This is a genomic window from Amycolatopsis sp. cmx-11-12, assembly GCF_046269425.1.
Classification (GTDB): Bacteria; Actinomycetota; Actinomycetes; order Mycobacteriales; family Pseudonocardiaceae; genus Amycolatopsis.
Genome location: NZ_JADNQM010000009.1, coordinates 226,693 through 284,363 on the forward strand (window position 1 = coordinate 226,693; position 57,671 = coordinate 284,363).

At 68.0% G+C, this 57,671-nt stretch carries 46 protein-coding genes and 1 pseudogene (2 of these 47 only partly in view); 33 read left to right on the forward strand and 14 right to left on the reverse strand.

Going from position 1 to position 57,671, the window contains the following annotated elements:
• On the forward strand, positions 1 to 337 hold the final stretch of the coding sequence (locus ACLARN_RS15600) for a phosphotransferase (RefSeq protein WP_409492106.1). The gene continues 584 nt to the left of window position 1, outside the view; only the last 337 of its 921 coding nucleotides appear in the window; its start codon lies beyond the left edge, outside the window; the stop codon is at positions 335 to 337.
• A gap of 142 nt (positions 338 to 479) precedes the next feature.
• Here the strand turns inward: ACLARN_RS15600 and ACLARN_RS15605 are convergent, their stop codons facing one another.
• Positions 480 to 1,469 (reverse strand): hypothetical protein, encoded by a 990-nt coding sequence (locus ACLARN_RS15605; protein WP_409492107.1) that lies wholly within the window; start codon positions 1,467 to 1,469, stop codon positions 480 to 482.
• Positions 1,466 to 2,047, reverse strand: coding sequence for a PadR family transcriptional regulator (locus ACLARN_RS15610; RefSeq protein ID WP_409492108.1), 582 nt, complete (start codon positions 2,045 to 2,047; stop codon positions 1,466 to 1,468). Before ACLARN_RS15610 ends, ACLARN_RS15605 begins: the two co-directional genes overlap by 4 nt.
• A gap of 512 nt (positions 2,048 to 2,559) precedes the next feature.
• Between ACLARN_RS15610 and ACLARN_RS15615 the strand changes: the two genes are divergently transcribed.
• Genes ACLARN_RS15615 through ACLARN_RS15625 form a run of 3 tightly spaced genes read left to right on the forward strand, consistent with a single transcriptional unit; the run spans position 2,560 to position 9,199 of the window.
• Positions 2,560 to 3,771, forward strand: a complete 1,212-nt coding sequence (locus tag ACLARN_RS15615; RefSeq protein ID WP_409492109.1) for an aspartate kinase — start codon at positions 2,560 to 2,562, stop codon at positions 3,769 to 3,771.
• The gene (locus ACLARN_RS15620; protein WP_409492110.1) at positions 3,768 to 7,832 is read left to right on the forward strand and encodes a Pls/PosA family non-ribosomal peptide synthetase; all 4,065 of its coding nucleotides are present in this window, start codon (positions 3,768 to 3,770) and stop codon (positions 7,830 to 7,832) included. Before ACLARN_RS15615 ends, ACLARN_RS15620 begins: the two co-directional genes overlap by 4 nt.
• Positions 7,829 to 9,199, forward strand: a complete 1,371-nt coding sequence (locus tag ACLARN_RS15625) for a diaminobutyrate--2-oxoglutarate transaminase family protein (RefSeq protein WP_409492111.1) — start codon at positions 7,829 to 7,831, stop codon at positions 9,197 to 9,199. Before ACLARN_RS15620 ends, ACLARN_RS15625 begins: the two co-directional genes overlap by 4 nt.
• Positions 9,200 to 9,545: 346 nt before the next feature.
• Here the strand turns inward: ACLARN_RS15625 and ACLARN_RS15630 are convergent, their stop codons facing one another.
• Positions 9,546 to 10,514 carry a GlxA family transcriptional regulator gene (locus ACLARN_RS15630; RefSeq protein WP_409492112.1) on the reverse strand — a complete coding sequence of 323 codons (969 nt, stop codon included), beginning with the start codon at positions 10,512 to 10,514 and terminating at the stop codon, positions 9,546 to 9,548.
• Positions 10,515 to 10,632: 118 nt separating this feature from the next.
• On the opposite strand from ACLARN_RS15630, the gene ACLARN_RS15635 reads away from it, so the two are divergent.
• From ACLARN_RS15635 to ACLARN_RS15650, 4 genes are all read left to right on the forward strand, one after another.
• Complete coding sequence (locus tag ACLARN_RS15635; RefSeq protein WP_409492113.1) at positions 10,633 to 11,223, forward strand: isochorismatase family protein; 591 nt, start codon at positions 10,633 to 10,635, stop codon at positions 11,221 to 11,223.
• A gap of 84 nt (positions 11,224 to 11,307) precedes the next feature.
• Positions 11,308 to 12,663, forward strand: coding sequence for an NAD(P)/FAD-dependent oxidoreductase (locus tag ACLARN_RS15640; protein WP_409492114.1), 1,356 nt, complete (start codon positions 11,308 to 11,310; stop codon positions 12,661 to 12,663).
• A gap of 24 nt (positions 12,664 to 12,687) precedes the next feature.
• Entirely contained in the window at positions 12,688 to 13,563 is an 876-nt protein-coding gene (locus tag ACLARN_RS15645) for an alpha/beta fold hydrolase (protein ID WP_409492115.1), read from the forward strand.
• Positions 13,564 to 13,603: 40 nt separating this feature from the next.
• Complete coding sequence (locus tag ACLARN_RS15650; RefSeq protein ID WP_409492116.1) at positions 13,604 to 14,173, forward strand: PadR family transcriptional regulator; 570 nt, start codon at positions 13,604 to 13,606, stop codon at positions 14,171 to 14,173.
• Positions 14,174 to 14,528: 355 nt separating this feature from the next.
• Here ACLARN_RS15650 and ACLARN_RS15655 read toward each other — a convergent pair whose 3' ends face one another.
• Together ACLARN_RS15655 and ACLARN_RS15660 are read right to left on the reverse strand one after the other, a co-directional pair.
• A complete protein-coding gene (locus ACLARN_RS15655) occupies positions 14,529 to 14,678 on the reverse strand; it encodes a hypothetical protein (RefSeq protein WP_409492117.1) in 150 nt (49 codons plus the stop codon).
• A gap of 162 nt (positions 14,679 to 14,840) precedes the next feature.
• Positions 14,841 to 15,416, reverse strand: a complete 576-nt coding sequence (locus tag ACLARN_RS15660) for a TetR/AcrR family transcriptional regulator (RefSeq protein ID WP_409492118.1) — start codon at positions 15,414 to 15,416, stop codon at positions 14,841 to 14,843.
• Between the two features lie 222 nt (positions 15,417 to 15,638).
• Between ACLARN_RS15660 and ACLARN_RS15665 the strand changes: the two genes are divergently transcribed.
• The 7 genes from ACLARN_RS15665 to ACLARN_RS15695 all read left to right on the forward strand — a co-directional run bounded on the left by ACLARN_RS15665 (position 15,639) and on the right by ACLARN_RS15695 (position 27,697).
• Positions 15,639 to 16,091 (forward strand): (2Fe-2S)-binding protein, encoded by a 453-nt coding sequence (locus ACLARN_RS15665; RefSeq protein WP_409492119.1) that lies wholly within the window; start codon positions 15,639 to 15,641, stop codon positions 16,089 to 16,091.
• On the forward strand, positions 16,078 to 17,037 hold the full coding sequence (locus ACLARN_RS15670; protein WP_409492120.1) for an FAD binding domain-containing protein: 960 nt from the start codon (positions 16,078 to 16,080) through the stop codon (positions 17,035 to 17,037). Before ACLARN_RS15665 ends, ACLARN_RS15670 begins: the two co-directional genes overlap by 14 nt.
• A complete protein-coding gene (locus tag ACLARN_RS15675) occupies positions 17,037 to 19,217 on the forward strand; it encodes a xanthine dehydrogenase family protein molybdopterin-binding subunit (protein ID WP_409492121.1) in 2,181 nt (726 codons plus the stop codon). Before ACLARN_RS15670 ends, ACLARN_RS15675 begins: the two co-directional genes overlap by 1 nt.
• 365 nt (positions 19,218 to 19,582) lie before the next feature.
• Entirely contained in the window at positions 19,583 to 20,149 is a 567-nt protein-coding gene (locus ACLARN_RS15680) for a dihydrofolate reductase family protein (RefSeq protein WP_409492122.1), read from the forward strand.
• Positions 20,150 to 20,224: 75 nt separating this feature from the next.
• A complete protein-coding gene (locus tag ACLARN_RS15685) occupies positions 20,225 to 21,040 on the forward strand; it encodes a serine hydrolase (protein WP_409492123.1) in 816 nt (271 codons plus the stop codon).
• 367 nt (positions 21,041 to 21,407) lie between these two features.
• Entirely contained in the window at positions 21,408 to 22,793 is a 1,386-nt protein-coding gene (locus ACLARN_RS15690) for a carboxylesterase/lipase family protein (RefSeq protein ID WP_409492165.1), read from the forward strand.
• Positions 22,794 to 22,831: 38 nt separating this feature from the next.
• Complete coding sequence (locus ACLARN_RS15695) at positions 22,832 to 27,697, forward strand: DUF6531 domain-containing protein (protein WP_409492124.1); 4,866 nt, start codon at positions 22,832 to 22,834, stop codon at positions 27,695 to 27,697.
• A 63-nt stretch (positions 27,698 to 27,760) separates the two neighbouring features.
• On the opposite strand, the gene ACLARN_RS15700 is transcribed toward ACLARN_RS15695, so the two are convergent.
• On the reverse strand, positions 27,761 to 28,597 hold the full coding sequence (locus ACLARN_RS15700) for an MBL fold metallo-hydrolase (RefSeq protein ID WP_409492125.1): 837 nt from the start codon (positions 28,595 to 28,597) through the stop codon (positions 27,761 to 27,763).
• A 197-nt stretch (positions 28,598 to 28,794) separates the two neighbouring features.
• On the opposite strand from ACLARN_RS15700, the gene ACLARN_RS15705 reads away from it, so the two are divergent.
• From ACLARN_RS15705 to ACLARN_RS15725, 5 genes and pseudogenes are all read left to right on the forward strand, one after another.
• Positions 28,795 to 29,808, forward strand: coding sequence for a DUF4073 domain-containing protein (locus ACLARN_RS15705; protein ID WP_409492126.1), 1,014 nt, complete (start codon positions 28,795 to 28,797; stop codon positions 29,806 to 29,808).
• A 318-nt stretch (positions 29,809 to 30,126) separates the two neighbouring features.
• Positions 30,127 to 30,652: pseudogene (locus ACLARN_RS15710) on the forward strand (DUF664 domain-containing protein).
• Between the two features lie 194 nt (positions 30,653 to 30,846).
• Positions 30,847 to 31,740: a LysR family transcriptional regulator gene (locus ACLARN_RS15715; RefSeq protein WP_409492127.1), complete on the forward strand. Its 894-nt coding sequence runs from the start codon at positions 30,847 to 30,849 to the stop codon at positions 31,738 to 31,740.
• A 106-nt stretch (positions 31,741 to 31,846) separates the two neighbouring features.
• Positions 31,847 to 32,377, forward strand: coding sequence for a hypothetical protein (locus tag ACLARN_RS15720; protein WP_409492128.1), 531 nt, complete (start codon positions 31,847 to 31,849; stop codon positions 32,375 to 32,377).
• Between the two features lie 6 nt (positions 32,378 to 32,383).
• On the forward strand, positions 32,384 to 34,432 hold the full coding sequence (locus ACLARN_RS15725) for an FGLLP motif-containing membrane protein (RefSeq protein ID WP_409492129.1): 2,049 nt from the start codon (positions 32,384 to 32,386) through the stop codon (positions 34,430 to 34,432).
• Here ACLARN_RS15725 and ACLARN_RS15730 read toward each other — a convergent pair.
• Positions 34,409 to 37,660 carry a CHAT domain-containing protein gene (locus ACLARN_RS15730; RefSeq protein WP_409492130.1) on the reverse strand — a complete coding sequence of 1,084 codons (3,252 nt, stop codon included), beginning with the start codon at positions 37,658 to 37,660 and terminating at the stop codon, positions 34,409 to 34,411. The genes ACLARN_RS15725 and ACLARN_RS15730 overlap by 24 nt on opposite strands.
• A gap of 73 nt (positions 37,661 to 37,733) precedes the next feature.
• Between ACLARN_RS15730 and ACLARN_RS15735 the strand changes: the two genes are divergently transcribed.
• From ACLARN_RS15735 to ACLARN_RS15745, 3 genes are all read left to right on the forward strand, one after another.
• Positions 37,734 to 38,084, forward strand: a complete 351-nt coding sequence (locus ACLARN_RS15735; protein WP_409492131.1) for a hypothetical protein — start codon at positions 37,734 to 37,736, stop codon at positions 38,082 to 38,084.
• Entirely contained in the window at positions 38,081 to 38,974 is an 894-nt protein-coding gene (locus ACLARN_RS15740) for a hypothetical protein (protein ID WP_409492132.1), read from the forward strand. Before ACLARN_RS15735 ends, ACLARN_RS15740 begins: the two co-directional genes overlap by 4 nt.
• Before the next feature lie 81 nt (positions 38,975 to 39,055).
• Entirely contained in the window at positions 39,056 to 40,300 is a 1,245-nt protein-coding gene (locus ACLARN_RS15745; protein WP_409492133.1) for an acetyl-CoA hydrolase/transferase family protein, read from the forward strand.
• Positions 40,301 to 40,302: 2 nt separating this feature from the next.
• Here ACLARN_RS15745 and ACLARN_RS15750 read toward each other — a convergent pair whose 3' ends face one another.
• Positions 40,303 to 41,940, reverse strand: a complete 1,638-nt coding sequence (locus tag ACLARN_RS15750; RefSeq protein WP_409492134.1) for a WXG100 family type VII secretion target — start codon at positions 41,938 to 41,940, stop codon at positions 40,303 to 40,305.
• A gap of 69 nt (positions 41,941 to 42,009) precedes the next feature.
• Complete coding sequence (locus tag ACLARN_RS15755; protein WP_409492135.1) at positions 42,010 to 42,852, reverse strand: hypothetical protein; 843 nt, start codon at positions 42,850 to 42,852, stop codon at positions 42,010 to 42,012.
• A 118-nt stretch (positions 42,853 to 42,970) separates the two neighbouring features.
• Between ACLARN_RS15755 and ACLARN_RS15760 the strand changes: the two genes are divergently transcribed.
• From ACLARN_RS15760 to ACLARN_RS15785, 6 genes are all read left to right on the forward strand, one after another.
• Positions 42,971 to 44,248 (forward strand): threonine/serine exporter family protein, encoded by a 1,278-nt coding sequence (locus ACLARN_RS15760; protein ID WP_409492136.1) that lies wholly within the window; start codon positions 42,971 to 42,973, stop codon positions 44,246 to 44,248.
• A 314-nt stretch (positions 44,249 to 44,562) separates the two neighbouring features.
• The gene (locus tag ACLARN_RS15765) at positions 44,563 to 45,777 is read left to right on the forward strand and encodes an MFS transporter (RefSeq protein WP_409492137.1); all 1,215 of its coding nucleotides are present in this window, start codon (positions 44,563 to 44,565) and stop codon (positions 45,775 to 45,777) included.
• Complete coding sequence (locus tag ACLARN_RS15770) at positions 45,774 to 46,919, forward strand: ROK family protein (RefSeq protein WP_409492138.1); 1,146 nt, start codon at positions 45,774 to 45,776, stop codon at positions 46,917 to 46,919. The genes ACLARN_RS15765 and ACLARN_RS15770 overlap by 4 nt, the downstream gene beginning before the upstream one ends.
• Complete coding sequence (locus ACLARN_RS15775; RefSeq protein WP_409492139.1) at positions 46,916 to 47,647, forward strand: SDR family NAD(P)-dependent oxidoreductase; 732 nt, start codon at positions 46,916 to 46,918, stop codon at positions 47,645 to 47,647. Before ACLARN_RS15770 ends, ACLARN_RS15775 begins: the two co-directional genes overlap by 4 nt.
• Before the next feature lie 99 nt (positions 47,648 to 47,746).
• Positions 47,747 to 49,486, forward strand: coding sequence for a pyruvate dehydrogenase (locus ACLARN_RS15780; protein WP_409492140.1), 1,740 nt, complete (start codon positions 47,747 to 47,749; stop codon positions 49,484 to 49,486).
• Positions 49,487 to 49,561: 75 nt separating this feature from the next.
• Positions 49,562 to 50,212 carry a class I SAM-dependent DNA methyltransferase gene (locus ACLARN_RS15785; RefSeq protein WP_409492141.1) on the forward strand — a complete coding sequence of 217 codons (651 nt, stop codon included), beginning with the start codon at positions 49,562 to 49,564 and terminating at the stop codon, positions 50,210 to 50,212.
• A gap of 12 nt (positions 50,213 to 50,224) precedes the next feature.
• Here ACLARN_RS15785 and ACLARN_RS15790 read toward each other — a convergent pair whose 3' ends face one another.
• Entirely contained in the window at positions 50,225 to 51,013 is a 789-nt protein-coding gene (locus ACLARN_RS15790; protein WP_409492142.1) for an SGNH/GDSL hydrolase family protein, read from the reverse strand.
• A gap of 69 nt (positions 51,014 to 51,082) precedes the next feature.
• Here ACLARN_RS15790 and ACLARN_RS15795 point away from each other — a divergent pair, with 69 nt between their 5' ends.
• The 3 genes from ACLARN_RS15795 to ACLARN_RS15805 are packed head-to-tail and all read left to right on the forward strand — an operon-like array spanning position 51,083 to position 53,633.
• Complete coding sequence (locus ACLARN_RS15795) at positions 51,083 to 51,757, forward strand: response regulator (protein ID WP_409492143.1); 675 nt, start codon at positions 51,083 to 51,085, stop codon at positions 51,755 to 51,757.
• The gene (locus ACLARN_RS15800; protein WP_409492144.1) at positions 51,754 to 53,163 is read left to right on the forward strand and encodes an ATP-binding protein; all 1,410 of its coding nucleotides are present in this window, start codon (positions 51,754 to 51,756) and stop codon (positions 53,161 to 53,163) included. Before ACLARN_RS15795 ends, ACLARN_RS15800 begins: the two co-directional genes overlap by 4 nt.
• Complete coding sequence (locus tag ACLARN_RS15805; protein ID WP_409492145.1) at positions 53,160 to 53,633, forward strand: hypothetical protein; 474 nt, start codon at positions 53,160 to 53,162, stop codon at positions 53,631 to 53,633. The genes ACLARN_RS15800 and ACLARN_RS15805 overlap by 4 nt, the downstream gene beginning before the upstream one ends.
• On the opposite strand, the gene ACLARN_RS15810 is transcribed toward ACLARN_RS15805, so the two are convergent.
• The gene (locus tag ACLARN_RS15810; RefSeq protein ID WP_409492146.1) at positions 53,634 to 54,839 is read right to left on the reverse strand and encodes an acyltransferase family protein; all 1,206 of its coding nucleotides are present in this window, start codon (positions 54,837 to 54,839) and stop codon (positions 53,634 to 53,636) included.
• A gap of 72 nt (positions 54,840 to 54,911) precedes the next feature.
• Positions 54,912 to 55,664, reverse strand: coding sequence for a polysaccharide deacetylase family protein (locus ACLARN_RS15815; protein WP_409492147.1), 753 nt, complete (start codon positions 55,662 to 55,664; stop codon positions 54,912 to 54,914).
• A 282-nt stretch (positions 55,665 to 55,946) separates the two neighbouring features.
• On the opposite strand from ACLARN_RS15815, the gene ACLARN_RS15820 reads away from it, so the two are divergent.
• Complete coding sequence (locus tag ACLARN_RS15820; RefSeq protein WP_409492148.1) at positions 55,947 to 56,717, forward strand: S1 family peptidase; 771 nt, start codon at positions 55,947 to 55,949, stop codon at positions 56,715 to 56,717.
• A gap of 334 nt (positions 56,718 to 57,051) precedes the next feature.
• Here ACLARN_RS15820 and ACLARN_RS15825 read toward each other — a convergent pair whose 3' ends face one another.
• Together ACLARN_RS15825 and ACLARN_RS15830 are read right to left on the reverse strand one after the other, a co-directional pair.
• Positions 57,052 to 57,348, reverse strand: coding sequence for a M23 family metallopeptidase (locus ACLARN_RS15825; RefSeq protein ID WP_409492149.1), 297 nt, complete (start codon positions 57,346 to 57,348; stop codon positions 57,052 to 57,054).
• 136 nt (positions 57,349 to 57,484) lie between these two features.
• Positions 57,485 to 57,671, reverse strand: partial view of a hypothetical protein gene (locus ACLARN_RS15830; protein WP_409492150.1) — the final stretch only. It continues 503 nt past the right edge of the window; only the last 187 of its 690 coding nucleotides appear in the window; the start codon falls outside the window, past its right edge; the stop codon is at positions 57,485 to 57,487.

Genomic DNA, 57,671 nt, shown 5'->3' on the forward strand with positions numbered 1-57,671 from the left:
CCTCCGCTGGCACGACGGCCACGTGTGGGCCGTGCACGATTGGGACAGCTTGGCGTGGCAACCAGAGGCGGCGCTGGTGGGAGCGGCGAGCGGAGTGTTCCCCAAGACCGGGCCTGCCACCCTGCCGCCGATCGAAAGTTCCGCGGCGTTCTTGGAGGCCTATCAGGACCTGCGGGAGCGCCGGTTCACCGCGGAGGAGCAGGAGATCGCGTGGGCGGCCAGCCTGTGGACGGCAGCGCACGACGTTCGCTGGGAAGCACTGCACGGGGATCCCCCGGCGTCCGGTGACGCGGTCCTCGCGCAGGCAGCCGACCGCCTTCGTCGAGCGAACGCCTAGTGTCCTGCGCCGGATTTTCGCGCGTCCAGCGGGAACCTGGATCAAACCCCGCACTCACGTGCTCAGAGACGGATCTCGCGTGTCTGGAGACCGCACACGCGAGTCACGTCTCTGAGCACGACACGAACTTCGGACTCAGGACTCAGTGGCGGGTGCCGCGGACGAGGTCGCGGTAGAGGGCGAGCGCGGCCTTGGGCCGGTAGGTATCGGTGGTGATCCCCAATGTTCCGGTGGGTTGAGTGGATGCGCTGTCCGCGTCCCGAAGGCTGAACAGTTCGTAGTGGGTGATGTTCAGGGATTCCCGGCAGGCGAAGATCGCGCCGAGCATGTCGGACAGTGAGTCGCATTGCGCCTGCTCCGAGCGTGGTGCCCCGCTCGGCGTGCCGTTTTCCACGATATGGATCGGAACTCCGGGTGAGATGTGGGCGCGGGGCAGGGAATGATCCCGTAAGTGGTGGAGGGCGTGGGTGGTGAGGGAGGCGACGTCCCCGGGCGTGCCGCGTGGGGCGACGGGTGAGAAGGCGTCGGGGTAGAGGCCCAGGCCGATGTAGTCGAAATGGGCCGCGAAGTCCTGCGACGGTATCGCGGACAGGTACTGCCAGAACCCGTCGTCGCCGCCCAGCCATTCCGGTGGTTCGGCGACGGAGAAGCCGATCTGCACCTTCTGGTGGCCTCGTCGGTTCAAGGTGGCACGTGCGTGCGGTATGCCGAGGGTCAGGGCTTCGAGGACACCCGGGGCACTTCCGTCGATGAGCGGGATGGGGAAGTTGGGCTCGAGTGTGACCTGGAGGTACCGCGTCAGATGGCCGTAGCGGTCGATGACGGTGTCAAGAAAGACCAGCCAGCCGGGGATGTCGGCGACCTGGGGGAGGTAGCTCACCACGAGGTCCAGTTCGTGGCCTCGTTCGACGTACCAGTCGTCGGGCATCGAGAGGTGGGCGAGTTCGTGATCGGCGCCGAGTGACGTGACGACGTCCGGTGGTGTCTTGTCGCCGAAGAAGTGCACGTACTCGCGGATGACGAAGGGCTGGTCGCCCGCGAGGTCGTCGACGAGGGCGCCGATCGCGACCGGGTCGGGCGGGTGCGAGCAGACGGTGCCCGCGCGCCCGCCTGGGTAGATGCCGAACTTCACGCTTCGGTCCTCCTCTGTCCGTCGGGTCGCGTGCCCGGCCAGTCGATGTCGTGTGACCGGATCCGCGAAGCGAGCTTTCTGATCCAGTCGATTTCGGTGGCGATGATGGTGCGCCAGTAGGCGACTTCGAGCATGTGCACCTCGGCCACGCCGTCGGGATGTTCTTGCAGGGTGGCGAGTTCCCGGTCGAGCCGGTCGGCGCGAGTGTCCAGAATGGACCTCGCGTGATCGGCGGGCAGTGCCCCGGCGTAGGCGACGGCCATGATGAAGTCCACGGAGGCGACCTGGCCTTCGCGCAGTCCCGTCTCGATCTTGCGGCGGAAATCCGCCATACCCGTTTCGGTCAACTCGAAGGTCGTGCGCGGCGGCCGGTTACCTACCCGCTCCGGGACGCGGGAAGCGACCATCCCGGTCCGCTCCAGCGTCTTCAGCAGGGACGTGACGGTGCTGCGCGTGACCGGCAGGTGCCCGTACCGCTCACGCAGGCGCGCTGTCAGGTCGTAGGCATGCGACGGCTGCTCGACGAGGAGTCCGAGCAGGGGTAGCACCAGGCTGTTCCGTGAAGCGTCCAAAGGCACCAGGTCAACCTATAGACGTATACGTCTAATGGCAAGGCCGGAGTCGGCGTCGCGACACCTCGGGCGAGAGGTTTCGCCCGTCAAGCGAGGTATAGCCGCTTTGACGGATTTCGGCCCATAAGAGGATCTCGTACATTTCCGCACTGCATGGAAAACCATTTCGCATTGCTGTTCGGGTGTTCAATCGAATTTCGAAGCGGATTGGAATGCGTCATTCTTTTGACCTAATTCCATCGAACTGGGCTGTTCATACGCATGTCATTGAGTGATGCCGCCACGTTATGACCCCAAGGATCTGTCTTCTGGCCTTTCGTACGGATGGAGGTACCCGGAAAAAGCTTCTCGCACTACTTTCCAATGCGGTCACCCGGTGGCGCGGCGACCGAGTCTGGGCTGGGGAAGTGCTGATAGGAAGGCACTTTTGCGGCAGTGATCGCTTCGGACGGCAGTTAAGGAAAATGGTGAATCGTACCCAAGATCTCGATGTCGGTCTGGTTTCGCCCTTACGATCGATGCAAAGCGAGAAACTGGTCATACGAAAATACGGGGGCTCGTCGCTGGCCACGCCGCGAATGGTGAGCGAGGCGGCCGCCGACGTGGCCGCGCTCGTCGAAGCGGGGAATCGGGTGGTCCTGGTCGTCTCGGCGATGGGTGACACCACAGACCGGCTGATCGCGCTGGCCGGGGAATTCGCCGAGCCGCCGGTTCCTCGAGAGCTTGACCAGTTGATGGCGACGGGTGAACAGGTCTCCGCGGCGGTGCTCGCCTTGGCACTGGCCGAGCGCGGGGTCATGGCCGTGTCGCTGACCGGTGACCAGGCGGGGATCGAGGTGACCGGCGAGCCGGGAGCGGGAACGATCGTGCGGGTCGACCCCGCGAGGATCATCGCGAGGCTGCGCGACGGACAGGTCGTCGTGGTCGCCGGGTTCCAAGGGCGGAACGCGGACGGCGAACTGCTGACGCTGGGCAGAGGCGGTTCCGACACCACCGCGGTGGCGCTCGCGGCCGCGCTCGGCGGTTCCGAATGCGAGATCTGCACCGACGTCCACGGTGTTCGCACCGCCGATCCCCGGATAGTGCCGGACACCCGGCCGGTCCGGACGGTGTCCTACGACGTCATGGTCGAGCTCGCCGGTCTCGGCGCCCGCGTACTGCATCCCAGATCAGTGGAGCTCGCCTGCCGCCATGGGGTGGCGGTGCGCGTCAAGCATTCCTCGAGTCCCGGACCTTCCACTGTCGTCACGGCGGAATCGTCCTTGGAGGCCGCCACTCGGGTCGTCGGCATCGCGCATGAGCGTGACGTGCGGCTGGTCCGGGTCGAGCTTTCGGTCACCGACGCGGACCACTACGCCCGCGTGCTCACGATGCTCGCCGGATGCGGGGTGAAGCCGGACAACCTGAGCTGGCCCGACCCCGGTGAATTGCGGTTCACCGTGCGGGGTGCGGAGCTGCTTGGTGAACCGATCGCGAAACTGGCGATGGAGCTGGGTGCCCGTTCCACGGTTGTCGAAGACCTCGGCTCGGTCTCCGTGGTCGGCACGGCGCTGCTGGATCCGCCCGGCTGCCTGCCCGAGTTGCTGCGGGTGCTCGCCGACCACCGCGTCACGGTGCCGGCGATGACGACCTCGCAGTCGCGGCTCACCGCCGTGATCCCCGCGGAGGCCGTCGACACGACCGTGCGGGCTCTGCACGAGTCGTTCGGTTTGGCGGAGGACCGGACATGAGCCCGTACGGACAGCCTGCCGGTCTGTTCACCCCCGACGGCCTGGTCCTGACGTGCGACGGGCACGAACAGCGGATCCGGTGGAGCAGCGGCGAGCGGCTGGAACAGCTGTACGAGGGGCTCTGCGACCGCTTGCCCGCCGAAGGTCTCGGCGATCGCCTCGCGGTGGACGCAGCGGGCACGAAACTCACCTTCGCCGGGCTGGACGAGCGGGCCAACCGCCTCGCCCGCCATTTGCGAGAGCACGGAGTGCTGCCCGGCGACCGGGTCGGGTTGTTGTTCGACGAACCGGTGCATCCCTATGTCGCGATGCTGGCCGTCCTCAAGATCAACGCGGCGTATGTGCCGCTGGACACGGGTTTTCCGGACGATCGGCTGGGCTACATCGTCCGGGACGCGGGAGTCCGGCTGGTGGTGACGCTCTCCGGGCTGCGTGACCGCTTCGAGTCGGGCAACGTCGATCTGCTCTGTCTCGACGAGGACGAAGTCCGGATCGCGGCCATGTCGGGTGAACGGCTCAGCGCGGCCGAGAAGGGCGCCCCGGCGGACGAACTCTGCTACGTCGTCTACACGTCCGGCTCGACCGGGCAGCCCAAAGGCGTGACGATCGACCATGCCGCGATCTGCAACTTCGTCCGGGTCGCCGCCGACGTCTACGGCATCCTGGGCACCGATCGGGTCTACCAGGGCATGACGATCGCGTTCGACTTCTCGGTCGAGGAGATCTGGGTCCCGCTGCTGTCCGGCGCGACCCTCGTGCCGAAACCCGGCGGCACCAGTCTCGTGGGCCACGAACTGCACGAATTCCTGCGGGACAACGGCGTCACCGCGTTGTGCTGCGTCCCGACCCTGCTGGCCAGCCTCGACGAGGACCTGCCGCGGCTGCGGTTCCTCCTGGTCTCCGGTGAGGCCTGCCCCGAAGACCTCGTCCGTCGCTGGTATCGCCCGGACCGGCGGTTCCTCAACGTCTACGGCCCGACCGAGGCCACGGTCACCGCGACCTGGGCGGTGCTGCGACCGGACCGGCCGGTGACCATCGGCGTCCCGCTGCCCACCTACTCGGTCGTCATCCTCGATCCCGACGAGCCGCGGGCACTGGCCGCGGGCGAACTGGGGGAGATCGGGATCGCCGGGGTCGGGCTCGCCGGTGGCTATCTGAATCGCCCCGACCTGACCGAGCGCGCGTTCATCCCGGACTTCGTCGGCATCGGGCACAACCCGTCGCACCGCATCTACCGCACCGGCGACCTGGGCCGGATCACCCCGGAAGGGGAGATCGAATACCACGGCCGCGCCGATACGCAGGTGAAGATCCGCGGCTACCGCGTCGAACTCACGGAGATCGAGTCGGTCCTGCTGCGGATCCCCGGAATCGCGCAGGCGGTGGTCGACACCCACCACCCCGAAGCGGGTCGGACCGAACTGGTCGCCTACTACAGCCTGCGCCGCGACAGAGCGAGCGTCGACGCCGGTGAACTCCGACGCCGGCTGGGGGAGTTGCTTCCCGGCTACATGGTGCCCGCCTATCTCGAACAGCTCGACCACATCCCGCTGACACCGGCGGGCAAGGCCGACCGCAAACATCTGCCGGCACCGAGCAACCCGCGAGCGGCGGCAAGCCTCGTCGACTACGTGGCGCCTGCCACCGAGACCGAACAGCGCCTCGCGGACGAACTGGGCCGTGTCCTCGGCGTCGAGCGGATTTCGGTGACGGGAAACGTTTTCGCCGACTACGGCGCCGACTCGCTGCTGCTGGCGAAGTTCTGCGCGCTGGTTCGGGAACGCGGCGACCTCGCACCGTTGTCGGCGAAGGACGTGTACCTCAACCCGACCGTTCGCGGTCTCGCCGAGTCGCTTCCTTCGTCGGTCCGGACCACGGTGGCGCGGGCCGAGGAGCCATACCGCGCCGGTACCGGATCGTATGTCCTGTGTGGACTGTTCCAGCTCCTGGCCTTCCTCGCCTATGCCGCCGGCTCCGGCTGGATACTGGACAGGGGATTCGTCTGGGTCACCGCGGCGACCGGGCTCGCCGACGGCTATGCGCGCGCGGTCGGGCTCGGGCTCATCGTCTTCGCCGTTCTCTCCACGGTGCCGGTGCTGGCGAAGTGGGCGCTCGTCGGACGGTGGAAACCGGGGGAGATCCCACTCTGGAGCCCCGGCTATCTGCGTTTCTGGACGGTCAAGACGTTGGTGAGGTTCAGTCCGCTGATGCTGTTCACCGGAACGCCGTTGTACTCCTTCTATTTGCGGGCACTCGGCGCGAACATCGGCAAGGGCGCCGTGATCCTGTCCAGGAACGCGCCGGTCTGCACCGACCTGCTCAACGTCGGCGCCGGGGCGGTCGTCCGGAAGGACGCGTTCTTCTCGTGCTACCGCGCCAGGGCGGGCCGGATCCAGACTGGACGGGTCACCCTCGGCGAGAACGCGTTCGTCGGTGAGATGACCGTGCTCGACATCGGCACCACGATCGGTGACGACGCCCAGCTCAGCCACTCGTCGTCACTGAACGCCGGGCAGACCGTGCCCGACGGCGAACGCTGGCACGGGACGCCCGCCCGACCCTCCACGGTGGACTACCGGGCGCTGGGAACGGTCGCCCGCGGCAGGTTCAGGCCGTTCGCCTTCTGCGTGTCCAGTCTGCTGGTCCTGCTGCTGTTGACGCTTCCCGTGACACTGGGCGGCGCGGATCTGCTTTTCGACCGCTGGTTCACGACGGCGGCGGACTTCACGAGCTGGGCCTTCTATCGCGACCAGATCGCCAATTCCGCGCTGCTGTACTTCGGGGCGCTGTTCGCCGGGCTGGCTGTCGTCCTCACGATCCCGCGCCTGCTCAACCGGTTTCTCCAGCCGGACCGCGTCTACCCGCTCTACGGCAGGCACTTCGCGATCCAACGGGTGATCGCGCGGCTGACCAACCTACGCTCGTTCACCTACTTGTTCGGCGACAGCAGCTACATCGTGCATTACCTACGCGGGCTGGGATACGACCTGTCGAAGGTCGAGCAGACCGGATCCAACTTCGGCGTCGAGCTCAAGCACGAGACGCCGTTCCTCAGCACGGTGGGCACCGGGACGATGGTCTCGGACGGCCTGTCGCTGTTCAATGCGGACTTCTCCGCTTCGTCGTTCCGGCTGCGCCGGGCCGCCGTCCCGCCGCAGGCGTTCTTGGGCAACGAGATCGGCTATCCGCCTGGCGCACGTGTCGGCCGGAACTGCTTGCTGGCCACCAAGGTCCTGGTTCCCCTGGACGGACCGATCCGGGAGAACGTCGGTCTGCTCGGGTCTCCCGCGTTCGAGATCCCCCGGACCGTCCGCCGTGACACCGGGTTCGAACACCTCGGCACGGGAGACGCGCTGCGCCGCGGCCTGATGGCGAAGAACCGGCACAACACCGCCACCATGTTCGTCTACCTGCTTGTGCACTGGCTTCAGCTGCTCGGCGTGATGCTGATCGGGTCGGTCACCGGCGCCCTGCACGACCGATTCGGCGCCCTCGCCGTCGGCGGCGGGATCGTGGCCACACTGCTGTTCTCGGTGTCGTTCCTCGTGCTGGCCGAACTCGGCGTGCAGGGCTTCCGAGGTTTGCGACCGCGGTTCTGCTCGATCTACGACCCCGTCTTCTGGCGGCACGAACGGTTCTGGAAGCTCAGCCCCGGCCGCTACCTCAACCTGTTCGACGGGACGCCGTTCAAGAACGTCCTCTGGCGCTGCCTCGGGGTCCGCATCGGGCGCCGTGTCTTCGACGACGGTGCCGCCATCCCGGAAAAGTCGTTGGTGAGCATCGGCGACGACTGCGTGCTCAATCTGCACACCGTCCTGCAAGCGCATTCGCTGGAGGACGGCACGTTCAAATCCGACCATATCGTCATCGGCGCCGGTTGCACGATCAGCACCGGCGCTTTCGTCCACTATGGAGTGACGATGGCCGAGGGGGCGATCGCCGAGGCGGACGCGTTCCTGATGAAGGGCACCGCGGTCCCGCCGCGGACCCGCTGGCACGCCAATCCGGCGGTCGAACTCGACACGGCGGACGAGATCACCGCGGCAAGGAGGCTGCCATGACCTACACCCCCACGGCGAAACCCGAGCTGGCGCCACGGGTCGACGGTGATCTGCCAGGGCCTCGCTCGGCCGAATACCTCGAACACCAGCGACGCTGGGAATCCAACGCGCGGGCCTACCCGCGCAGTCTGCCGATCGCGATCGCCGGTGGGGACGGCAGCTACCTGTGGGACGTGGACGGGAACGTCTTCATCGACTTCCTGGCCGGAGCGGGCGTACTTTCCTTGGGACACAACCATCCTGAGGTGGTACACGCGGCCGCGGAACAACTGCACGTGCTCACCCACGGCCTGGACTTCCCGACGCCCGCCAAACGCGAGTTCATCGACGCCCAGTTGTCCATGCTGCCGCCCGGTCTGCGCTCGCGGATGCGGATGCACTTCTGCGGCCCGGGCGGGGCCAACGCCGTGGACGCCGCGATCAAACTCTGCAAGACCGCGACCGGACGTGGCGATCTGGTGTCCTTCCAGGGCGGATTCCACGGTTCCAGCCATGCCGCGATGGCGTTGACCGGTCTCGTCGCCCAGAAACGGCCGATCGCCAACGGCGTGCCAGGGGTGCACTTCTTCCCGTACTCCTACTGTTCCCGGTGCCCCGTCGGGCTCTTCCGGGACACCTGCGCGACCAACTGCGTCGGCTTGCTGGAGCGGTCCCTGCGCGACCCCAACGGTGGGATTCCCCTGCCCGCGGCGGTGATCCTGGAGATCGTTCAGGGCGAGGGCGGGATCATCCCGGCCGACCGCGACTTCGTCCGGCGGCTCCGCGCGCTCACGGCGGAGCTGGACATCCCGCTCGTGGTCGACGAGGTGCAGACCGGCTGTGGCCGGACCGGCACGTGGTTCGCGTTCGAGCAGTACGACATCGAGCCCGACGTGATCATCGCTTCGAAGGCGTTGAGCGGTATGGGCCTGCCGGTGGCGGTCATCTTCTACGACCAGCGACTGGACAGCTGGGCGCCCGGCGCGCACTCGGGGACGTTCCGTGGCAACCAGGCCGCGTTCGCGGCGGGCACCGCGGCCGTCCACATCGTCCGGCGCGACGACGTGCTGGGTAATGTCCGGCACCGCGGACACCAGCTCGACCAGCTGCTCCACGTGCTGCGCGATCACCCCTGGGTCCGCGAGGTCCGCGGCCTCGGCCTGATGTGGGGGATCGAACTGGCCGACCCCCACGACGAACGTCCTGCCGGTGGCTATGCCCGCGCCGTCCAGGCCTACGCGCTGCGGCGAGGACTGATCGTCGAGCTCGGCGGTCGCGACGACAGCGTGCTCCGGTTGATGCCCCCGCTCACCGTGACCGCCGACGTGATCGAACTCGCCGGTGCCATCCTGGTTGAGGCGATCGAGCATGGTGTTCCAGTCCGGTAGCCGTGGCCGCGGGGTCCCCAAGTACATGAAGGCCCCTTCCTGTACCCAGTGTCCTGAGTCCGAAGTCCGTGTCGTAAGTACGCGGGCAAGCACGGTGACCCTGTTCGCCGAACTCACGTGCTCAGAAACGTGACTCACGTGCTTGTAGCCGTAACTCGCGTGTGCGGTCTCCAAGCACGCGAGATCCGCCTCTGAGCACGTGAAATACAGCTCTGATCACGTGAGTGCGGGGTTTGATCCAGGTTCCCGATGGACACACGAACCTCCGGCGCAGGACACTAGGCGCAAGGAAGGGGGCCTTCATGTACTTCAAGCGACTAGGGCCCCGGTGCCGGAGGGTCCGGGCTCACTCACGAGTCGCTACGGGGCCAGAGAACTCGACCCGGTAGCGCGTAGGTGTGGTGCCCAGCGCGGTGGCGAAGTGCTCGCGGAGGCGGGCGGGCGTGCCGAATCCGGTTTGCGCCGCGATGGTGTCGATGGTGAGTGTGGTCGTTTCGAGAAGGTGCCGGGCTCGTGCGAGGCGTTGGGTGACCAGCCAGTTGTGGACGGTGGTCCCGGTCCGAGCGCGGAAGGCGCGGGTGAAGGTGCTCCGGCTCATGTGCGCCTGTGCGGCGAGGCGGTCGATGCTCTGTGGTCTGTCCAAATGGGACTGAGCCCAGCTCATCACCTCGGTGAGGGGATCCTCGTCCGGGGCGGGCACCGGGAATTCGATGAACTGGGCTTGGCCACCGGGGCGGTGTGGCGCGGCGACGATCCGGCGGGCGACACGGTTGGCGACGACCTGACCGGCCGTGCGGGCGAGCAGGTGAAGGCAGGTGTCGATGCCTGCGGTGGCGCCCGCACCGGTCACGACGTCGCCTTCGTCGACATACAGTTCCTCCGGTCGCAGTTCCACCGAGGGAAAGCGCCGCCGGAACGTTTCGACCCATTTCCAGTGTGTGGTCGCGGCACGTCCGTCGAGAATGCCCGCGTCAGCGAGAGCGAAGACTCCCAAGCAGAGCCCGACGACGACGGCACCACGGTCGTGCGCGGCACGCAGAGCGGCCGACACCGGCGAGGGCGTCGGGCTCTCCGGGTCGGACCACCAGGGCACGACGACGATGTCGGCCTCCGTGAACGCGTCGAGTCCTGCGGGGACGTCGATCGCGTAGCCCGCGCTGGTGGTCAGGCGGCCCGGTTCCGGGGCGACGACGGTGATCGGCCACGGCTCCATGTCTCCCGCCGGGGATTCCGGTCCCCACACCAGCGACGGAACGGCGAGATGGAAGGGACTGATCCCCTCGAACGCGAGGACGGCCACTCTCGGAGCGCTCATCGATTCCTTCTTCGCGGATGTCGGCCGATCTCGACCACGGCTGACCCGATTCTGTATCTCAACATTGGATCGGGTCAGACATCATGGTAGCCGTACCCACGGATAGCGAAGGAACACGATGACCAGCACCACTCTCCGCGAGATCAGCACCCTGCCGACGACCCCCGCGGCGCTTTCGGACGCCACGGTGATCCTCGTCGACTACCAGAACACCTACACCCGCGGCGTGATGGAACTCGACGGCTGGGAGTCGGCGCTCGACGAGGCCGCCACGTTGCTGGCACGCGCACGGGCCGAGGGCGCGACGATCGTCCACGTCATGCACGACGGCGGCGAGGGCAGCCCGTACGACCTTCAGCAGGAGGTCGGCCAGATCCACGAACGCGTCGCCCCGGCTCCCGGCGAGGAGGTCGTGGTGAAGACCGCGCCGAACTCGTTCGTCGGCACCCGGCTGGGAGAACTGGTCGACGCCGCCGGGCATCAGAACGTCGTCGTGGCCGGATTCATGACCCACATGTGTGTCACGTTCACGGCGGAGGGCGCCTTCCTGCGCGGGAACACCCCGACCGTCGTGGCCGCCGCCTGCGCCACGCGCGCACTCCCGTCCGTCGTCGGCCCGGTCGCCGCCGCGGAACAGCATCGCGCCGCCCTCGCCACGATCGGCGATCTCTACGCCGTCGTCGTCCCGTCCACGGCGGAACTCGGCTAGCCGATTGACGAGGCATACTCAACAAGTTATATATGAATGATGTCATACGCCGGTCAGGGTCGAGCAGTGGTACTCGGTGCGGGAATGGCCGGTCTCGTGGCCGCTCGGGTCCTGTCCGAGCACTACGACGAGGTGGTCGTGGTCGAGCGTGACGAGCTTCCGGACGGGCCGGCACACCGGCGATTCGTTCCCCAGTCGCAGCACGCGCACGGCCTGCTGGGGTCCGGTCGCCGGGTGCTGGTCGGCCTCTTCCCCGGTCTGTCCGCCGAATTGGCCGCAGCAGGCGCACTTACGCCGGGGTCCGGCGATCCCGCGATGGGGGACCGGTCGCTCTTCCTGGTCCGCGGCGGGTCCACCATCCGGATCCCCGCGTGGTGGACTGGTGGCTTCGGTGCCAGCCGGATCCTGCTCGAACACACGATCCGGACTCGCGTACGGGCGTTGCCGAACATCGTGGTCCGGGAGCGGGCGCCCGCCGTCGGACTGCTGACCGACCGGACCCGCCGCCGGGTCACCGGGATCCGGACGGCCGACGGCGACCTCGGCGCCGATCTGGTCGTCGACGCGTCCGGCCGCGGCTCGTGTCTGCCGGAGTGGCTCGAACGGATCGGTTACCGGCCGCCGCCGGTTTCGATCGTCCATTCCGACGTGCGGTATGCCAGCGTGGTCACCGAACCCGATCCGTCCTTCGATCCCGCGTGGCTGATCATCCTCGGTGGCCAGGCGGAATCCGGCTCGTCGGTCGGCGGTGTGGTGCTTCGCGTCGAACACGGCAGGCTGCACATCTCGTTCGGCTCGATCGGCCGGAGTGCGCCGGTGCCCACCGAAATAGCGGAACTACGCGACTTCGCCGACCGGCTGGCCGCGCCGGTGGTGGCCGAGGCGCTCCGCCGGTCGACACCGGTCGGCCCGGTCCGTACCTTCCGCGTCCGCGACAACACCCGGCACCACTACGGCCGGATGCGCGAGATGCCGGCCGGCGTCGTCGCACTCGGCGACGCCGCCAGCGCGGCGAACCCGATCTACGGTCAGGGAATGAGCGTCGCGGCCCTCTCCGCGACCGCCCTCGGCCGGGTCCTCACCGCCGAGGGCGGCGCACCACGACCGGGGTTCGAGCGCCGCGCCGCACGAGCCGTGGCCGCGACCTCAGCCGAGGCCTGGCGCCTCGCCGTCGGAGAAGACCTCCGCTACGGCTGCCGCACCGAAGGGGTCCGGTCGCCCTGGACGGCCCGGTTCGGTGCGGGCTACCGTGACCGGCTCGAACGAGCGGCGGCGCTGGACCCCGAGGTGGCGGCTGCGTTCAACGAGGTGCTCAATCTCCACCGGCCGTTGTCGTCGCTCGGTGCGCCACGGATCGCGCGGCGGGTGCTGCGTCCCTTGCGGGATCGTGATCCCGGACCCCTCTCCGCGACCGTCGCCGCCGTGCTCGGCGCCGCCTGAACCTTCCCCGAACGAGGAGTCCTCATGTTCCAGCCGCGGTTCGTGGACGTCGACGACGTCTTGCTCCACGTCGAGACCGACGGTCCCGAAGACGGGCCCGCCGCACTGTTCCTTCACGGCTGGCCCGATCTCTGGTTCACCTTCGAGCCGCAGATGACCGCACTCGCCGATCGGGGGTATCGGGTGCTCGCGCCGGATCAGCGCGGCTATGGGCTGTCGTCCAAACCCGCCACGGTCGCCGACTACCGGATGCCCGAACTGGTCAAGGACATCGTGCTGCTCATCGAACGCGAAGAGGCGGCACCGGTCCATCTGGTCGGGCACGATTGGGGCGGGGCGGTCGCCTGGATGGTGGCGATCGAACGACCGGACCTGGTCCGGTCCTTGACCATCGTCAACTGTCCGCATCCGGAGGTGTTCGCCGAAGCGCTGACCCGGCGGCCCTCCCAGCTCATGCGGAGCTGGTACATGGTGGCGTTCCAGATCCCCGGTCTCGCCGAGACGATCCTCGGCGCCCGCGGTGGCGCGGTCGTCGCCGCGATGCTCGAACACGGAGCCGGTCTGAGCGACGCCGACGTGGACCGGCATCGCGCCGTCTGGCGTCATCCTGGCGCGATCCAGCGGCCATTGTTCTGGTATCGCGCGATGTTCCGGTCGATGCTGTCGTCCCGTCGCACCGCGGGCCCCAGGCCAGACCTGTCGGTGCGCGTTCCGACCCAGATCATCTGGGGACGCCGTGACGGCGCGCTCGGCAAGCATCTCGCCGAACCCAGCGCCGCCCGGTGCGAGGAGTCCGAACTGCACTGGCTCGAAACGCGGCACTGGCCGCACCGCGAAGAACCCCGGCAGGTCACCGAGTTGCTCGACGCGTGGTTCGCGCGGCACGCGGACCGAACCTGATCCGGTTGATACTCTTCCGGTCGCCGCCGGAAGGAGCCCCATGCTCAGATTCGCCCTACTGGGTTTCCTTCTGCGCCAACCGATGACGGGCTACGACCTGGCCACCGCGATCCGCGCCAGCATCCATTTCGTGTGGCCCGCCCAGCTCAGCCAGATCTACCGGACACTGGGCCAGCTCGAGGACGGCGGCCTGGTGGTGTCCGAAGTGGAGCCACAGCAGAGCAGGCCCGACCGCCGGGTGTATTCGGCCACCGATGCCGGACGAGAAGCCTTCGACACCTGGCTCGCCGAACTCGTCACCGAACGGGATCCGATCCGGGTGCCGTTCCTGGTCCGGTTCTTCTTCTCCGGGTCCCGCTCGACCGAGGACACGGTGACCCAGCTCCGGGTGATGCGCGATCTCCACGTCAAGGAGCGCGACCGGCTCGCCGATGAGCTTCCCCAGCAGATCACCGCGGCCGCCGACCTCGCCGACGGCAACGAACTCGATCCCCTGGTCTGGGATTCGGTCCGCCGCGCCGGCGAGATGATGGCGCAGACCTGGGTCGACTGGATCGACGAAACCATCGAACGGCTGCAACGCGCCGACGGACGACCTCCGCGGGCATGACCCGCGTGCCGCCCGGACGAGGTCATTCGGCAGGCGGGGCAGGAGGTCGGGCGCGGAGTTCCGCGGCGGTCCGGCGCGCGTGGGCGAGGCCGTCGAGGATCCAGGGCGGCGACCAGCCTTTCCGCGATCTTCAACCGGGTGTCCACGGCCGGTCCAGTGACGTCGGCGATCTGGCCGGGAGCGTCGGGACCGGCAGTTGCCCGGAGACGGAAGGACGTCCGAGCCGTGTGTCCCGGTCCGCCGTCGCACGTGGAATTCTGACCGGCGTCATTGCCGGCCAGCTGGATTTGCTCGAGGATCTACAGAATTCCGGCGAAACGCGCTCACCTGAAACGGAGTGAGAAATCACGGGTATTCACGCGGGCCGAGGTGACGCGCAATCTTCATTTTCCGTCTTGTCGGCCTCTGTGCGCTGCTCGTTCAATTCCGAGTTCGCCCGCCGCACCTCGTCGACCAGCGAGTCGAAGATCGGGGTCCCGCACAGCTCCACATGGTCCTCCGTCACGGCGCAAGTCGTTCTGCCCGGTCATCCTGCCCTGGAGCGGATCTTCGATCCAGTCCCGCCGGGAAATGCACTCGATAGAGTTCATCAGTGGCGGATTTCGTTTCCGTCGCGGCAGGAAGGAAAAGGATTTCTTGCTCGTCGCGACGGGTCGGATGACGGTCGTCAGTCGCGGCAAGTGCACATTCCGCGCCAAAGCAGATCGACGAGGCTCGCGACGTCGCGTCGCCACTCACCGTTCGGGTCGAGGTACAGCAGGCCGCCGAGGCCGCGAAGGACTGTCTCGGGTGCCAGGTCCGGGCGGACGGTGCCGGCGTCGACGTTGGCCTTCAACAGCGTGGCGACCGCGCCGACCATGGCCTTGTAGGCGCTCGCCGGCAGTTCGCCGCGGGAGGCCGTCGCGGTGCGCAGGGCGTCGGCCAGGCCGCGCTTGGTCATCATGTAGTGCGCCAGATGGTCGGTCGTCCACGTCCGGAAGGCCTGCTCCGGGGTGTACTTCTCGAGCAGGCTCGGCACGACGTCGACGAGCTGGCGCACCTCGCGCTGGTAGACCGCCAGGATGAGGGCTTCCGGGGTCGGGAAGTGCCGGTACACCGTGCCGACGCCGACTTCGGCCTGTTTCGCGATGGCGTTGAACGAGACTTCGCCCGATCCGGACAGTGACTTCGCCGCGGTGGCGAGGATGCGCTCGTGGTTGCGCCGGGTGTCCGCGCGCCGGGGATTGACCGATCCCGTCGTCATCGTCCCTCCCCGTCCGCCGATCCCGTCCGTCGTGAATGTAGCCGAGGAATCCGCGGAACCTGGAGCGACTCCAGGGGGTGACCACGACATTGCCAAGCGGATTGTAATCCGCTAGCTTGAAAAGTGAAGCGGATGAATATCCGGTTCACTTCGCGAACAGTCTCCCACCACCTCAACCTACGCCGTCGGGTCCCGGCCCGGCGATCTGCGGAAAGTGATCCAGTGGACATCTCACTCGAAGTCAATGGCAGTACGGAAAACCTGAGTGTCGAACCCGGGGTGACCCTGCTGGACGCGCTGCGGGAGCGGCTCGGCGTCACAGGTCCGAAGAAGGGCTGCGACCGGGGCCAGTGCGGCGCCTGCACGGTGCACGTCGGCGGACGGCCGGTGCTCTCCTGTCTCACTTTGGCCGCCACCGTGAAGCAGCCGGTGACCACGGTCGAAGCACTGTCCACGGAGAATGGTCTGCATCCGGTCCAGCAGGCGTTCCTCGACCAGGACGCCTTGCAGTGCGGGTTCTGCACGTCCGGGCAGATCATGTCGGCGGTCGCCGCCGTCGAACAGGATGTCCAGGACGTCCGCGAGTTCATGTCCGGCAACCTCTGCCGATGTGCGGCCTACCCGAACATCGTCGCGGCGGTCGAGCAGGCGAGGCGGGCCGATGCGTCCATTTGAGCTGACCGCACCCGAGACCGTCGAAGCCGCCGTCGCCTCGCCTGGCACATTCCTGGCGGGCGGGACCACGCTTGTCGACCTGATGAAACTCAATGTCCTGACACCGCAGCACGTTCTGGACATCAACGCGGTGCCACTGCGTGGCATCGACACCGACGACGGACTGCGGATCGGCGCGCTGGAACGGATGGGCGACATCGCCGGGCACCCCGGCGTGTACCCGGCGATCTCCCGTGCCCTGCTGCTCAGCGCCTCGCAGCAGATCCGGAACATGGCCAGCATCGGCGGGAACCTGATGCAGCGCACTCGCTGCTCGTACTTCCGGGACGTCGCGATGCCGTGCAACCGGCGGGTGCCCGGGAGTGGCTGCCCGGCGATCTCGGGCGCCAACCGGATGCACGCCGTGCTGGGCACGAGCGATTCGTGCGCGGCGACCCACGCCAGCGACGTCGCCGTCGCTCTGGTCGCTCTCGACGCACGGCTCCGGCTGGTCAGCGAGGCCGGGACCCGCACCGTCGAACTGGGCTCTTTCTACCGCCTGCCCGGTGCCACCCCTGAGGTGGAGAACGATCTGCGCCCCGGTGAACTGATCGCCGAGGTCCTGGTCCCCAGGCTGGATTGGGCGTCGAACTCCACCTACGTCAAGGTGCGTGACCGGCAGTCCTACGAGTTCGCGCTGTGTTCCGCCGCGGTCGCGCTGGACGTTCAGGACTCACGGATCGTCGACGCCCGGGTCGCGGCAGGCGGCGTGGGGACCGTGCCGTGGCGGCTGCCCGAGGTCGAGGCGGCCTTGCGCGGCGCAACCGCGACCGTCGCCACCTTCGAAGCCGCCGCGGCGCTGGCCGTCGAGGGCGCCCGGCCCTTGTCCGGGAACGAATTCAAGCTGTCGCTGCTGCCGCGGACCATCGTCCGCGCACTGCTCGAACTGACCGAGGGGAGCCGTTGATGACCAGCCGGGTGGATGGGCCGCTGAAGGTCACGGGCCGGGCCGAGTACGGGGCGGACCACACCTTCCCCGGACTGGTTCACGGCTATGTCGTGATCAGCACGATCGCCCACGGCGAGATCGAATCGATGGACGTCACGGAGGCGAAGGGCGCTCCGGGCGTGATCAGCGTGTACACGCCGTTCGACCCGCTGGAACTGCGCGCCCCGGTCACCCCGTTCTTCGGCGAGACCTGGGTTCCCTTGCAGGACAAGGAAGTCGCCTACTACGGCCAGCCGATCGGCTTCGTCGTGGCCGAGACCTACGAGCAGGCGCGCGACGCGGCGATGCTCGTCGAGGTCTCCTATCGGCAGCGGCCCGCGCTGACTTCGCTACAGGACGGGCTCGCTTCGGCCGAAGACGCACCGGCGGCCCGGGGCGGTGAACCATCGTCGTTCGAGGTCCTCGCTCCCGACGTCGAGTCCATTGAGGACGCGCTGGCCGCGAGCCCGGTGGTCGTCGAAGCCACGTACACCACCGCGACCCAGAACCACGCCGCGTTGGAACCGCATTCCGCGGTCGCGGTGTGGGGGCCCGACGGCCTGACCATCCACAGCGGTAACCAGGGATCCGACTTGCAGGCGGCGGAGCTGGCGGGCGCGCTGGACACGAAACCGTCCGAGGTGCACGCGGTGAACCCGTTCGTGGGCGGGGCGTTCGGGGGCAAGGGCCGTACCTCCGCGCCGGCGTTCCTTGCCGCGGCGGCGGCCCGGCTTCTTGACCGGCCGGTCAAGGCCGCGCTCAGCCGGGAGCAGGTCTTCACCGCGACCGCGGGCCGTGCCGCGACCGTGCAGAAGATCGCCCTCGGCGCGGAGCACGATGGCACGCTCAACGCGCTGCGGCACGATTCGTGGTGCAGCACGGCGATGGACCGCTCGTTCGTCGAGCCGACGTCACACGGCACCTCGCGCGAGTGGTACGCCACCCGGAACCTGGCCATCAGCCAGAAAATGGTGCCGCTGAACATCCCGCCGACCACTTTCATGCGGGCGCCGGGCGAGGCGCCCGGGTCGTTCGCGCTGGAGAGCGCCATCGACGAGCTCGCGGTCGCGCTGGGCATGGACCCGATCGAACTGCGTCAGCGGAACAACTCGACCGCGCCGCCCGGCAAGGATCTGCAGTGGTCGAGCAAACACCTCGACGAATGCTTCCGCGTCGGCGCGGCCAGGTTCGGCTGGGCGGACCGCTCGCCCCAGGGACGGGCCGACGGTGACTGGCTCGTGGGTGTCGGCACGGCCACCGCGATGTTCCCCGCACTGCGGTTCCCGGCCACCATCGAGATCACCCTCCTGCCCGACGACACGGCTGTCGTCGCGACCAGCGGGGCGGACCCGGGAACCGGTCTGCTGACCGTGATCTCCCTGGTCGGCGGGGAATCACTGGACATCTCGCCGGACCGGATCGTGCCCCGGCTCGGTGACTCGGCCCTGCCTCCCGGTGGCCTGTCCGGCGGCTCGACCGCCACCGCGAGCGTGGGGACGGCCATCATGATCGCCGCCGCCACGGCGATCGACGACCTGCTGGCCGCGGCGTCGGCCCCGGGCGCGCCGTTCGACGGCATGGACGTCTCCTACGCGGACGGCAGGGTGCTGGCCGGAGACAGGACGATGACCTTCGGCGAGGTGCTGCGGGAACTGAAGCGCCCGTCGATCTCCGTGACCGGTTCGTCGGCACCCGGCGAAGAGCTGACGAAGCACTCGTTCAGCTCGTTCGGCGCCCAGTTCTGCGAAGTTCGCGTGCACAAGTGGACGCGCGAGATCCGGGTGTCCCGCATGCTCGGCGTGTTCGACGCCGGCCGGATCATCAACCCGACGGCGGCTCGAAGCCAGATCATCGGGGGCATGATCTGGGGTGTTTCGGCCGCGCTGCACGAGGGGCTGGAGATCGAGGACAGCGGGCGATTCGCCAACGGCGACTTCGCGAGCTATCTGATCCCGGTGAACGCGGACATCCCCGAGGTCGACGTCCACTTCGTCGAGTACCCGGACACCCTGCACAACTCGGTCGGCGCGAAAGGACTGGGCGAGATCGGCACCGTCGGGATGGCGGCGGCCGTCGCGAACGCCGTCCACAACGCGACCGGCATCCGGGTGCGGCACATCCCCATTCTGATCGAGGACCTTCTCGACGGGTCTTCTTGAGGGATCTTGGGTCCGTGAGTGGCGTTTCGGGTTCGAGCGGACCGAAGGTTGACGATGTAGGAATCGGGACGTTGACGGATGCTGTTGGCGAATTCGTGGTCAGGCGGAAGGGTCTCCGGGTCGTCGCGTGTTCTTAGGGAGATCTCGCGTGTCTGGAGGGAGATCACGCGTGATCAGGCGGAGATCTCGCGTGATCGCCGTCCAGCCACCCCCGGTACGCAAATACGAGGCCGCCAGTGTGGCGGCCGTCGCCGCTGACAGAAACCGGAGAAAAAGATCTGCCCGGGATGTCGAGACCGGCGTGACGGCTCCGTCCCTGGGTCGGACGCGGCCGACGTGGCCGTGCGCGGACCGGAAGGGCAATCATGCGAAAGCTCGTAGTCCAGCAGTGGGTCACCGTCGACAACATCGCCGCGGAGGAGGACGGCGGGCTCGGCTTCATGTCGGTGGAGCCCTTTTCCGAGAAGTCCGACCCGGCGTTCAAGGCGAGCGTGATAGGGCTCATCGACTCGGTCGACACGCTGATCCTCGGTGCGAACACCTACGCCCAAACCAAGGACTACTGGCCGCACGCCGAAGAGCAGGGCGAATACGGCGAGAAGCTCAACAATCTCACCAAGTTCGTAGCCTCGTCGAAGCTGGACAACGCCCCCTGGGGCGACTTTCCCGCCGCGACCGTGACACGCGATCCGGCCGCCACCGTCCAGGAGCTCAAGGAGCGGGACGGCAAGGACATCTGGCTGTGGGGGAGCTTGAAACTCATGCGGTCGCTGCTGAACACCGGCCATGTCGACGAAATCCGGTTGCTGGTTTGCCCGGTGTCACGCGGCAAGGGGACGCGCGTGTTCGAGGATCGGCAAGACCTGAAGCCGGTCGAGGCCACCTTGTTCGAGAACGGCCTGACACTGCTGCGCTACGAGATCAAGAAGTAGTGCCGGTCGAGTTGTGGCAACCTCAGGGACGCCTGCAAGCACAGGGAAGACCGCTGCCTAGCCCCGGGGAACACAATGAAGAAGAGACTTTCCGCCATCCTGGCCGTGGTGCTGGCCGTGGTGTTGACCTCTGCGGCTCCCGCCGGAGCGACCACCCGCTTCGACAGGGAACTCCAAGGGCGTATCTCGCGCGCTCAGGCCTATGCCGACAGCAGGCCCGGCGAGACCGGGATCGTCCTCCGGGACCGGTGGACCGGTGCCGTCCACCGGAGCGCGGCCGCCGGGACCCTGATCTGGGCCTGTTCCACCCCGAAGCTGGCGATGGCCGTCGACCTGTTGCTGCGCAACGACTCCGGGGCCGTCCAGTTGACCGCCGAGGACCGGGACCTGATCCACCGGATGCTCGACTCCAGCGACAACGACGCCGCCCACACGCTGTGGACCCGGTACGGCGGGGAGGCCGAGTTCGCCAAGCGGTTCCCGTCCTACGGGATGACCGACATGCGGTTCACCGATCAGCACCCGCACCACTGGGGCTGGATCCTGACCACCGCGAACGACCTGGACCGGCTGGTCAACTACGTCCTGACACGGCTGCCGCGGCAGCACCGCGACTACATCGTCCACGAGATGCGGACCGTCGACGTCAACCAGCAGTGGGGCGTCTGGGGTGCCGGGTCCGCCGCGCGGCCGGGGAACAAGAACGGCTGGTCCGACGACAACGACGACGGTTCCTGGATCACGAACTCGGTCGGTTTCGTCGGGCCGCACGGGCGGTACACCCTTGCCCTGATGAACAACACGAAGGTCATCGAGAACGGTTTCGAAACCGGCCAGGAGACCACGACCAAGATCAGCGAAATCCTGTTCAAGGGGTACTTCGGAGACTGATCGCTGAATTCGGATCTCCGCGAAAGACCATGGTGGCCTGGAATTTGACAATTCCGGCGCCACCGAACGGAGGTTGTGCCCTGCGGAGCGGTGGCCAGACTGGAAGTCATCGCGTCCATTTCGGCAGACCAATGTTCGGTGCGTGGAGGACGGATGAGACTCGACCGGAAGCTCGCCGTGGCGGCCGTCGTGCTGATGGCGTTGTCGCCGATCAGTTCGGCGTCCATGGCCAGTGATCTGAAGACGAGGCAGCAACCCGCACCGGCCTGCTCGCCGGGTACCACGGTGGTGACCGACGACGGGCCGGTGTGCGGTGTCGCGGGAGCAGAGGTAGGGGATCCGCTACGCCGCACCACCGGCGGGGAACCTGCGCTGGAAGCCGCCACGGCGGCCCGTCCCGTGGACCGAGCCGTTCGCCGCGACGACCGAGGGCAATCAGTGCCCGCAACCATCCGGCGCCGGACCGGGCTCGGACAACGAGGACTGCCTCAACCTCACCGTCCGCGTACCCGCCAAGGTGGGACCCGGTCCGCTGGCGGTGATGGTGCAACTCCACGGAGGCGGTTTCCTGCTGTGGAAGCCGCAGGACGCGAGCCGTCTGGTGACGGCGGGCAACGTCATCAGCGTGGAGGTCAACTACCGGCTCGGGATCTTCGGTTTCCTCGCGCACGAGGCGTTCGGCGCGCACGCCGGTAACTACGGGCTCCAAGACCAGCAGGCCGCGTTGCGCTGGGTGCAGCGCAACATCGCGCGGTTCGGCGGTGACCCGCACAACGTCACGATCTACGGCGCTTCCGCGGGCGGGTCGAGCGTCTGCGCTCACACCGCGTCGCCTGCCTCGGCAGGGCTGTTTCAGCGCGGTATCAGCGAAAGCGGGGAGTACAACTCGCTGCTCGGCGTGAACACCGTGTGGCAGGCGCAGGACTGCAACGCGAAGCTGCCAACGGAGCAACAGGCCCAGCGTGCCGGGGCGCGGTTCGCCGCCGCTCTCGGCTGCGGCACCGTGAGCGACGCGGGCGCATGCCTTCGCGGGTTACCGGCCGCAGCCCTGCTCAAGCAAGCGGATCACGGGAGAAATCCCGACAACGGAACGATCGCGCCGATCGTGAACGGCACGACACTGCCGATGTCCCCGAGAGAGGCTTTCGCCAAAGGGCACGTCAACGACGTGGCGCTGATCCACGGCGTGGCGCGCGACGAGACCCAGCTGCCTTCCGCGTCGACCCCGGCCGACTACGACCGACTGGTGCGCGAGCAGTACCGCGAGCACGCTCCCGCGGTCCGGCGGACGTACCCACTGAAGCGGTTCCCGGCACCCGCACCGTTCCTGGCCTTCCGGACCATCGTGGCCGACTCCAACTCGGTCTGCCCCTCCATGCTCAACAACGAACGGCTGGCGCGGCACATCCCGGTTTACGCCTATCAGATGGACGCCACGGACGTGCCGCCGCAGTTCTTCCTCGACCCCACCAAACCGAACGGCGCATACCACATAGCCGAGTGGCTCCTGCTGTTGCCAGGCGGCGTCAAGCTCAACCCCAATCTGCAAGTGCTGTCCGACCAGCTCGTCGCGCAGTGGACAGGATTCGCCCGCACCGGTAACCCGACCGTGGACGGCACACCCCGCTGGGAGCCTTACACCGAAGGCAATCCCGTCGTCATGTCGCTTGATTCCGCGGGAGACAGCCAGCTCACTACCGAGATCTCTCGCCAGCACCATTGTGCTGAACTCTGGAATTCGCTGGCACGCTAGGCAATCGTCCGAACAAGGACGTGCTTGAATCTGTGGTCATGAGCAATCCGTTGGTCGCGCCGGTGAAGGATTCGACGACGGCGGTGTCGGGTGTGCCGTTGTTGGAGGGTGCTCTCGACCTGAAGTCGGCGATCGAGAGCGGCGACTGGGCATCGGTCGCGTTGGGTGCGGTGGGGACCGCGCTGGACGCGCTGACCGCGGTGATGGACCCGTTCGGGGCGGTGTTCGCCGCCGGGGTCGGCTGGCTGATCGAGCACGTCGGCCCGCTGAAGGAGGCTCTCAACGCGCTCACCGGCAACGCGGACGAGATCGCGGCGCAGGCGGAGACGTGGACGAACGTCGCCAAGGAGATCGGGGACGTCGCGGTCGAGCTGGTGGACCTGGTCCAGAAGGACCTCGGTAGCTGGACAGGGGAAGCGGCCGACGCGTATCGGAATCAGGCGAAGAACACGTCGACGCTGATCGAGAGCGCGCAGAAGGGGACCGAAGGCGCGGCCAGTGGGGTGAAGACGGCGGGAGAGGTCGTCGCGGCGGTTCGGACGCTGGTCCGCGACATCATCGCCGAGCTCATCGGGCACCTGATTTCGTGGGCGTTGCAGGTGGTGTTCACGCTCGGGATCGGGCTGGCGTGGGTGGTGCCGCAGGTGGTGGCCGCGGTGGCGAAGACCGCGTCGAAGATCGCCGGGCTGACGACGAAGCTGGTGAAGGCACTCAAGGGCCTGGTCCCGCTGTTGAAGAAGGCCGGGGATCTGTTCGACGACGCGGGGAAGGCGTTGAAGAACCTCAAGGGCGGGACGGTCAAGCCCGCCGGCAAGCCCAAGGACATCAAGCCCGAATCGCCCCACCCCAAACCCAACCCCAAGGACGATGGCACCAGTCCGTCGGGAGATCACACGAATCCCTCCGGCGACCATTCCGGCCCGTCCGGGGACAAGGGCAATCCTGGTGGCGACAAAGGTGGCTCCGGCGGCGGGGACAAGAACGGCAACACCAGCCCCACCGGCGATCACGTCACTCCTTCGGGTACCAAGGGTGGTTCTGGCGGCGGCGCCAAGGGAAGCCCGCCCCCGGCCCGCACCGAGCCTCCGCCCAAGCACTCCGCGCCCGACGAGCTGAACCTCTGTGGCGACCCGATCGACATCGCCACCGGTGAGGTCGTGATGGTGCAGGACGACCTGTCACTGGCCGGGCCGCTGCCCATCCGGATCCGCCGCACGCATATGTCGAGCTACCGGGAGGGCACCGGTTTCGGCCGATCCTGGTCGTCGACCGCCGACCTGCGGCTCGAGTTCACCGCCGAGCACGCCCGCTTCTTCTCCGACGACGGCACGGTTCTGACCTTCCCGCTGCCGGAACCGGGGCGGCCGATGGACTCGCTCGCCGGGCCGTCGCGAGTGCTGATGGTGGACGAGACGGGTGTCTACCGGCTACTGACCTGGGATTCCGGGATCACGCTGTGCTTCGCGCCGGTCGCGGGTGCCCCAGCCGGGGTGCTGCCGCTGACCGCGTTCGAGCTCGGCGAGGACGGGCCGCGGATCGAGGTCGACCACGACGTGGAGGGCTCGGGGGTGCGCTGGCGGCATTCCGACGGGCGGGTACTGGAGATCGACCGCGCCCGCGGCCGGGTGCGTGCGCTGCGGATGACCGATCCACTGCAAGGCCAGAACGTCGTCGTCATGCGGTACGGCTACGACGACGCGGGAAACCTCACCGAGGTCACCAACTCCTCCGGCCGGGCCCTGCGGTTCGACTACGACCCGGACGGCCGCCTCTCGGGTTGGCAGGACCGCAACGGGATTTGGTACCGCTACGTCTACGACGCGGCCGGGCGCTGCGTGCGCACCGTCGGCGATCGCGGATTCCTCGACTGCACCTTCGACTACGAGCCGAAGCGGACCCGCTATACCGATTCCCTCGGGAACATCACGGTGTTCGAGCTCGACACCGCGCATCACGTGGTGCGCGAGACGGATCCGCTCGGTGCGACCACCGTTTTCACGTGGGACGACCGGGACCGGATGCGGTCGAAGACCGACCCGCTCGGCCGGACCACGAGTTTCACCTACAACGCCGACGGCGAGATCTCGAAGGTCACCCGGCCCGACGGCAGCGTGGTGCTGGTGAACCGGTCCGAGGACGGCGCGGTCGACGGACTGCTCGCGGAGGAGGGCGACCACACCCGCTACCGGGCCTACCCGGACGGTCAGGGACCGGATCCGCGGCAGGACCCCGTCGGCGTGTCCGCGTCGATCAGCCTCGACACCGGCCCGGATCCCGACGCCACCGGGGCCGACGACCGCGACCTGTTCGGACGGCCGCGTTCGGTGCCGCACGGCCGGGGACGGGCCCGGATCGGCTGGACTGTGGAGGGGCTGCGCGCCTGGCGGGTCGGCTCGCTCAGCGAACGGCAGAGCTGGCGCTACGACAGTGAGGGCAACGAGGTCGAGCACGTCGACCCGGCGGGTCGCGCGACTCGGCGCGAGTACGGCCCGTTCGACATGCTGACCGCGGAGATCGATCCGGCGGGCGGGCGGACCCAGTACACCTATGACACCGAGCTGCGGCCGTCCGTGGTGACCAACCCCAACGGGCTGACCTGGACTTACGAATACGATCCGGCGGGCCGCCTTGTCCGGCAGACCGATTTCGACGGCCGCGCGCACACCTACGCCTACGACGCGGCCGGCCAGCTGATCCGGTCCGTCGACCCCGCCGGTCGGGCCACGGACTACGGCTACGACCTGATCGGCAACCTGGTCCGGATCCGCACGGAAGACACGGAGACAACCTACGTCTACGACGCGGTCGGCGAGCTGGCCCGCGCCGACGACGGCGAGTCCATTGTGGAGTTCGAGCGGGACGGCAACGGCCGGATGGTGCGCACCGTCACCGACGGCCAGGAAGTGGTCTTCGAGTACGACCCGGCGCGGAACACCATCAGCAGGCGAACTCCCTCCGGCGCGACCAGCGTGTGGTCCTTCGACAAGGCGGAACGGCCGAGTGCGTTGTCGACCGCCGGTCACACGGTCGAGTACGCCTATGACGCCGATGGCCGCCCGATCGACCGGCGCGTCGACCGAGGCGCCCTGCTGCGGCAGCAGTTCGACGCCGACGACCGGATCGTCGGCCAGACCCTCACCGACGCGACCGGAACCGTGCTGCGGCACCGGGAGTTCGCCCGGTCCGCCGACGGTGATCTGACCGCGATCCGGGACGCCGCCGGGGGCGAGTCGTTCGGACGCGACGCGGCCGGACGGATCACCACCCACCTGGTCGACGGTGTGCGTGAGGACATCGCCTACGACCGGGCGGGCAAGGTCGCGCACTGGGCCACCACGAACACCACGTACCCCGAAACCGGGCCGCGCGCGTACGAGCGCAACACGGTGACCAGCGCGGGAGCGGTCCGCTACGAGCACGACGCGAGCGGCCGGCGTACCGCCCGGCACGAAGGCGACCGGATCTGGCGCTATGACTGGGACGCGCGCAACCGGCTGACCGGTCTCACCACGCCGGACGGCCGCCGCTGGCGATATCGCTACGACCCGCTCGGCAGGCGCACGGCGAAGGAACTGCTCGACCCCGACGGCCGGGTCCTCGAGCAGGTGCGATTCGTCTGGGACGGCAACTCCCTGATCGAGCAGACGCACACCGGCCCGGCGGGCGCCGCCGTCACCACCTGGGAGCGGCGGCCCGACACCGAGGAACCGGTCACCCAGACCGAGCACGGCGCCGGGCAGCCGCGGTTCCGGGCGTTCGTGACCGACTCCATCGGTACGCCGACCGACCTGCTGGACCCGGCGGGCACGCTGAGCTGGTCCGGCCGCTGGACGCTGTGGGGAAGACCGTTGGGCGCTGCTCCGGGTACACCACTGCGGTTCCCCGGCCAGTACCTGGACGCGGAAAGCGGGCTGCACTACAACCTGCACCGCTATTTCGATCCGGCCACCGCGCGCTATCTCAGCCAGGATCCGCTCGGGCTCCCCGCCGGGCCCGATCCGGCCGGCTACCCGCACGACCCGACCGCCGGCTCGGATCCGCTGGGCCTGGTGTGGTGCGACAAGAAACGCAAGTTCGTCGATGGCCCGGACACCTCCGGAACCGGGCACAACGCGGGTAACACCGGTGGCAGCTCGAAACGTCCGCGTACCGAGAACGACAACGCCAACCGCGGTGGCCGCAGCAAGAACCAGGCGGGCACCACCGAAGAGGTCCGGGCCACCTACGACAAGAACTCCACCCGAGGGAAGGACTTCGTCAACACGCCGGACACCAAGCAGGTCACCGACGTCGACGCGCTGAACAAGAACTCGGTCATCAGCAACAAGGTGGACAAGAACGGGGACGTCTACGGGGAGAACAAGCTGAGCGAGAAGCTGGTGGAGGCCCTGGAGAGCACCCCGAAGAAGAATCCCAAGCCGGGGGAAAGCCAGTTCTTGAGCGCCGACGAGAAGTGGATCCGCGGGCACCTCGAGAACGGTGACATGGGCGGACCGGGCACCGCCGACAACATGATCCCGCTGACCCATACCGCGAACATGAACTACAAGAAACTCGAATCGAGCCTGCAAACCTACGTCGATCTGAAGAACACCCTCGCGAATCGGGACGCCTCCGACATCGGCATCGACTTCCGGGTCAAGCCCAGTGACGAGGTGAAGTTCCCCAAATCGGAGAACGACTTCGAACGCGGCATCCGCGACCACGTCGAGATCAACACCCAGTACACCGGGATCACCCCCGACATCGCGCAACGGCTGATGAACAGCAAGATGGACGTCCCGCTGCCGGATCTGCCGCCGCTGGGCACCAAGTTCGACACCATCAGCGGTAAGTTCACCAAACCCGACGGCACCGAGTGGATCAAGAACCCGAAGGGCCACGACCTCAGTCAGTATCTCTAGCGTGGGAATTCGAAACTATCTGATCGAAGGTGTTTCCGGCACTGGCAACGATTCGGTCTGTGACTAGCCAGGCGTCCCGTCGCGGTCGCGGCGTCGGGCAAGACTCTGGGCTTGCCCTTCGTGGATGTCGTTGACCCACTCCCAGCCGGGCTTCGCCGACGGGCCGATGCGCGGGTCGTCGGGTGTTCGGCCGTCGCGCAAGGCGTGTAAGTACGCGCGATCCTGTTTGATCCGTTCAAGTAGCTGATCGGCTCGGCCGACGGACCCGTGGCCGGGGATGACGACATCAACGTCGTCCACCACGGCCTCGAGCAGCCGCAGTCCGACGAGGTACTCCTCGATCGGGTCATTGGTGTCGTTGAAGTTGTCGAGCATCGGGATGAAGACATCAGAGAGCATGTCGCCCGCGACGAGAACTCCGCGTTCCTCGATCAACAGTGCCGCATGGCCCGGGGCATGCGCCGGATGCTCGATGACCCGGACTTGAGGGCCATCCCAAGGAATCCGCGCGGCTTCGGCAGGCAGATCGGTAATGATGCCGAAGAGATCCAAGGACATGTCGTCGGCGATTTCCGGCGGTAGCCCCTCGGTGACGCGGGCTTTCCAGTCCGCGTTCGACAGCAGATCTCGCATAAAAGCCGCACAGCGGGCCGTGCCGTAGCGGGGCACTTCGCCGAGTTCGGCGTGCCAGAGCACGTGATCCCAATCAGGATGCGTCGAGAAACCTGCCACGACGGGCTGGCCCAACTCGCGAAGGTCGTTCGCGAGGCAGGCCATCTCGGAGTCTTGGATCCCGGCGTCGACGAGCAGCACGCCTGTCTGGCCCTGCACCACAACTGTGTTGTTCCGGAGCAATTCGCTCTGGTGGATCAGCACACCCTCCGCGACCTGTCTCAACACGGTGACCCCTTCCGCTTGCGCTGTGCAACCACTCGTCGGGACGGTAGTCCCGAGTGGTGGCAGATTGCAAGCACTTTGGTCAGAACCTGAAATTACCTTCGCGTACACACCCTGGCTGGCGCGACGTCACCGATGATCACCTCAGACATCCTACCTTTGCGCTGTTGGTATCGATGTAGCTGAAATGTGGGTGTCTGATGGATCGCAGGTCGTTCATGCTGGCCACGGGTGGTGCGGTGGCCGCGACCACCGCACTCGGCGTCCCTGCGGAGGCGGCACCCGGCCGGGACCCGTTCGGCCAGGCCGTCCGGTTTAACATCATCAGCGATATCCAGGGCGACCTGGCCGATTTCGGCAAGGCCCTGGACGACATCAACGTCATCAACCCGCGTAGCGCCGGGCTCGGCGTGGCGGGGGACATCACCCCGCGCGGCTACGACTTCGAGTACGCCCAGGTGCGATCGACGCTGGACAAGCACCCGCACCCGAGGAAAGTGGCCTGGGCCATCGGCAACCACGAGTTCTATGTGCCGAAGTGGCGGGACCCGGACACGCTCGCGCAGGAGACCTGGCCCAACGGCACCACCGAGGACTCGCTGTTCCGCAGCTTCTACAACTTCGCCCGGCGCAACACGGTCTACTCGGAGACCTCGTTCGACGGGGTGCCGGTGCTGTGCCTGGGCACCGAGCGCTACGCCAAGTACCACGACCCCAAGCTGTGGGACGAGGTGTGGATCAGCGACCGGCAATTCACTTGGCTGGAACAGCGGCTGGCGTACTGGGACCGGTGGCGCAAGCCGGTGATGGTGCTGACCCATCACCCGCTGCCGAACACCGTGTCCGGCACCCGCAACAAGCTCTACCTCAACGACTATCTTCAGGCCGACAGGCTGCTCTCGGTACTCGGCAAGTACCGGGACGTGTTCCTGTTCTCCGGGCACACCCACTGGGACCTCACCCTGTCCGACTGGGTGACCCGCCGGGTCGTTCCGGGCAGCGGCAACCTCGAAGGCTTCACCGTGGTCAACACCGGCGCCGTGCAGACCGGCTGGGTGGACGACGGCAAGGGCGGCGAGGTTTCCCTGGGCGGCAGCTTCAACCAGGGCCTCCAGGTCGAGGTGTCCCACCGCTCCGTGGTGATCAAAGCCCGCGACTTCACCACCGGCACCTGGCTCAAGCAAATCACGGTGCCACTGCGAGACAGCCTCTGATCATCACGATGACGGCTACCTGGCTTCATGTCGACGTCGACAAGTCCAGCTGAGCGGATCTCGAGCGCCTCGATCACGGCAGTCGGTACCGACGAAATCCTGGCGTGCGCTTATTGAGGGGTGTGTGGAAATAGGGACGTTGAGTGTCCCTATTTCCACACACCCCCTTCTGGATCTGGTGGTCACAGGCACTGTGTGGATTTTGGGTCATCTAACGTCCCAAAATCCACACAGTGAGGGACGCTGGCATCGCGCCCGAACACGACACCTTTGCCTTCCTGCTCAATAGTGTCGGTGGTCGGGGCTAGCGTCGGCCGCATGGACCCACACAGTGCTTTGGCGTCTGACCTGCGTCATTACCTTCAACGATCTCGGGAGAGTGTTCTCGGTTCTCTGGACGGGTTGTCCGAGTACGACGTCCGCCGGCCGATGACGTCCACGGGCACCAATCTGCTCGGGCTGGTCAAGCACCTCGCTGGTATCGAGTTCGGTTATCTGGGCGACTGCGTTTCCCGTCCCTCAGCTGTGCGGTTGCCGTGGGTCGAGGAAGCACTCCGATCAGTCGATCGATCAGCTCGGGTTGGCTGCCCCGGCGTATGTCGAGTGGTGGCCCGAGGATCGGCGAAAGACCACCCTTGGCTCCTTGCTCACCCGCGTCGTCGCCGACACCGCGCAGCATGCGGGACATGCCGACATCCTCCGCGAGATGATCGACGGGCGAGCAGGAGCTGACCACGAAGATATCGGCGATGCCGCCTGGTGGGATCGCCACAATGAGCGAGTCCAGCGGGCCGCGGACAGTCACCGGCAGACGTCTGCCGACTCGCCGCTCCTCGGTAACTGACGCGATCTCCCGGTAAACGAGTGTGACACATTTTCCGTCGGCTGCGACGGTCGGTGAATGCCATGGCCGGAATGTGCTGCGCAAATTCGCCTCCGTCTGGATTTCCTTTTTCCGGGTTTCATCCTGCTGGCCGTGTCCTTGCACCACGTCTTTGCGGAATGGTTGACGCGCGCGTCGAACGCAGGAGGGGGAGCATGGAGCTGCGTCATTTCCGGTACTTCGCGGCCGTCGCCGAGCAGGGTGGGTTCACCAAGGCCGCAGCCATGCTGTTCGTGTCGCAGCCGACCTTGAGTCAGCAGATCCGCGCGCTGGAGCGGGAACTCGGCGTGCCGTTGTTCCTGCGTGCCCCGGACGGAGTTCGGCTGACCGCCGCAGGAGAAGTCTTCTACGGGCACGCCGTGTCGGTGCTGCGGATGGTTGACGAGGCCGCCCGCGCGACGCGACGCGCCGGGGCTGAGCCGAGTGTGCTGCGGATCGGGTGGAGCCCGCCGATCCCGCGTGCGCTGCACGTGCCGATCGCGACGGCGTTCTCGGCGGCCCACCCCCACGTGCGGCTGTCGTGGCAGGAGACCAGCCTGCCCGATCAGGAACGACCACTGCTCGACGACGAGGTCGACGTCGCGCTGCTACGGCTGCCGGTGGACACCGAGCGGGTGCTGTGGGAGCCCATCGTCGACGAGCCCTGCGGCCTGGCGGTTCCTGCCGGACACCGGTTGTGGGAGCTCGATGCCGTCGACGTCGCCGACGTGCTCGACGAGCCGATGCCGAACGTCGGGGACGCCGTGCCCGAGTCGATGAAACGGTGGTGGCTGCTGCCCGAATCGCGCAACGGCGAGTACCCGGAGGCGGTGGGGGAGCCGGTGACGACCGTGACGGAGCTGGCGCTGTCCGTCGTACTGAACGGCGTCGTCTGCCCGGCTCCGTACCTGTATGTCAAAACCGCTGCCGTGCACGGGTTCCGCGCCTTGGAGTTGCGCGACGGCCCGTGCTCGTCCACGGGTATCGCTCGGCGGCGGGACGACCGGCGCTCGCTGCCGCGGCGGTTCTGCGAGCTGGCGGCCCGGGTCGCGGCCGAACTGCCGTTATAGCCCTGGCCGATCGCCGCATAGGCACCACGACTTCGACGGGTGCCGGTGTGCGGCCCGATCCTCGGAACACCTCGAGTAACGACTTCACGACGGGAGTTCACCGACCATGACCGGAATCCGGCACACCGCGCTGATCGCGGCGATGGTGGCCACGCTCGCCCTGCTCCAGCCGGCGGCCGCCCACGCTGGTACGGAGCTGTCCCAGAGGCTGTGCCAGAGCAACCAGATCGGCACTCTCCGGGACACGAACCTGACGATTCTGAACGGGCAGCCGGTGAGCTACGGCTACCGGGACTCGACGATCATCGGCCCCGGCGTCCCTCTCCGGGACGGTGATGTCGTGCGGATCCGGGCGGGCGGTTCGATCAAGATCGACTCGTGGCCGTGGGGCCCGTCCTACTCGCCGGCGGGCCATCCGACCGAGCGCATGAGGACGTTCTGGGGCGGGATCTCGGCGCCGTCGTTCGGCCTCTACGGATTCTTCAACTCGACGGGGACCGCGTTCCCGATCGGGGGTGACAGCGGGTGCGTGGTCTACCGCGGGCCGCAGACCTGGCTTTGGCTGGCGCAGAACGACGACAGGACCGTCGACAACAGTGGGCGGTGGGACATCACTGTCCGGATCTGGACCTTCTAACACGCCATGAAACGCACTCTGGTGCTGCTGGTCGCCGGGCTGGGTGTCTTCCTGAGCCTGGCCGCGGCGCCACCGGCGGCGGTGGACGATCAGTTCGTCTACTCCAGCGGCCAGGCGGCCGACGGCTGGTTCACGGTCGACGTCCTGGCCAACGACACCCTGCGGGGCACTCAGGTCCGAGCGGTCGAGCTGGTGTCCGGTCCGACGGACGGCGTGGTGGAGCCGACCACGCGTCCGGTCGGATTCCGCTGGCGCAGGGGGTCTGCGCTGACCGCGCGGTGGAGCTACCGGATCGTCGACACGGCGGGGACTCGGAGCAACACCGCGGTGGTGTCCGTGGGTGTGCGGCTCGGTCCGCTGCCGCGTGATGACAGCTACCAGGCGACGTCGGGCGTGCTGTTGAAGGTCTCCGCGCCCGGCGTGCTGGCAGGCGACAGCCACCCCGCAGGAGAACGACTGACGGCGGAAGCAAAGGCGGGCAACGGTTTCACGGCGCGAGGTGGCCGGATCGTCCTGAAGCCGGACGGCTCGTTCGACTACGCGCCGCCGCTCGACTTCACCGGAACGGACTCCTTCGGCTATCGGGCGGTGGATCCGCAGAACGACGCGGCCGAGGCGACTGTGACCATCGCGGTCCAGCCGAGGGAAACCGTGCCCACGCACATGCACACGCACACCCCTTCGCCGACCGGCGACCAGCCGTCAGGCAAACCTGAGGTCACCGTGCACCTGCGCGGCTATCCGGCGGCCTGCCGGGCCGGTCCCATCCTCATCGGTGGCAGGGGACTGGACACCTGGCTGGACGAAGCGCGGCAGGGGCGTAGCGGAGCGGCCGAATGGGAGTTCATCGATCTGCACGCGTTCATCCCGGCCGGGATGGCCGCGGGCGACCGCACCGTGGAGTTCCGGTGCGCCGGGACCACTTATCGCGCGGGCACCATGAGGCTGCCGACCGGCCCCGGCCTGACGACCTTCGAACTGACCTGGAAACCGGCCGCCGCCACGACCGACCGGCAAGCCACGGAGACACCTGCCCCGCCGGAACCGCCCCCGAGACCGCCGGAGCCGCGCGGACCCGGGATCATCGACATTCCCGTCCTGAGCGAAATCAAGACCGATCTGCGGTCGCTGGCGGAGAGCCTGGTGGAGTCGGCGGCGATCATCGCCGTCGTTCTGCTGCTGGAGGCGGCGTTCCCGGCGGACCTGGTCAACAAGATCATCGAATTCCTCCGGACCCCGAAAGTCAGAGAACGGCTGGAAACGGCGACACCTCGCACTCCCGGATGGGTGCGGACGCTCGGCTACGCGGCACTCGGCGGGGCGCTGCTGGTCTGGGCGGACGCGGAGATCAAGGCCGCCACCTGGGACTGGGGCGCCGTCCTGCTGAAAGCGGCGGTAGGAGCGATTTCCCTGGTGCTGGTCGTTTCCGCCTATGAGAAACCCAAGGACACCCTGCTCAACACCAGCCGCGGACGCGGGTACCTGCGCGCGATCTGGCTGGGGTTCCTCGTCGCGGCGACCCTGGCCACCCTGTCCCGTTTCCTCGGCTCGCCCGTGCCCTATGTCTACGGACTGGTCGTTACCTTCATCGCGGTTGGAGCGGCGTCGAAACACGCGCAAGGACGGGCGACCTTGGGTGGCGGCATTGCCGTCCTCGCGACCTGTGTCGGGCTCTGGGCGGCTTTCGCTCCCGTCGTCATCGCCGGGCGGGAGGCCGGTCCGAAGTCGCCGGCCTACGAAGGCGCTTTCGCGATCTGCGTCGTCTTGGCCGCGGGCATCCAGGTGGTCGTCTTCGGGCTGCTCCCGATCAAACCGCTGGACGGGTACGCGCTGAAGGACTGGAGCAAGGTCGCGTGGTGGGCGCTGTACGCTCCCGCGGTTTTCTTCTATGTCCACGTGGTTCTCAAAAGCGTGCACCCGGCCGTCGATGGGGATCCCTCCGACGAGAAGATCTTCGTGGCGTCGTGCCTGTTCGTGCTGGCGGGTGGGGCGAGTTTCCTCCTGCGCCGTCGGGTCCTGAATTCACACGGTTCAGGGGCCGTTGTGGATGAGTGAAGCCCACAAATCCGGGCGATCGGGACGCGTGGCGCGCAGTTCGAGTGTGGCTCGCCGGACCGCGACGGCCGCGGCGTCGGCAGAGGGTGTCCCGTCGAGATGCCGGTAGATCTCGCGTGCGGTGGCGGCCGCGATGTCGTCGGCGATCGGCCACAGGGTGGCGATGACGTGGCGGAAGCCTGCCATCTGGAAGGCCGACGCCAGGTGCAACGATTCGTCGGCCTGAGTGACGCCCGGGTTCGCGGTCGAGCAAGCGGACAGGTAGGCCAGCTCGGCGTCGGCCAGCCGCAGCCCGCTGATTTCGGACAGCGACAGGATTTCGTCGTGGAGCTGGATTCCGCTACGGGAAGGTACGAGTAGATCGGCGTCGGCGTGACAGGCGAAATGTGCCCACGTCGCTTCGCGCAGTGCGGCGAGCACGGTATCGGCCGTGGCGTGCTCGCCGATCAACAGCGGCAGGTCGGGATGGGCGGCGTGCAGCTGCTCGGCTTCGCTGACGGTGGCAGGCAGCGACGTCGAGCCAGGGGCGTCGCGGACGGCGACGGTCAGCTGCCTGCGTTCGGTCGCGGGCGGACGGGAACGGGCGTGGGCCAACGTGCCAAGGGTCGCTGTGTAGGAGGAGATCACGGTGTCCAGTGCGCCCGGTGCGCCCGGATGACCGGCGGCGTGCCACGGGAACAGGCCGAGCAGATCGGTCGGCAGCCACCACACCCGACGGGTGGCGGGCAGGGCGTCCAAGATCGGGCCGACGGCGACGTCCCACAGCCAGCCGACGATTTCCGGAATGACCCGCCGTTGGTGCAGTGCGGCGGCGAACCCGCGTTGCTGGTTGACGTCGATCAGCTGCTGAACCCGCTCGTGAAGCCGGTCGCCACCGAGATCGGGCAGCGGGACGAGGAGCGGATCGCCGGTGGCCGTGACGATGATCGCTTCACCCTGGCGGAGATTCGTGTTGACCAGGACCACCGCACCGTCGCCCGCCGCCACCCGCAGTTCGGGAAACGACGGCGCTCTGGCAGTGCCGACACCCGCGTCGCGCTCGGCGGTCAGCAGGATGCCCCGGCTGAGCTCGGCTACCTCGACGGCGCCGGCCGGGTCGCCGATCGCGCAGTGCGCGGCGATACTTTCCCGCACCAGTCCCGTGTACTGGCCCACCCGGAATTCGCGGTCGCGCCAATTCGTGCTCGACGGCGGGACCGATGACAACAGCGCGGCGGCCGTGTCCAGCAGCGCCGCGGCGCGGACATGGTCGCCGAGCACCGTCGCCACGCGGCCTGCCACGTGATAGGAGCGCACCTGCTGCGTCGTCGACGCCGTGGCAGCCGAGCCGACGATCACGTCGATGAGAGGGCCGAGCCGGTCCTCGTTCACCGGCCGACCCGTGGTGGTGGCGAACTGGTGGTGTGCTTGGCCGAGATTCGCGGACACCAGCGCCAGCATGGGATGGCCGTGCGGCAGGTAACCCAGCGCCTGTTCCTGAAATTCGATACCGCGTCGCATGTCCGCCGCGTCACCGGAATGCTGGGCCCGGAGCTGGTAGACGGTGTTCAGTTCGGACAAGTGGCGATAGCGGTCGGGATGATCGGCGGGCAGTGTGTCCTGCGCCAGGTGGGCGAGTTCGATCGCCCGGTTCAGATCGGCGATGTCGCGGTGGTGTTTGAAGTGGTCCCGGTAGGTGGCGCTCACCGTCCGGATGGTGACGACCCGGGTCGGATCGTCGGCGGGGATGGCGGCGAGCGCCTGCTCGCCCAGATCGATGGCGTGCCTCCGGTCGGCGGACGCCTCGGTGTGTTCCGCTCGGCTCCGATAGGCGACGCAGAGATTCGACAAGGACGTGACGCGGGCCGGATGACCGTCCGGCAGCAGCGAGAGTGCTTCTTCGTCGACGTCGATGGCTTGCTGGAGATCCGAAAGCAAGCCGGTGTGCTCGTAAAGTCGTTGCAGCGCTGGGCTGAGATTGGCGAGTGCACTCGCCTGGTCCGGCGACCCCGCCGGACTCGTCGCTACGGCCAGCCGTCCGTAGTCGATCGCGCGCCGTAGCTGGGCCGGATCCTGAGTCGCCTCGTATAGGTGACGGCAGGCCAGGTTGAGCATCGACGCGGGCACGGCACGACGCGCGTCGCCGTCCGGCAGCAGCGCCAACGCTTGTTCGCCCGACTCGATGGCACGACGCACATCTGCGACCTCACCGAGACGCTGGTATCGCTCGCGATACATCACGCATAGGTCGGTCAGCGGTTTGGGCAGGCCGGGTCTCGTCGCGTGTGCCCGCTCCTCGAAGTCGATCGCGCGATGCAGGTCAGCGACGTCGCCCAAACGCTCGTACCGGCGGAAATGGATCGCGCCGACCTCGGACAGACAGCCTGCGTGCTCCGGAGTTCCAGCGGGGGCGAGGGCCAACGCCCGCTCGGCACAGTCGATCGCGATGTTCAGGTCGGCGACGTCGCCGGTTCTCGCCGATCGTTCGGCATAGGTGTCAGCGAGATTGGACAAGCACGCCGCGCGCTGCGGATCGTCGGCGGAGAACATGGTCAGCGCCTGCGTGGTGAGTTCGATCGAGCGGGCCAGATCCGGCATCGCCTCGGCTCGCCCGTACCGGGCTTGATACGCCACTCCGAGATTCGTGAGGATCCCCGGGAGTTCAGGGTGTTCCGCGGGGAGGACCCGGATCGCGTGCTCACCGGTTTCGATGGCTCGCTTCAGATCGTCGAGATGCCGAGTGCGCCGGTAGCGCCACTGGTGGCCGATCAGGAGCATCGCGATTCGGGTACCGGCGCGAGGATTGTCGGCCGACGTCACGGCGACCGCTGCCCCCAGCAGGAGGATTCCGGCGTCGATCAGATACGGATCGGGCGTGCGTGAGGCGGCACGCAGCAGGTCGCAGCCGACCTTGTCCTGGACAGTCGCGTCGGCCATCGGGCCGATGAGCGCCCGCAGTGGCTCGGGTACCGCGGCCGGGTTGTCCGCCACTCGTCCGAAGAAAGCAATCGCCCGTGCGAGTTCCGTGTTCCTGGTATCCGTGGCAAGGGCGGACCAGCGGAAGAAATGCAGCCAGCCGAGCACGAGGCATGCGTCCGTCCGGCGGGCATCCGTGTCGGAGAGGGCGAGCGGCGTCAAGTCGTCCGCATCGGCGGTGGTCTCCGTCGCGAACAGCGGATCCGGCCTGCCTGATCGCTGAAATTCGGCCAGCCGATCGGACATTCGAGCCAGCGCTTCATAGGATGCCACCAGTCGATACCGTACCCAATCGGGCTGTCGGCGGCCAGACGGTCGAGGGCGGGGAAGAGGGGGACGAAACCGGATGGATGACGCCGAACGGCAAGTGCTGGCGCACTTCTGCCTCGATCTGCCGTATCTGCGTGCCGAGGTCGCGCGGCTCGACGAGACGAAGCACGGGCAGCTGACCCGGATAGAGCGGGCCGCGGCCGAAGGCAGGCCGATTTCCGGCTTGCTCAACCGATATTTCGGCATCGACCCGGCCACCGGGAACCGGTCTCTGCACGGCGGGCTGCCCGGTGGCGGCACCGGCCGGGCACACGAGGAACTGTTCGGATGCCCGCACGGTCATTGTTCGCGCGAGGAACGGCCGGTACCCGCCGGGCCGGTGCCCCGATGTCAGGTCACCGATTCGGCGATGAAGCGTCTTCGATGAACGACTTCTTCAAGGAACTCGCGAAAACACTCGCGCAACGGTGGGTCGGCCTGCTGCTCGTACCCGGTGCGCTGTTCGTCGTCGGCGCACTCGTCGGCGGCCGGCTGGGGCACGCACACGCGTTGGATCTGTCGATGGCGTCGCAGGCACTCACCGCGGCGACGACGTCCATCGCCGGCCGGACGGGCACCGTGCAGGCGGTCGTGCTCGTCGCGGTACTGCTCGCGTCGGCGGGTGTCGGTCTGGTGGTCCAGGCGATGACGGGTGTCACCCGGACGCTGTGGCTTGGCAGGTGGCCGGGAGCGTTCCTGACGGCTCGACGGATCCGAAAGTGGGAGAAACGCTTACGCCGCCGCCAGGAACTGGAGGCCGCTCAGCCGGCGGATACCCGAAGCGCCTCGGCGCAGCACAAGATCGATCGTGCCGCGGCGCGGACGAACGCGGTCGCGATGGCGCGACCAGGCAGGTCGACCTGGATGGGTGACCGGATCCATGCCGTGGAAGGGATCGCCGCCGCGCGGTACGGCCTGGATCTGCCTTTCGCGTGGCCGCGGTTCTGGCTCACCATTCCGGACACCGCACGAGCCGAGATCACCGCCGCGAACGGGGCGTTCGCGGCCGCGGTCACCGTCGCCAGCTGGGCCTGGCCCGCGCTGCTGCTCGGCGTGCTGTGGTGGCCCGCGATCGTGGTGGCGTTGATCGTCGGCACGACGGGTTGGGTGCGCGGCCGGGCCGCGATCACCGACTTGACGTCACTCGCCGAGTCGACGCTCGACCTGTACGGCTGCGAGCTGGCGGCCGCGGTCGGAGTCGAGACCCAGCGATCGACCGGGCCGATGGAGGTCGACGAGGGCGCGCGGGTGACCGCGATCTTCCGCAAGGGCCGCTGACGTGTCTGGACACCGCTCAAGCACGTGTGGCGTCCACCTCGGGTACCGGCCGGAGTGCGAGGGCTGGGGCATGATCGGCTCATGCGTGTCTTGTCGGAGAGTCAGCTCGGTGCCGTCCTGGCGGGCGTTCCCGCGTCGCAGCCCCGGGTGGTGGTGAGCGGGAACTTCGCCACGCCGATGCGGGCGCTGAAGGTGCTGGACACGGCACTGGCGGAGTATCGGTTGTTCGCGTTGAACGCGCAGGCCGGGATGCCGGACCGCGAGGGCGTGTTGCTGGAGACGCCGTTCGTGGGTGCGGGGATGCGCGGCCGCGCCGGGCTGCGGTACTTCCCGTCCCGGCTGTCGCTGGTGCCGCAGCTGCTCAAGCACGCGCTGCCGCCGGACGTCGTCCTGCTGCACACCTCGGTTCCGGTGGACGGCGTGGTGTCGCTGGGCACGGAGGTGAATATCCTGCCCGCGGCCGTCGAGGCGGTGCGGGCCCGGGGCGGCCTGGTGATCGCGCAGCTCAACCCCAACATGCCGTTCACCTACGGCGACGGCGTCCTGCCGCTCGGGGAGATCGATTACGCGCTGGAGGCGGAGGAGCCGCTCCTGTCGCCGGTGCCGCGGCCGGTGGGGGACACGGCGCGGACCATCGGTGAGCGGGTGGCCGGACTGGTCGCGGACGGCGCGACCCTGCAACTGGGCATCGGCGGGATCCCGGACGCCACCCTGGCCGCGGTGACCGGACGGCGCGGACTCGCGATCTGGTCGGAGATGTTCAGCGACGGCGTGCTCGCGCTCGACCGCGCAGGGGCGCTCGATCCGGCGGAACCGGTGACGGCGTCGTTCGTGTTCGGCAGTGCCGAGCTGTACCGGTGGCTCGACCGCAATCCGCGGATCCGGCTGCTGCGCACGGAAAAGACGAACGATCCCGCCGTGATCGCTCGGCAGCGCGGTCTGGTCTCGGTGAACAGTGCCCTCGAGGTGGACCTGTTCGCGCAGGCCAACGCGAGCCGGGTGCGAGGGGCGATCTACTCGGGATTCGGCGGGCAGACCGACTTCGTGGTCGGGGCGTTGCATTCACCCGGCGGCCGGGCGATCATCGCGCTGCCGTCCTGGCATCCGAAGGCCGACGTCTCGACGGTCGTGCCCCGGCTGGCCGGACCGGTGACGTCGTTCCAGCACAGTTTCCTGGTCAGCGAACACGGCGTCGCGACCATCTGGGGCAACGACGCGAGTGAACAGGCGCAGCAGATCATCGACCACGTCGCGCATCCGGCTGCCCGGGAAGAACTCGTGACGCGGGGCAGGGAGCTGGGGTTCACGTTGTCGCGCGGCGAGTAGCGTCAGGGGAGGACTTTTCCGAGTCTGTCCAATCCTTCGCTGATCCCGTCTTCGACGCGCCGGTACGTGTCGGCGCCGGTGACCAGACTGTCCGCGATGCCGCCGATCGTTTCCGCGCCCGCGGTCAGCCGATCGCCGGCCGCGGTGGTGTACTTGGTCAGCGCGTCGCTGAAGGTGGCGGCCGCGGGAACGTCGCCGAGCAGGTGCGACACCAGTTGCAGCCGTGACATCGTGCCTGCCGCGGCGCTCACCGTCGAGGTCGCCCCGTCCAAGACTCCTGCGGCGCAGACCAGTGAGTCGGGATCGGTTTCGTACCCGGCGTCCCCGGGGGAGAGCGCGCCGTCCGGGTCCAGGCCCAGTTCATCCAGCGAGATCCTGGTCAGCTCCGGCTCGTCCCACTTTTCGCCCGGGTTCTTCTGGTAGCCGTAGGCGCCGGATTCGTGCGCCAGCACGATTTCCCCGTCGATCTCGACGGCTTCCTCGACGCCGTGCGAGTCGTAGCCGTCTTCGTTGCCCGGCTCGCCGCCCTTCAGTTCGATTTCTTCGCGATCGTTGAAGTCGAACAGTTCCGGCGTCCGGTCCTGTCGGTAGAACTTGCCGCTGTGTCCATCGGAGGAGGAGAAGATGAACTCGTCGTCGCGCACCACGACACCCTGGACGTTGTTCGGTGTCTCGATCGGCTCCCCGGCTTTGTCCGGCTCGGGTGAGCCGTTCTTGCCGACGGGGACTTCGTAAAGCCGGTTGTTGGTGTAGTCACCCACGAAGAGCTTTCCCTGTGCGTAGGTGACATAGCTGTGGGCAGGTGTCGGAACCACGTCGACGGCGTCGATCGGCACGCCGCTGTCCTGTGCGGCATCGAGTTCGGCTTTGTCGTAGACGTACACGTAGCCGTTGGACGACACCCAGACGTGTTCGCCGTCCGTCGCGACGCCACCGGTGTGCGTGGGCGCGCCTACCTCGCCGTTGCCGTTGAGATAGACGTTCCCCACTTCTTTGCCGGTGTCGTAGTCGACGTAGGTCAGCCGGCTCGGCGTCAGCCCCGGACCGATCGGGTTGTCGCCCTTCCCGTCCCCGTCGCCGTCGTGATACGAGCCCACGAGCAGGTTTTCGCCGTCATAGGCCAGGCCCTGGGATGTCCACGGCTGTCCCGGATCGACGCCGCTGATGTGGGCGTTGCCGTCGTCGTCCCAGCCGCCGTCTGTCGTGGCTGCCAGCGCGTTCAGCTTGCTTTCGTAGGCGTGCTGGGCGACGGTCAGCGCCCGGACGGTCCGCATGGCGATTTCCGGCGCTTCGGCGAGATCGCTCAGGCCTAGCTTGCGCCACGGCCCGATGGCTGTCTCGGCTGACGTTCGCAGCGCGGAGTATGCCTTCGCCGCGTCTTTGACGGCTGACTCCGCAGTGTGGAGCTGTTCATACACCTCCCCGACGGCCCGCGAGGACTCTTTCGCCTTGCCGACGAACTCCGCCGCCGCCGTGCCGCGCCATGACCGCGCCGCCCGGAGAGCGCCGTCGGAGATCCTGTCCGCGACGGTCTGCAACGACGCCTTGGCGTCGGCGATGGTGGCGCCGACCTCGGCGATGCCCGCCGCGTCGCCCGAGGTGAGCTTGGCGTAGAGCGGTTCGGGATCAAGGAACGGCATGGCTCCTCCTCGAGCGAGTTCGCGTTCTGACGTCGGCAGGCGAACAACGGTTCCGGCGCTCACCTCACGTCATTTGGCCACGCGGACGGGTCCCTTGGCATGGGAGGCGTAGTGGGCGGTGACGACCGCGCCCGACATGGCCAGGATCAGGCCCGCGACCGTGAAGGTGGTGTAACCGTCACGTACGCGGTCGTCGAGGAAGACCAGGCCGATGACCGAGGACAACGCCGTGTTCGTGGTGAACATGATCGCGTTGACCGCCGTCGCACCGCTCTTTTGCAGGGCGAGGGCGAACGCGACCGCCGCGGCGAGGCCGTTGAGGATCATCGCCCACACGGCCGGTTCCACCAGCATCGCCCAGCCCGAGGACGGGAGCTCCAGGGTGCGCGCCGAGACGCCGACCATGCTGAAGCCGACTCCCGTCGCGAAGCCGAGCACCTGCGCGGCCCAGGGGCGGTCGAATCGCCTGAAGTACCAAGCGATCGCCCCGACGACCAACGCCATCGCGGGCAGGACCCAGCGCCACGCCGCCGGGAGCACCTTGGCCGGACCCGGCTGCGCCGACAAGCCCAGCAAGACCAGGCCGACCGCCCCGACTCCCAGCGCGGCCCAGCCCTGTGCCGCCAGCCGGGTGCCCATGAACGCGGAGATCATGGCCGTCACGCCGACACTGAACGCCAGCACCGACTGGACGAGGAACAGCGGCAGCCGATGCAACGCGGCCGCCGCGCAGGCGAAGCCGATCAGGTCGACGCCGATGCCCAGGAAGTAGATCCACTGGCGTCGCAGGTTCACCAGGTCCAGCGCGCTGCCGCCGTAAGCACCCGCGCGACGGACGCCGATCGACTCCAGCACCGAGCCGCCACCCGAGGCCAGCGCCGCCAGCAGCGCGAGGACATATCCGACGATCATCCCCGCAGTTTGTCAGCCACGCTCACCCCTCGATCATCGGACCACGATCGGGCGAAGCCATGGGCCGGCCCGCTCGGTATCGCGTCACTGGACCGGACGGGCCTTTACCGTGCCCGGCATGGTGGAGAACGAGCGTGCGCGGGCACGGCGTGAGCTTGCCTTCGCTCTCGACCTGGCGATGCAGATGTTTCGTCAGGGCATCGAGACCGAGGTCATCGTGCGCACCGTTCGACGGCTGGCACGAGCGGGCGGCATCGACGATCTGCGGATCTCGGTCGGCGTCCGGGCCATCCATCTTCAGTACTGCCCGAACGGACACGACGAGCCGGTGGTGCTGATGGGCAGCGTCGAGGCGAACGACACGCGTGACATCGGGCGGATCGGGGACCTGGAAGCGCTGGCGGTCCGTGCGGGCACCGGTGAGATTTCGCTCGCCGAGGCCGAACGCGCGGTCGGCAAGCTCGCCACGGCGGGCCCGACCTGGCCGTGGTATGTGAGCTTGCCCGGTGGTTGCCTGCTCGCGGCGATGATCTGCCTTCAGGCCAACGGCACCCCGCTCGCCGCGGCGATGTCGGCCGCGTTGTTCGTCCTCGCCAACCGGATCGGGTGGGCGCTGAGCACGGTCGGCATCGCGGAGTTCTTTCAGGTCGCGGCCAAAGCGAGCACCGTCCTCGTGGCCGCGATCTCGGTGCTGTCGCTCGGCTGGCTCGACGGGCACGAAGCCGCGAGCCTCTCGGCGGCCAACCTCGTGCTCCTGCTGCCGATCCTGTCGCTGGTGTCACTGGTGGAAGACGCCGTCGGCGACTTCCACTTGATGGCGGCCGCGCGCATCGTCACCGTCCTGCTCCTCACCGCGGCGATCGTCACCGGGGTCATGGTCGTGGTGTCGGTGGCCAACGATCTCGACATCCTCGGGGAGGCAGGCCGGGTCCAGCTCGCCGCGCTCCCTCTCGCTCTCGTGCCGGTGACGGCCCTGATCGGTTCGCTGGGCAACGCGATCCTGATGGGCACCCCCGCACGGTGGTGGCCGCTCGCCTGTGGCGCCGGTGTCGTCACGTCCCTGGTGAACTGGACGGGACACTCGATCCTCGGCTTGGCCGCCCCGCTGTCGATTCTTCTCGCGACCACGGTGCTCGGCGTCCTCGCCGGTACCGCGGCGCGGACACTGAGAGTGCCGACCGCCGTCATCACCATCCCCGGGCTGACCGGCGCCGTACTACCGGGACCCGCGATGTATTTGAGCCTGTCACAGGTTTTCGCTCAACTCCCCGGCTCCTGGAACGCCGTGGCCGAAGCGGTCGTCTCCACCGCCGCGATCGGTGTCGGCGTCGTGCTCGGCCTACAGGTCGCGGCGCTACGCCACACCGCGAACCACCGTGCCTCAGAGTTGAACTAGCGCCCCCACGTGTCGTCGTGCCGGAGCTGATGTCCGCAATGGGCTATTCGAGACGGTCACCGTCCCCAATTGCCCATTAGGGCAGCGGTAAACGGACCTCATTGCCTTGGGAGACAGCTGTTGGCTACTTTAGTGTTCGTCGCACATAAGTCGAAACGGCTGCTGTGCTCCATTCCCGGGGGAGGGAATCCGGTGGTGTCTGCCGTGGCGGACCATTCGTCGATCTCGCCGAGGCGAGCACGATTCGTGCGTAACTGCTAGTCGCGTTCGGCGAGTTCATCGACGGCTACGACCTGCTCGTCATCGGCGCGGCCGTGCTGTTCCTCAAGCCGTCGTTTCACCTCACCACGTTCCAGGTGGGGCTCGTGACCGCGGCCGCGTTCGTGGGCACAGCGCTGGGCCTGGTGGTGTTCGGCGATCTGACCGACAGGTTCGGCCGCCGGGCGATCTTCATGATCAACCTGGTGTTCTTCGTGGTGGCGTCCCTTGCCGCCGCGTTCGTTCAGGACGTGTGGCAACTGGTCGCGGCCAGGTTCGTGCTCGGTGTCGCGGTGGGCATGGACATCCCGACCTCGCACGCGTTCCTCACCGAGATCGCGCCCAAGTCCCGTCGAGGCCGGGTCGCGGGCAGCCTGCCCAACCTGATGTGGCTCAGTGGCGCCGTCACTTCGGTGTTGTTCGCGTTGGCGCTCCAGCCGTTGTTCGGCAACGAGACCTGGCGGTGGCTGTTCGGCCTGGCGGCGGTTCCCGCGGCCGCGGTGTTGGTGGCGAGGCAGTTCTTGCCGGAGTCGCCACGTTGGCTGCGTGCGCGTGGCCGCGTGGAAGAGGCGAAGCAGGTTTACGACTCGCTCGGGCTGGAACCGCCGAAGCACGAGGTCCTCGAGAAACGGAGCTACCGGACGTTGGTGTCCGGCGGGGCGTGGCGGCGCATGGTGACGGTCACGGCGTTCTTCGCCATCCAGGCATTCGGTGGCGCGGTGGCGACCGTGGCGGGACCGTTGATCATCAGCAGTACCGGCATCGGCGTGTCCAACACCCTGCACTTCTCCTTGCTGGGTTTCGTCGTGGGGTTGATCGCGGTGGGCCTCGGCACGCTGGTCATCGACCGGATCAACCGCCGTTGGCTGGGTGTGTGGACGTGTCTCGGGGTGTTCGTCGCCGGCTTGGGCATCGCGTTCACCGGCGAGCGGGCCGGTGTCGGCCTGGTGATCTTCTGGATCCTGTACGCCATGCTGACCTGGTTCGGCCCGGGAGTGTTGTCCTGGGTTTGGAGCACCGAGGCGTTCCCCACCGCGCTGCGAGGCCTCGGCTCCGGTATCGCTCAGTGCGTGACCCGGCTCGCGATCGCGCTCAACGTGTTCCTGGCGCCGATGCTGCTGCAAAGCCACGGCATAGCGGTTGTAGCGTGGTACGCCTGCGCGTTCCTGGTCAGCGCGTTGATCGTGCTGGCGTCGCCGTGGCTGGCCACCACCGGTGTCGAGCTCGAGGAAGTCAACGGCGTCGAGTCCGGGGAGTCAGCGCGAGAGTGAACCAGCCACGCCTCAGCGGAACCCGGCCGCGCCAGGCCCGGCAGGCCAACACGGCCGCCGTGCTCCAGTTGCTCGTCCAGCGCGGTCCGCTGGCCCGCAGCGACATCGCGAAGGAGCTGTCCCTCAACCACGGCAGCGTCAGCAGGATCATCGAGCCGTTGCTTTCCCTCGGAATCGTGCGGGAACTCGTCGAGCGGTCCACCGGATTCGGCAGGCCAAGGGTGCCGGTGGAGCTGGACCCGTCCAGCCGGTACGCGGTCGGCGTACACCTCGGCCTCGAACGGACCACCGTCGGTCTGACCGACCTGGCCGGTCATTGTGTGCGGACATATACCGAAGACCGCGATCCGGCGGACAGCGCGGCCACGGTGCGACGAGCCGCCGAACTGGCCGCCGAGATGACGGGCCACGCTCCCGGCCCGGTGCTGGGCATCGGCTTGGCCGTCGGCGGCGAGGTGGACCGCACGGCGGGCCGGGTCGCCCGTAACGACGTCCTGGGGTGGGTCGACGTCCAGGTCGCCGAACGGTTGCGCGAGCGGACCGGGCTCGAGGTCGTGGTGGACGCCAACGTGTGTGCGTTGCTGGGCGCCGAACTCACCTTCGGGGCAGGGCTGGGTCAGCACAGCGTGCTGTACCTGTTCGTCGGCAACGTCGCGGAGATGGGGTTCCTCGGCCGACCGGCGACAGGGCCGGACAGTGTCATCCAGGGCGACTTCGGTCGCATCCTCGTCCCCGCCCTCACCGGCGGCGGCCACGCGCGCTTCAGTGAGGTCGGGACCGACGTGGCGCTGCTGGCCGCGGCCCGATCCGCCGGGCTCGTGGTGACCTCGCTGGCCGAACTGATCCGCCTGGCGGACACGGATCCGGTCGCGATCGGGATCCTCGAGGCACGCAGCGCCCAGGTGGCTCAGGTGGCCGACACGGTGTACGACCTGATGCGGCCGCGCATGATCATCCTCGGAGGCAGCGGCGCGCCGTCAGGCCAATGGCTCGAAGCGGTGCGCGACAGAGTCGAGACGACCCCGCCGCGGTCGCTGGTTCTCCCACGTTCCGGCGACAACCCACTCGTCACCGCGGCGGCGGGACTCGTCGTGCGTGCCTTCTTCACCACCGGAACCGCGGCGGAAGGGGCGTGGTCATGAGTGGCGTGGTGGTACTCGGTGGCGCGGGTGGTATCGGCGCGGCCGTCGTACGTGCGCTGCTCGCGGAGGGGCGACAGGTCGCGGTGGTGGACATCGCGCCACCGCCACCGGAACAAGCCGGCCTGCGGTGGATCCGTGGCGACGCGACCGACCCTGCCGAGATCGGCGCCGCTTTCGACGCACTCGGCAGCGTGACCGGGCTGGTGCATTGCCTGCTGAGTGAGCATCGCGCTCCCCTTGCCGAGCAGACGACGGATGCGCTCCGCAGGGTGCTGGACATCGGCGCGGTGTCCGCGTTGGAACCGTTGCAGCAGCTGGCCGATCGTGCCGCGGGACGACCGTGCGCCGCGGTGCTGGTCAGTTCGATCCACGCGGGCCTTGCCTGGGGCGGGCAGGCGCCGTACGCGATGGCCAAGGCCGCGCTGGAGGCGCTGGGTCGCGCGGCCGCCGTGGAACTCGGACCGCGCGGGCTCCGATGCAACATCGTCCGGCCCGGATTCGTCATGGTGCCACGTAACGCGCATCGCTGGCAGGACGCGGCCACCCGCGACGCGCTGACCAAACTGCAGCCACTCGGCGAACTCGCTCAGCCGGACGACATCGCGCGTGTGGTCACCTTCCTGCTCGGTGATCAGGCCCGCTTCGTCTCCGGTGAGACCGTCACCGTGGACGGCGCGATGACCGCCGTCCTGCCCGAGCCTCAGCCACCGATCCGCGACGAGAGGTGATGGCTCTGCTGTCACCCGCCCGCGCGCAGAATCTGCGAGGTCGGTTCGTCACGTGGATCATGGGGACGTTCCCGCCGCCGCAGCATCGAAGGGGTCATGATGGCCAAGCCCAACGTCGCCGAGCAGTTCGTCCAGGTCTTGGTGCAGGCCGGGGTGGAACGGATCTACGGCGTGGTCGGCGACAGCCTGAACCCGATCGTCGACGCCATCCGCCGTACCCCGGGTATCGACTGGGTGCACGTGCGCAACGAGGAGGCGGGTGCGTTCGCCGCGGCCGCCGAGGCACAGCTGACCGGACGGCTCGCGGTGTGCGCGGGCAGCTGCGGACCCGGCAACACCCACCTGGTGCAAGGTCTTTACGACGCGCACCGCACGGGCGCCCCGGTACTCGCGCTCGCCTCGCACATCCCGTCTGGCCAGATCGGTACCGGGTTCTTCCAGGAGACCCACCCGGAACGGCTGTTCGTCGATTGCAGTGGCTACTGCGAGCAGATCAGCAGGCCGACCCAAATGCCCAGGGTGCTGCGGATCGCCATGCAGCACGCGCTGGCCAGCGGCGAGGTTTCGGTGCTGGTGCTGCCGGGCGACGTCGCGCAGCTCGAGGCCGAGTCGCCAACCGGGAGCGGGGCACCCGTCACCGAGCACGGGACGGTCGTGCCGCCCGAGCCTCAGGTGGCACGGCTCGCCGAGGTGATCAACGAAGCCGAAACCGTCACCCTGTTCGCCGGTGCCGGGGTGCGCGGCGCACACGCCGAGGTGATGGAACTCGCCGGGGCCGTCCAGGCGCCGGTCGGTCACAGCCTGCGCGGCAAGGAGTGGATCCAGTACGACAATCCCTACGACGTCGGCATGAGCGGCCTGCTCGGCTACGGCGCCTGCTACCGGGCCATGCACGACGCGGATCTGCTGGTACTGCTGGGCACCGATTTCCCTTATGACTCCTTTCTTCCCCAGGCCAGGACCGTGCAGATCGACCACGACGCGACCCGGCTGGGCAGGCGCACTCCGCTGGAACTGGCCGTGCACGGCGATGTTCGGGAGACCCTGCGGGCCGTGTTGCCGCTCCTGCGGCGCAAGACCGACCGGGCGTTCCTGGACCGCATGCTGCGTGACCACTGCAAATCGCTGGAACACGTCGTCGACGCCTACACCCGCGACGTGGAAAAGCACGTCCCCATCCACCCGGAGTTCGCCGCGGACCTCTTGGACGAACTCGCGGCGGACGACGCGATCTTCACCGTGGACACCGGCATGTGCAATGTGTGGGCCGCCCGTTATCTCACCCCCAACGGCCGTCGCCGGGTCATCGGGTCGTTTCTGCACGGCACCATGGCGAACGCGTTGCCCCACGCCATCGGCGCGCAGTTCGCCTACCCGGGGCGACAGGTGGTGTCGATGTCCGGTGACGGGGGACTGGGCATGCTGCTCGGTGAACTGCTCACCGTCGTTTTGCACGACCTCCCGGTCAAGATCGTCACGTTCAACAACTCGTCGCTGGGCATGGTCAAGCTGGAGATGCTGGTCGAGGGCCTGCCCGACTATCAGACCGACCATCGCCCGGTCGACTTCGCCGCGATCGCGCGCGGTGCAGGCCTGCACGCCGAGCGGGTGACCGATCCGACCCGGCTGCGTTCGGCCCTCGAGGACGCGCTGAGCCACGACGGTCCCGCGCTGGTGGACGTCGTGACCGACCCCAACGCGCTGTCCGTCCCGCCGCGCATCACCGCCGGCCAGCTCGGCGGATTCGCGCTGGCCGCGAGCAAAGTCGTGCTCGAAGGCGGCGTCGGCCGGATGATCGACCTCGCGCGGGCCAACCTCCGCAACATCCCCCGGCCATGAAGCATGTCCAGAAAGGACAGTAACCGGCCCGCCGGTAGGCGGACAGGTGACGGTCGAGAGGGCTACGGTTCCTCGATGACCTGGTTGACCGAAACCCGGAATTCGTACGACGCCGACGCTGCCGGTTACGCCGAGGAGACTCGCGATCTGCTCGACAGGAAGCTCCACGTTCGTGCGGGGGTCGTGCTGTTCGCCGACCTGGTTCGCGCGATCGGCGGCGGACCCGTCGCCGATGTGGGTTGCGGGCCGGGGCACACCACCGCGTTGCTGCGGGAGCTGGGCGCGGACGCGTTCGGCATCGACCTGTCACCCGCGATGATCGAGACCGCGCGCAGCGAGCACTCCGGCGCGCGGTTCGAGGTCGGGTCCATGACCGACCTGAAACTCGCCGACGCCTCCCTCGCCGGAGTGCTCGCGTGGTGGTCGCTGATCCACATCCCGGACGAGGCGGTGCCGGGCGTGATCGAGCAGTTCCACCGGGTTTTGCGGCCGGACGGGGTGCTGGCCGTGGGATTCCATGTCGGTGACGAGCCGGAAACCAAGGCGAGCGGGGAGCGGACTACGCCTGCGCGTGGGTACCGGCGCCAACCGTCCCGCGTGGCCGGCTGGCTCCGCGAGGCGGGCTTCACCCTGGAGGCGCAGCACCTGCTGAATCCGGATGAGCCGAAACCGGGCGCGATCCTGTTCGCCCGCCGGCTCCCGGGACCGCCATGCGAAGAGGGTTGACCTTCGCCGCGGTCAGCAGCCCTTGAAGTGCTCGTCGGCCGACCAGCCGGTGTTCGCCCAGGTTTCCGCGGCCGGGGGAGTGAAGCCCGGGAGCACTTCGGTCAGACCGGTGAGCAGCCAGCCGGTGAAGCGGGCGGCTCCTTGCGGGCAGGTATGGATGCCGTCGGCGCTGCGGTCCGCCTTGCCGTCCTTTGTCTGCTGGTAGGCGCTGCCCCACACTTCGACGGCGTCGAGTACGACGGCCTTGCCGCCGGAGCCGGCCGCCACCGTGCGGGCGACGTCCGGGGTGCGCTCCAGTTCTGCCATGTGCGGCTGGTAGAAGTCGTCCGGTTTCAGTGGGGGCATGGTGACGAAGACCAGTTTCGCGCCGGCGCCCGACGTGGTGCTCAGCAGTTTCTCGTAGGCGGTCTGCTGCTCTTCCCGGGTTCCCCAGTCATAGGTGGCTATCTGGTAGACGACAACGGTCGGCTTGGCGGAGGTGATCTGTTCTGGCAGCTTCTTCCAGTTTTCGTCGGAGAAGGGGCCGACGACGTTCCCGCCGCCCTCAGCGGCTATGGAGGTGAAACCGGCTCCGCCTGCCTTGAACGCGGCGGCCAGCGGCAAGGCCTCACCGACGGCGATGGAGTCGCCGAGGAAGAGCACCTTGGCCTGCGCGGTACTGACCGCGGGAGTCGGACCGGGGGCGGGCTGGGTCGAGCAGGCCGAGGCCGCCAGGGCCAACCCGGCCAGCCCGAGCATGATTTTCCGTTTCTTGGTCACGTGTTCGACCGTGCCGTCGCCGCGTCCCAGCCGTTCCGCCATTGTGTCGCGGTTGTGTCGCAGAAGATCGTCCGACCGGTGTGGCGGCCCGGAGCTGTCCATAATGGACACGTGGTGGCAATATTGCTCATCGAAGACGATCCGCTGGTCCGGCGCGGTCTTCAGCTGGCGTTGTCCAGGCACGGACACGATGTGCGGACCGCCGATACCGGCGAGGACGGGCTGGAGAAGTTCCGTGTGTCCGCACCGGATCTGGTGGTGCTCGACCTGATGTTGCCCGGGATCGACGGATTCGAGGTGTGCCGCTGGATCCGGGCGGCCGGCGAGGTGCCGGTGATCATGCTGACCGCGCGCGGTGACGACTTCGATGTCGTGGGCGGTCTGGAGGCCGGCGCGGACGACTACGTGATCAAACCGGTGCAGCCCACCGTGCTGGACGCGCGGATCCGGGCGGTACTCCGCCGTGGAGCCGCTCCCACTGAAGGCGTGCGTGTGCACCGCGACCTGCGGATCGACACCACCGCGCTCTCGGTGTCCGTGCGTGGCGAGGCTGTCTCGCTGACACCGACGGAAATGCGCCTGCTGTTGACCTTGTCCCGGGCGCCTGGCCGGGTGTTCAGCCGTAGCCAGTTGCTGGAAGAGGTGTGGGAGCACGACTATCTCGGTGATTCCAGGCTGGTCGACAACTGTGTGCAGCGACTGCGGGCGAAGGTCGAGGACGACCAGGCGAGTCCGGTGTACGTGCAGACCGTCCGGGGGTTCGGCTACCGGTTCGGGCCGGTATGAGTGCCGGACGGCTGCTGCCGCGTGGGCTTCGCGCCCGCCTGCTGGTCGCCTTTGTACTGGTAGCCGTGATCGCGGCCGCCGCGGCGGCCTGGTCCAGCGCCCGGTCGGCGAGCGCCGCGCTGGTGGCCACCACAGAGCAGCGGCTCGCCGGGACCCTCACCGGCCAGATCGCCGCGTTCGCGCCTCAGCTCACCTATCCGCCGACTCAGGACACGCTCGACCGGCTGCGCGCGGCCCTTGGCACGAACACGCTGGTCACCTACGAGAACCTGCGGTCCGAACACGGGACCGACCTCGGCACGGACTCACTGCGCGCGGCGGTGCGCGGCGAGAAACGGCTGGTCACGCAACGGCTCATCGCGGGTGAGACCCCATGGCTGCTGATCGGCACGCCGATCATGCTCACCGCGCCGGACGGCACCCGGAGCCCGTCCGGTATCGAGGTGTACTCGGCGCATGATCTCACCGGAGTCGAGGAACAGATCGACCGTCTCACTCGCTCCGCGGCGGTCACCGCCGCGGTGGCGTTGCCGCTGGCGGTGCTGGTGGCGCTGCTCGCGGCAGGCAGTGTCCTGCGGCCGGTGCGGAAGCTCCGTGACACCGCGCGCCGGCTCGCAGCGGGTGATCTCGATGCGCGCACACCACCGCGGGGGGCCGACGAACTGGCCGAGTTGTCCGTCACCGTCAACGAGATGGCCGAGTCGCTGCAGACGTCGATGGCGGCGATGCAGCGTATGCAGGCCGACGCCAAACGGTTCGCGGCGGACGTCTCCCACGAACTGCGCACCCCGCTGAGCACACTGACCGCGGTGGTGGAGGTGCTGGCGGCGACGGCGGACACGATGGAGGCGGACGCCCGGGAATCCGCACAGCTCGCGATCACCGAGACTCACCGGCTGGTCCGGCTGGTCGAGGATCTGATGGAAGTGTCCCGGTTCGACGCCGGCACCGCTCAGATGCGATGGGAGGAAACAGATGTCGCCGCCGCCGTGCGGGACTGTCTCCGTTCCCGGGGCTGGCTGGAGCAGGTCGAGCTGCTGGTGCCGGAGGAGATCTCGCTGCCGCTGGACCGTCGCCGACTTGACGTCATCGTGGCCAATCTGGTCGGCAACGCACTGAGGTATGGTGCGCCACCGGTGCGCGTGCGGGTCTCGGTTCTGCCGGACCAGGTCCGCATCGAGGTGACCGATCACGGCCCCGGCCTGCCGGAGCACGTACTGCCGAAGGTGTTCGACCGCTTCTACAAGGCGGACACCGCGCGCACACGAACTCCGGGGAGCGGGCTCGGATTGGCGATCGCACGCGAAAACGCGCGCCTGCACGGCGGCGATCTCACCGCGGACGACACCATCGACGGCGGTGCGCGGTTCGAGCTGCGGCTGCCACGGAACCTGGAGGACCGGTGAAGCGAATCGGGCTTGCCGCGCTGGCCCTGCTGCTGGCGAGCTGCGGAGTCGAACCTTCCGGACCCGCCGCCGAAGGTGACGCCCCGACCGGTGTCGCACCCGGGGTCACGCTGTACTTCGTCGATGCGCACGATCAGCTTCGGCCACAGCTGAGGGAGACCGGGCGACTCGGCACGATCGCCGAAGCGATCTCGCTGCTGCTCACCGGTCCCGGTAGCTCGGATCAGCGCACGGAGATCGCGGCGACGCCGGTCACCCGGGTGTTGGTGAGCACCGAACCCGGCCTCATCCGGCTGCTGGTGCCGCTGACCGACCGCGATGTCACGCCGCTGGGTATCGACCAAGTCGTGTGCACGGCGCTGGGCGTCCACGTGCAGAGCGGCGGATCGAGGGACACCAAGGTACAGATCAGTTTCACCCAGCCCACGCCGGAATCGGAGCTTCAGCGGACCTGCCCGCTGAACACGTGATCAGCCGAGCCTGGTGATGTCGATGCCGGGTGGTGCCGGAGCGGGAAGGGCCAGCCACAGCAGGGCGAGGACGACCATGACCGCCGCGAACGCGAGCACCCCGCTCCGGCCCCGCGCCCACTTCGCGCGAAACCGGATGGGGTCTTCGACCGAATACTTCGACAATGCGGCCAAAGCGATCGACAGGGCGCACACCAGTACGGTCCGAGGCCACCCGCCCAGCCCGGTCCACTGCTCGGAAAGCAGCACGAAAACGGGCCAGTGCCACAGATAGAGGCTGTAGGAGATCAGCCCCATCCAGCGGATCGGCCGCCAGGCAAGGATCTTGGCGAGCGCCGTTCCCGGCGCCCGGACACACAACGCGATCAGCACCGCCGCGGCCAGCGAGTGCGCGAAGAGCCCGCCGGTGAACAGCCACGGCGAGCCCACACCCTCGGCGAACCACCACAGCACACCGATGCCGACGGCCAAGGACGCCAGCAGCCTTCCCGCTGTCCGGGTGGTCAACCGAGCCAGCACGTCACGCACCGGCCTGGTGGCGACCATCGCGCCCAGCAGCAAAGAGAACGCTCGCGTGTCGGTGCCGGTGTAGACCCGGGTCGGGTCGGCCGGCGTCAGCAGCGTGATCATCAGGATCAGAGAGACCACCGAGACCACGAGCGCGACCACGGCGACCCGCCGCTGTCCACTCCGGGCCAAGAGCAACAGCAGCACCGGCCACACCAGATAGAACTGCTCCTCCACCGCGATGCTCCACAGATGCTCGAAGACCCGGGCCGAGCCGAAGCGGTCCCAGTACCCGGACGACTCCGCGAGCAGGTGCCAGTTGACCAGGTTCAGTTGCACCCAGGGACCGTCCGCGAGCGTGGTCCGCACCACGTCCGATGGCGCCGCCAACCAGATCAGGACGGTGACCACGGCGAGCATGGCCGCCAGCGCGGGAAGCAACCGCCGGATCCGGCGGCCCCAGAAAGCGACCAGTGACACCGTTCCGGTCGCCTCGACCTCACGCAGGATCAGATCGGTGATGAGGTAGCCGGACAAGGTGAAGAACAGGTCCACCCCAAGGAAACCACCGGGCAGATGGTCGGTGTGGAACAGCAGGACGCCAAGAATCGCGATACCACGCAACCCGTCCAGTGCGGGGACGTGCGTCCCGCGTCCGGTGACCGCGCGTACCACCGGGGCCTGTTCGAAGTTCGTCATGCTCCCGAACGTGCCGCCCCGGTGTCGGCTACCAGTCCCGGAAACGTCGCAGTCTTGTCGCAGGCCGCCGATCTAGTCTGGATTCGGCCCGGCGGCCAGCAACTCCGACACCGTGACGAACCGGTAGCCGAGCCCGCGCAGCTGCTCGACCAGCGGGACCACCGCCTGCCTGGTCGTGGCCCGGCTCTGATACATCCCGTGCAACAGGACGATCGAACCCGGCCGGACTTGCTCGACGGTGTGCTCGACGATGCCGGAGGCACTGGCGGCCACGTCGGGGTAGGAGTCCGGTTCGACGTCCCACATGATCGTCTGCCGCTGATGTTCGTCGAGGTAGCGCGGCAGCGCCAGCAGCTTCTTGCCGTTGGGCGGGCGGAAGGTGATCTCACCGCGGTAGCCGGTCCGGCGGATCAGCGCGTCGGTCCGCTCGATCTCGGTAGCCACCGTTTCGGCTGACACGAAGACCATCCGCTCGTGGGAGTAGGAGTGATTGCCGAGTTCGTGGCCGGCGGCGGCGATCCGCGTGCCGAGGTCCGGGTGCCGCTCGAGTTCCCTGCCGGTCAGGTAGAAGGTGGCGGACACTCCGGCGGTGGCCAGGCCGTCGAGAAGTTCCACGGTGCCCGCCGGATCCGGCCCGTCGTCGAAGGTGAGCGCCACGACCTTGTCCGGCACGTCGACCCGGTGGGTGAGGCCGCCGTAGAACTGGAAGGTCCGTGCGTTGACCAGTAGGTCGAGGCCGTAGGCCGACGCCGCCAGCACGACCGTGGCGATGAGGCCGAACACTATGCCCTTGCGGGCACGTGGGGAAGTGGGGAAGACACGCATGCGGGCAGTCTGGCCAATCACTCGCGACGGCCGCGTCCGGGCCGGTCAATGTCCCGGGGTGTCCTCCCAGAGGCTAGGCGTCCTGCCTTCGTCGGCTCCTCCACGGACCTCCATGACCGCCCGCCGCCGGTGTTCGACCCGGCCACTATCGTGTGGCGCGGTGTCACGCTGGGTCGGCCATATGGCCGATGCACACCCGGCCGATGAGCCGATCCGGCTGTGATCATCACCCCATAGCGTGACGACTGTCAGTAATTCGTCGTCTACGGGGAGATCACGATAATGTTTCGCAAAACAGGCATACTGGCGGTCGGGTTGGCTGCGGCGGGAGCGGTGCTGGGCCCGTCAGCCGCCGCGGCGGCTGACGGGCCGACGCCCTATGTCATCGGCGGGCACGACGCCACCGAGGACTACTCGTTCATGGTGTCGTTGCAGGAGGGCGGGAAGCACTTCTGCGGCGGCTCGCTGATCAGCGAAAGCTGGGTGGTGACCGCGGCGCACTGCGTGCAGGGATCGCGGCCGGAGCAGATCAGGACCAGGATCGGGGCGCGGCAGCACAACAGCGGGGGCACCGAGGCCGGCGTCAGCCGGATCATCGTGCACCCGGACTTCGCCAGGCAAAAGCCACCGGGCGGAGACATCGCGCTGGTGCAGTTGGACAAACCGGTGACCGAGCAGCCGATCAAGATCGCCGGGGCCGCGGGCGACGCGGGAACGGCGACCCGGATCCTCGGCTGGGGTGAGCACTGCGCCGACCAGAACTGTGGTGCACCGGAGATCCTCCAGGAGTTGGACACCAAGGTCATGCCGGCGGAGGATTGCCGCAATATGGCCACGGGCAAGGAAATCTGCACCGGTTCCGAAACGCCGGACTCGATGGGCTGCTACGGCGACTCGGGCGGACCGCAGATCAAGGGCAGGCCGGGTGAGTGGGAACTGGTCGGTGCCACCAGCCGCGATGGTGACGCGGACCCGAAGTGCGCGAGCGGTCTGGGCATCTGGACCGACGTGACGGTGTACCAGAACTGGATCGCCGAGCAGCAGGCGAGCTAGTGAGCCGAAGGTCAAACGTGGCGTGATTTCGGGGCGTGCCGCGAAAGCCACTTTCGCAACCTGCAACAGTGCGGGAGTGGCTTTCGCGGCACATCCAGTGCCACGCCGCCACGGGCCAGATCGGTGTGCGGCGAATGTCCACAAGGAACTGTTTCGCGGACGCGGGCCGCCCGGTCACGGACACCGCGTGAGTCCTCGGAAAAGAGCGAAGTGCCGTTCGCTGTAGGTGGTGCGGATGTCCTTGGAACCGATTTCTGGGTAAGAAGGGCGGTCCGTCGACGATCGGTGATTTGTTAGGTCTGGCTGTCATCCGGTCAGGCCTTGGTGTTGACGCTCACCGGCCGGGAACCGGTCCCGGGGTACCGCCCTGGAGGGTGGCGGGGAGGCCGACGCGGGTGGAGCAGTTGATCACCTGGAAGTGCAGGTGATGGTCGGTGGCCGCCCCGGTGCGGCCCGACCAGCCGATGATCCGGCCCTGCGGGACCCAGGTGCCCGCGTTGTAGATGGCCCGGTTCAGGTGCGCGTAGTGCGTGCAGGTGCCGGTGGATTGCCGGATGATCACCTCGATACCGTTCTGCCAGTACGGCGACCAATCCGAGACGAGGATTTCGCCGCCCTGTGCGGCGGACACCTCTGATCGAGATGCCTGCCGCCAGCAGTGCGGCAGCCGCCACCGTGATCACCCTGTGCGGTAACGCTTTCTTGGCTCCGCTCACGGTGTCCTCGCCTTCTGATCGATCAAGGCCCCGTCGTCTGTCGTGAGGAGGCTATTGATCGTCGTCATTCGAGGTCGTGAGAAGGTCCAGCGTGGCGTTGTGCAGCGACGAGTACAGCGGATCGGAAGTGAAATCCGGCCCGGTTTCCTCGCCGAGGTAAACGTCGATGTGCCGGTCGCCGCCGAGTCCCGGCGTGAACTCGTCCATGATCCGCCAGGAGGCGGAACGCAGCCGGTCG

What these genes read in the sequence shown, in the direction of transcription:
- ACLARN_RS15615 (WP_409492109.1), top strand. Translation starts at nt 2,560, where the DNA reads ATGCAAAGCGAGAAACTGGTCATACGAAAATACGGGGGCTCGTCGCTG.
- ACLARN_RS15620 (WP_409492110.1), top strand. Translation starts at nt 3,768, where the DNA reads ATGAGCCCGTACGGACAGCCTGCCGGTCTGTTCACCCCCGACGGCCTG.
- ACLARN_RS15625 (WP_409492111.1), top strand. Translation starts at nt 7,829, where the DNA reads ATGACCTACACCCCCACGGCGAAACCCGAGCTGGCGCCACGGGTCGAC.
- ACLARN_RS15630 (WP_409492112.1), bottom strand. Translation starts at nt 10,514, where the DNA reads ATGAGCGCTCCGAGAGTGGCCGTCCTCGCGTTCGAGGGGATCAGTCCC.
- ACLARN_RS15635 (WP_409492113.1), top strand. Translation starts at nt 10,633, where the DNA reads ATGACCAGCACCACTCTCCGCGAGATCAGCACCCTGCCGACGACCCCC.
- ACLARN_RS15640 (WP_409492114.1), top strand. Translation starts at nt 11,308, where the DNA reads ATGGCCGGTCTCGTGGCCGCTCGGGTCCTGTCCGAGCACTACGACGAG.
- ACLARN_RS15645 (WP_409492115.1), top strand. Translation starts at nt 12,688, where the DNA reads ATGTTCCAGCCGCGGTTCGTGGACGTCGACGACGTCTTGCTCCACGTC.
- ACLARN_RS15650 (WP_409492116.1), top strand. Translation starts at nt 13,604, where the DNA reads ATGCTCAGATTCGCCCTACTGGGTTTCCTTCTGCGCCAACCGATGACG.
- ACLARN_RS15660 (WP_409492118.1), bottom strand. Translation starts at nt 15,416, where the DNA reads ATGACGACGGGATCGGTCAATCCCCGGCGCGCGGACACCCGGCGCAAC.
- ACLARN_RS15670 (WP_409492120.1), top strand. Translation starts at nt 16,078, where the DNA reads ATGCGTCCATTTGAGCTGACCGCACCCGAGACCGTCGAAGCCGCCGTC.
- ACLARN_RS15675 (WP_409492121.1), top strand. Translation starts at nt 17,037, where the DNA reads ATGACCAGCCGGGTGGATGGGCCGCTGAAGGTCACGGGCCGGGCCGAG.
- ACLARN_RS15680 (WP_409492122.1), top strand. Translation starts at nt 19,583, where the DNA reads ATGCGAAAGCTCGTAGTCCAGCAGTGGGTCACCGTCGACAACATCGCC.
- ACLARN_RS15685 (WP_409492123.1), top strand. Translation starts at nt 20,225, where the DNA reads ATGAAGAAGAGACTTTCCGCCATCCTGGCCGTGGTGCTGGCCGTGGTG.
- ACLARN_RS15695 (WP_409492124.1), top strand. Translation starts at nt 22,832, where the DNA reads ATGAGCAATCCGTTGGTCGCGCCGGTGAAGGATTCGACGACGGCGGTG.
- ACLARN_RS15705 (WP_409492126.1), top strand. Translation starts at nt 28,795, where the DNA reads ATGGATCGCAGGTCGTTCATGCTGGCCACGGGTGGTGCGGTGGCCGCG.
- ACLARN_RS15715 (WP_409492127.1), top strand. Translation starts at nt 30,847, where the DNA reads ATGGAGCTGCGTCATTTCCGGTACTTCGCGGCCGTCGCCGAGCAGGGT.
- ACLARN_RS15720 (WP_409492128.1), top strand. Translation starts at nt 31,847, where the DNA reads ATGACCGGAATCCGGCACACCGCGCTGATCGCGGCGATGGTGGCCACG.
- ACLARN_RS15725 (WP_409492129.1), top strand. Translation starts at nt 32,384, where the DNA reads ATGAAACGCACTCTGGTGCTGCTGGTCGCCGGGCTGGGTGTCTTCCTG.
- ACLARN_RS15735 (WP_409492131.1), top strand. Translation starts at nt 37,734, where the DNA reads ATGGATGACGCCGAACGGCAAGTGCTGGCGCACTTCTGCCTCGATCTG.
- ACLARN_RS15740 (WP_409492132.1), top strand. Translation starts at nt 38,081, where the DNA reads ATGAACGACTTCTTCAAGGAACTCGCGAAAACACTCGCGCAACGGTGG.
- ACLARN_RS15745 (WP_409492133.1), top strand. Translation starts at nt 39,056, where the DNA reads ATGCGTGTCTTGTCGGAGAGTCAGCTCGGTGCCGTCCTGGCGGGCGTT.
- ACLARN_RS15750 (WP_409492134.1), bottom strand. Translation starts at nt 41,940, where the DNA reads ATGCCGTTCCTTGATCCCGAACCGCTCTACGCCAAGCTCACCTCGGGC.
- ACLARN_RS15755 (WP_409492135.1), bottom strand. Translation starts at nt 42,852, where the DNA reads ATGATCGTCGGATATGTCCTCGCGCTGCTGGCGGCGCTGGCCTCGGGT.
- ACLARN_RS15760 (WP_409492136.1), top strand. Translation starts at nt 42,971, where the DNA reads ATGGTGGAGAACGAGCGTGCGCGGGCACGGCGTGAGCTTGCCTTCGCT.
- ACLARN_RS15775 (WP_409492139.1), top strand. Translation starts at nt 46,916, where the DNA reads ATGAGTGGCGTGGTGGTACTCGGTGGCGCGGGTGGTATCGGCGCGGCC.
- ACLARN_RS15780 (WP_409492140.1), top strand. Translation starts at nt 47,747, where the DNA reads ATGGCCAAGCCCAACGTCGCCGAGCAGTTCGTCCAGGTCTTGGTGCAG.
- ACLARN_RS15785 (WP_409492141.1), top strand. Translation starts at nt 49,562, where the DNA reads ATGACCTGGTTGACCGAAACCCGGAATTCGTACGACGCCGACGCTGCC.
- ACLARN_RS15790 (WP_409492142.1), bottom strand. Translation starts at nt 51,013, where the DNA reads ATGGCGGAACGGCTGGGACGCGGCGACGGCACGGTCGAACACGTGACC.
- ACLARN_RS15800 (WP_409492144.1), top strand. Translation starts at nt 51,754, where the DNA reads ATGAGTGCCGGACGGCTGCTGCCGCGTGGGCTTCGCGCCCGCCTGCTG.
- ACLARN_RS15810 (WP_409492146.1), bottom strand. Translation starts at nt 54,839, where the DNA reads ATGACGAACTTCGAACAGGCCCCGGTGGTACGCGCGGTCACCGGACGC.
- ACLARN_RS15815 (WP_409492147.1), bottom strand. Translation starts at nt 55,664, where the DNA reads ATGCGTGTCTTCCCCACTTCCCCACGTGCCCGCAAGGGCATAGTGTTC.
- ACLARN_RS15820 (WP_409492148.1), top strand. Translation starts at nt 55,947, where the DNA reads ATGTTTCGCAAAACAGGCATACTGGCGGTCGGGTTGGCTGCGGCGGGA.